The organism is Leptospira neocaledonica, from assembly GCF_002812205.1.
GTDB classification, from domain to species: Bacteria; Spirochaetota; Leptospiria; order Leptospirales; family Leptospiraceae; genus Leptospira_B; species Leptospira_B neocaledonica.
In genome coordinates, this window is sequence record NZ_NPEA01000006.1 from 57,672 (window position 1) to 115,342 (window position 57,671).

The window sequence follows — 57,671 nt, forward strand, 5'->3', positions numbered from 1 at the left end:
CACGATGATCAAAGTGATCGCCGTGAGGATTACTTGGAATTTTCTCACGAAAGAAATTGGACGGATCTTGGTCAAGGTATCCGTGATCCAAGCCATTCCTCTTTCTAAAAGTGATCCCAGTGGAAACATTACAATTCCTCGAACTTCCTCACGATGGTCTCTACCAACGGGTGTCTCGTAATATCTTCTTTTCCGAAAAACACCTGGCCGATTCCTTCGGTCTGTCTGAACAAGTTTACCACACGATCGAAACCGGATCTACCATGTTCTAAGTCGACTTGGGTTACGTCCCCCGAGATACACATCCTGGAATTACGGCCCAAACGGGTCATAATCATCTTAAGCTGAGCAAGAGTACAGTTTTGGGCCTCGTCCAAAATGATAAAACTTTTGGAAAGTGTCCTTCCTCTCATGAATGCAACTGGTGCGATCTCAATTTTAGTAAGTGCGATATACTCTTGCGTTTTTTCGAAACCGATACATTCGTTCAAAGCATCATATACCGGACGAAGATATGGATCCACTTTTTGATTCAGATCTCCGGGTAAAAATCCAAGATTCTCTCCTGCTTCTACCGCAGGTCTTGTTAAAACGATCTTATCCACGATCCCATTTTGTAGAAATCTGCAAGCCATTGCGACGGATAAGAATGTTTTTCCGGTTCCGGCGGGACCTATTCCAAAAGTGATCAGATTATTTAAGAAAGATTGAATATACTTTTCCTGATTTTTCGTCCTGGAATAAAGATGTTTTCCCTTATATGTGGTAAGTATTTTTTCGGTAGGTTTGAAGGGCTCATCGTCCGACTTGCGCTCTTCCTTCTTCTTTTCGCGAGTAGCTTGTTTAAGAAGATAACCGAAATCGAAGGAATCCGTAAAGTCCCGATCCGGTCTGTCCCGATAATTGGTTTCCAATAATCTGAAAAAATCCAGAGCGAATTCCACCTTAGTGGGAATTCCTTCCACTTGGAAACCGTTCCCTCTAGGGATTAAATCGATCTCCAATTGTTTTTCCAAATTTCTGACACCTGCATCGTTGATCCCGCAGATCTTACGATACAGGTCTTGGTTTTCGAAAGTAAATTGTTCTTTCCTGATACGATTAAACCTTTATCAACCTAAGCTTCAATTCCTGGAGCTGTTTCTCTTCCACTTCAGACGGACATTCGCTCATTAAACAAACACCTTTCTGGGTTTTAGGGAATGCGATCACATCTCTGATGGATTTTCCACCGGTCATCAGCATCAATATCCTATCGATACCAAATGCAATCCCACCATGAGGAGGTGCCCCATATTCCAAAGCCTCTAATAAGAAGCCGAATTTTTCTTTAGCTTCCTCAGGTCCGATCCCCAAAGTGGAGAAGACTCGAGTCTGCACATCCTTGGAATGGATACGAATGGAACCTCCACCGATCTCCACACCATTTAGCACCAGATCATAGGCTTTTGCGAGTGCGTTTCCTGCATCTTTTTGGAGTCTTTCCTCGGAAGAAAAAATTTCCAAACTGGAATCTCCAGGAGAAGTGAACGGATGGTGCAAAGAATCCCAGCGTTTGCTGTCCTTATTCCACTCGAACATCGGAAAGTCTACGATCCAGGAAATATGAAAGCTTCCTTCTGCAGGTTTGTCAAATCTTTCCGAAAGTTTCAGACGTAATGCGCCCAGAGAATGGTTTACGATCTCTCTTTCATCCGCTCCGAAAAAGACCATGTCCCCTTCTTTTGAGCCGACTGCACTTGCAATTTTGGAAAGAGCTTCCGGAGTAAATCTTTTTGTAATAGTGGATTCTAATCCTTCTGCCCCATGTTTCATGTATGCGAGGCCTTTCGCTTTATAATCTCTGTTTAACCAAGCAGTCAGATCTTCGATCTCTTTTCTGGAGATTACAGAACCGCCAGGAACACAGACCGCTTTTACGACTCCACCGTTTGCGACAGCACCTGCAAATACTTGGAAATCGGAATTTTTTACGATCTCGGAAACATCTACCAATTTCATTCCAAAACGAAGGTCAGGCTTGTCGGAACCGTATTCTTCCATAGCTTGTTTATAAGGCATTCTGGAGAATGGGCCCTTGAATTCCAGACTGAACACATCCTTCATCACTTGGGAGAATAGGCCTTCAATCTCGGCAAGGATCTCTTCTTGGGAAACGAAGGAGAATTCCATGTCCAGCTGAGTAAACTCAGGCTGTCTGTCTGCTCTAAGATCCTCGTCACGGAAACATTTTACGATTTGGAAATATCTCTCCATTCCTCCCACCATCAGGATCTGCTTGAAGATCTGAGGGGATTGTGGAAGAGCATAAAATGAATTCGGATTTAGACGAGAAGGAACCAAAAAGTCACGCGCACCTTCCGGAGTGGACTTGTTTAGGATCGGAGTTTCTATCTCCACAAATTTGCGGGAGTTTAGATAATTACGAATTGCAAATACGAACTCGTGACGTTTTAACATCCTGTTTTTGAGTTCATCCCTTCTGAAATCCAAGTATCTGTATTTGAGTCGGTTTTCTTCCGAAATTTCTTCAAACTCATCCAAGGAGAATGGAGGAGTTTTTGCTTGGTTCAGAATGATCAATTGGTCCGCTACAAGTTCGATTGTCCCGGTTTTCATTTTGGGATTGATACTTTCCGCATCACGTTTTCTCAATGTTCCTCGGACTGCGATCACGTATTCAGAACGGATCTTTTCCGCTGCCGCAAAATTTTCTCCCAGGATTTCTTTACGTAATACTACTTGCAGGATTCCCGTTCTGTCTCGGAGGTCCACAAAGATGACTCCGCCTTGGTCTCGGAATCGGAAAGACCAGCCGAATAGAGTGAGAGTTTTTCCTTCTTGGGCTTCGGACGTTTCTCCTGCCCAGGCTCTTGATTTATAACCTTCTAAAATCCAATCTTCCAAAGAATCCAGTTCCTTATTTTATATTATAAAAACTCGTTCCAAAACTACTCTTAGAACGGACAAGAGAGCCATCATTTCGATTAATAAAGACGGCCCTTAGGATCCCAAACGGGACTACACGTTATCAAATCTGGAAAGTTCAGGTCGGAAGGCAAGTGGAAAAGAACCTGTTGGTCCGGACCTGTTTTTGGCGATGATGATCTCAGCCATCCCTTTCATTCTAGGATCTTCCTCTTCGTCCTTTCCCTTCTCTCCCCGATAGATGAATGTAACAATATCCGCGTCCTGCTCGATCGCACCCGACTCCCTTAAGTCGGCAAGTTGAGGTCTTTGGTCCTTGGATCTTTGCTCGATGGATCGGTTCATCTGAGAAAGTGCGATGACCGGACATCTCGCCTCTTTGGCCATCTGCTTTAGTGCCCTGGAAATGGAGGAAACCTCTTGTTGCCTTCCCCCATCCCTATTTTTGGGATCGTTCATGAGCTGTAAGTAGTCCACAATGATAAGCCCAAGATTTTCGTTGGTAAGAAGTTTACGGACCCTTCCCTTAAAATCATCCACACTCAGTGCACCAGAGTCATCAATGTATATGGGAGAAGAAGTTACCTTAATGATTGCATCAATCAGTTTGGGTGCATCCGACTTGGTCACTTCGGAACGTTTTAATTTATTGGATTCCACTTGGGCATAGGAGCAGACCAGTTTGAGCAGAAGTTCCATTCTACTCATCTCTAAGGAAAAAATCACCACCGGTCGGTTATGGATGAGAGCCACATTGGATGCGATATTTAAGGCCAAGGTGGTCTTACCGTTACCAGGTCTTGCAGCCAGAACCATCATCTCGTATTCTTTTAAACCGGAAGTCATCTCATCGAACTGGGTGAAATTCGTTCTAAGCCCTTTAATCTGGCCTCGGCTCTCCATGATCTCTTTGATATATTCTGAGAGAGCCGCCTTATCCCCGGAAACAGGAAGAAGTCCTTTTACATCCGCAGATCTAGAGACATCCGTAAGGCTTTGTTCAATTTGATTGAATACTGACTCGTTTTCGCCCGGCTCTTTCTGGATCAATTCCAGGGCGTTCATTAATAATTTAGAATATTTTCTTCTTTCGGAAAGACGTTTGATCCTTTCCGCATAATAACCCAGTGGATGGGAAACTACGGAATCCTTATAAAGAGAATAAATATATTCATATTCTCTTTCCGGATCTTTGAGTAGAGAGTTTTCTTTTAAGAAGTTTAGGACGGAAACCGGGTCTACTGCGGTCCTTTTGTCCACAAGGTCTAGAATCGCCTTGTAAATCCTTCTGTTTGTATCTTGGTAAAAATCCTCAGGAACGAGGGGAATATCGATTAGATTATCCGCTCCTTTAAGAAGCAGAAATCCGAGAAAAGATTTCTCGGATTCCAATTCAAACAAGGAGTCGGATTGCATTCTTGTTCCGGATTACGCTTCGGTAGAAACGACTTCCTCTTTCTTCACATTTACAGTGATAGTTGGGAGGATACCTTCTGCAAGACGCACTTTCAATTTATAGGAACCTAGGTTGCGGATAGGCTCTGGGAATTCGATTTTACGTTTGTCTACTTCGAATCCAGCGGTTTTTAATAATGCTGCAACATCAGCAGGAGTTACCGCTCCAAAAAGTTTATCGCCACCTCCGGTTTTAACGGAAATTTCGAATTCTTTTCCGTTCAATCCAGAAGATACAGATTCCATATCTTTTTTGCGTTTTTCTTTTTTAAGATCCGCAAGTTTCTTCTGGTGAAGAGCCATTTTGGTCTTACCTTCAGAAGCTCTTACAGCAAGTCTTTGAGGAAAAAGAAAATTACGAGCGAATCCGTCCGCAACTTCCTTTACATCACCCGCATCTCCTAAGTTAGAAACATCTTTTTGTAATATTACTCTCATTTGTTTCTCCTCAGTTTACTTTAAACGGCAGAAGACCGATGCTGCGCGCTTTGCGAATTTCTCTCGCAAGAATTCTTTGGTATTTTGCGGAAGTTCCAGTAATTCTTCTTGGAATGATCTTACCACGGTTAGTAATGAATCTTTCCAAAAGTTCCGTGTTCTTATAATTGATCTGCTTAGCAAGTTCAGGGTCTGCAGTAAAACGGCAAACTTTCTTCTTATACTTGTTTTGCTTTTTAGGCGGGCGTCCTCCGTCTTGATCTAAAGGCATGCCCTCAGCAGTAATTTCCTGCTTTAATTCTTCTTGTATTTCATTATCTGACATGATTGTTGTCCTCGTTAAAAAGGTATATCGTCGTCCATTCCGGAACTTCCCATATCATCTTGAGCAGATGAATAAGAAGAAGATCCGCTACTTGCGGAAGAGCCGTACTCTCCGCTTCCATTCTCCCTTGCACCACCGATCATCTGGAAATTTTCCACAACGATACGAATGCGGGAGGCCTTCTTGCCTTCCATGGTTTCCCAGGTATCCTGCTTCAGGCGTCCCTCGATTACGAGTTGTTTGCCTTTCTTGCAGTATTGCTGGATGATATCCGCGCCTTTTCCCCAAGCCTCGCAGTCGAAAAAATGAGTTTCCTCTTTTTTCTCTCCGCCGGTTACATAAGTGCGACCGTTAGCTAAGGAAAAATTCACAAGAGAAGTCCCGTTCACGGTTTTGAATTCCGGATCACGGGTCAGGCGCCCAACAAGGGTCACCCGATTGATATCGTTAGCCATTGAGGCGGACGATCATAGAGCGCAGTAAATTTTGGTTCAGACCAAAGTCACGCTCTACCTTTTCTAAGGCGGATTGTTCTGCATTCACTTTGAAGTGAGTGAATATTCCGTAGTCTTGGTGTTGGATTGGATGCCAAAGTTTCTTTTGACCCCATTCTTCTTCTGCGGTCACGTTGATGGAATGCTTTTTGAAGATCTCTAGGACCTCAGTTTTAGCTACTTCCTTCGCGGTTGAACGCGTGATTGTAGTTATCTCGTAGTTTCTCAAAAGTTTCTCCTATGGGAAAATGCCCGTCTGCGCAATGCGGCGAGCAGAAGAACCGAATTTTGTCCTATTTTCGGCTTTAGGGGCAAGGGGTCAAGTGGAATGTATTTGGGCGTCTTAGGCACCAAAAATGTTGCTAAGGCGTAATTAGAATGAGTATTCCGGGACCTTCTTCTTTTCTTAATTTTCATTTTCCAAGTCCGTCCTTTGACTCTCCAAAATGCGAAGGAATCTATTTTCTACCCTGTAACCCAATTCTTCATGAATTTCGCTTGTAATTTCATGAAATTGAATCACCCTTTGTGGGAGGTTCGGAATATGGCAAACTTACAAGTCAGGGACATAGACGACAGACTCTACGAAGCATTAAAAAGGAGGGCCGAAATGGAACACAGATCCATAAGCCAAGAAGTAGTTCTTCTAATTGAAAACTATCTAGCCCACGACAATAAAGAATCCGAACGTAAGACCTTAGGTTTCTTAGAATTATCAGGTTCCTGGGTAGATGACAGAAGTTCTGACAAGATCGTAAAGGACATACGTTCCTCTCGAACCAAGAACACCTTAGGAAAGGATACAGATGAGCTATTTGATTGATACAGATATTATCATTTATAGCTTAAAAGAAGATCCTATTGTTCGGCAAAATTTTTTGGACCGTAAAAATTCTATCAAATCAATCTCAGTAATCACTTATGGAGAATTGATCTTTGGAGCCCAGAAATCTTCTTACAAAGAAAGAAATCTGGCTACGGTCCGGAGAATTGCCGAACTTTTTCCGGTGATAGAGTTGACCGAAGGAATTATGGAAACTTACGGAGAACTCAAAGCCATCCAACAGAAAAAAGGAAATACGGTAGAGGATTTTGATCTACTCATTGGATCCACTGCTTTGTATTTGAATTATACCTTAGTCACGAATAACGAAAGGCATTTCCAAAAAATCCCAGGACTAAAAATCGAAAACTGGGCCTATGTTTCCTAGTCTAATTCCACCCAACCTCTGTCTCCTTCTATCCGAATCTTAGTGCCCAAATCTTGGGATAGAACCGCAACCTCTTTCAAAAAATTCTCAGCTTCCTTTCCTTCAAGTGGCCTAACCAAATGATCTTCGTTCTGAAACTTTCCGAAAATGGGAACAAGCTCGATATTGATCAATTTACTTTTTTTAATATGGAGTATTACGATTAAGTTATGGTTTAAGTAGGCATTCCTACTTCCGAAGATCAGATTTCCCAAAGAATAAAATATGATCGTATTTCCTATTTTTTCGATACCTTGGGGAATATGAGGATGATGCCCCACTATGATATCCAATCCGCCCTCAGCCAAAGTTTTTGCGATCTTTCTTTGCTCGATTGTGGGGAATGGAGAATACTCGACTCCCCAATGTAGAGAAAAAATTCTAAATTGTTTTCCTGGAAAATTCGTTTTAGATTTTTTATCTCTTTTAGAAATTCGAGGTGAATTCAGCTGGGATTTTTCTATCTGGAACTTTTTCAGGATCAATTCCGGATCCAGAGGCATAACACCTGGGCTTTGTCCTGCGTAATGTGATCTACCTTCTGCCACATTAGTTGCAGAATAAATTCTAAGATATGTATCCTTCCCTTCCCAGATCCAAGGACGAAAAGCGGACTCTAAATTTTTTCCGGCTCCTATAGAAGCAATCTTTCTCTCCCCTAAAAATTTTAGAGTTTCTTCCAATCCTTCCGGACCATGATCCATTGCGTGATTGTTTCCTAAGGAAACAAGATCGACTCCTAAAAAGCTCATACTTTCCAAATCGGATTCTTTTGCCTGGAAGACGTAAGCCTTACCATGATCCCAACTTTTTTCAGAGACTACAGGAGTTTCTAAATTTAAGACTCTTAGATCTGCACTTTCGAAAACCGATTTTAAACCTTTAACTGGAGCCAATTCTCCCTTGGACTTGATCGTGTCCCGGATTCCCCAATTAAACATCACGTCTCCGCCCAATAGAACTTTTACTAATTCGGGATCTTCTTCCTTTCCAAATAACTTTTCTATTTGGGTTTCGATCTTATCTACGATACTTGTTTGTGTTTCCGGAGGTTTTTCCGACCCGGAAGAATTTTCCGGAATCCCAGTACAGTAAAGCGTGAGTAAAAGCGGAAAACAGAAAAGAATCCGGATCGAAGAAAAGAGGTGTTTTCGAAAAAACAACATGTTTCGGGACAGTTTTAGGTCCCGTTTCGTTTTCGGAAATAAAATACTGAAAAAAGAAAACCTTTAGGGAGATTCTTTGGAAATAAACAAACTGTCGATCCCGTTTGCCGGATCGATTATATTCAAAAGACAAGACGTAAATCCAACGACAAAAGGCGATTTTAGGATCCGATCACTGGAAGATCAAAAACCCTAAAAGAACCAAAACAAGTCCTAAAATCCCGATCTTCACACCCACTTTAGCCATATCTTTGATCTCAAAACCTCCTACAGCATACGCCACCGCGTTAGGAGGAGTAGAAACAGGCAAAGACATTGCCAAAGAAGCGCCTAACGCAGATCCCAAAACTAACTGGATCGCGTAAGATTCATTTCCCGGAAGTAATAAGGTAGCAACAGGAAGTGCCAAAGGAACAAGAAGATTCGCAGTAGCAGTATTGGATAAGAATGTAGAAAGAAAAAGTCCGATCGAGAAGAAGATCCCAAGCACCCAAAGACTTTCCCCTGGGCCTGCCTGTTTGCCGACCAATTCTCCAAACCAAGCTCCGGCTCCACTTTTTTCGATCCCCGTTCCAAGCGCAATTCCACCTGCAACTAAAATCAAAACATCCCATTCCAACGAACGTAAATCATTAGATTCTAATATTCCAAATGCCGTAAAAAGAAGAAGCGGAACTAGAGCCACTACACCAGCCGGTATCCCATGAAAAGATTCGGTCAACCAGAGAATGACCGTTGCCAAAAATCCAAACAAAACGAATCTCAATTTTTTCTCAGAACCCTTCTCCGTAATTATTTCATAACGAAGAGAAAGTCTCAAACCCTCGCTTGCGGGAAAAGTACGAAGTAACCAAAGCCATGCAGCAAAAAGTAGAATAATCAAAAGAGGAACTGCAACTAACATCCAGCTTCCGAAAGAAATAAATTCCCCGTATCCTTGGTTTTTCAAATTTGCAAATGCGATCACATTTGGAGGAGAACCGATTGGAGTTCCGATCCCGCCTAAATTTGCAGCAAAAGGAATTCCGATTAAAACCGCTTTTCTAAATTTTTCGTTCTTATCTAAGACGGTAAGTAAAGGAAACACTAACGCGATCATCAAAGATGCTGTGGCGGTATTACTCATCCAAAGAGAGATGGTAGCAGTGATACACATAAGCCCCAGTAAGACGTATTTGGGAGAAGTTCCGAAATAAGGTAACACTCGATTTGCAAGCCAACGATCCACTCCAACTTTCACACAAGACTTAGCTAAAGCAAAACTTCCCAAAAACAAGATCACTGCAGAATCTGCAAGTGATGCCAAAAATACTCCAGGAGCGCTTGGTTTTCCAGAGCCTGCATATTGTTTTAAAAATTCCCATTTACCCGGATTAGAAAAAAGGATAATCTCTGAGAATATGATCAGAATGGAAGTAGCATGTCCCGGAATAATTTCAAAGATCCATAGTCCTGCCGCGATCAGAAAAATAAAAAACATTCCACCAACGGAAGGAGGAACATAACCGTAAAGGGAAAATACAATAGGAACACAGGCAAGAAGGATAGAAAAAATAAAACCGACGTATTTCAATTTCATGTATATTTTAAAAACCTAATATTATAATCGCATCCGTTATTCAAAAATGATGGTTCTATTTTGGAATATCATCACTCTATCTTCTAAAAGCAAGCGAAGAGCCTTGGACAAGACTACCTTCTCCAGATCTCTTCCGTATAGAACCAATCGTTCGGGAGAATAACCGTGATCCACGTGACAAACGTCCTGAACCAGGATCGGTCCTTCATCCAGATTTTCGGTCACGATATGGGCAGTCCCGCCTATAATCTTCACTCCACGTTTATACGCTTGCTCATATGGTTTTGCTCCAACAAACGCAGGTAAAAACGAATGATGGATATTTAATATACGATGCTCCCATTTTTTTACGAATTCAGGAGTCAGTATTCTCATGTATTTTGCAAGTACGATCCAATCCGGTTGGAGTTCCCTCAAATAAGAATTCAATTGTTTTTCATGTTCTTCTCTGCTCATCCCTTCGCTCGAGATACAATGAAAAGGAAGTTTAAAGTCTCGGACCAAATCCCCCAAAATTTCGTGATTGGAAACTACACCTTGGAGTTCCATGGGCAATTCTCCATATCTCCATCGAAGAAGAATATCTCCTAAACAATGAGGCTCTTTCGTAGCAAGTAAAACTACCTTAGGAAATCTTGGATTGGATAGAGTAAGCTTTGCATCCTTTGGAAGGATTTTTGCAAGTTCGGAGATAAGACCTTCTTCTTTTGAACTATTCTCTAAAGAGTATTCAGTTCTCATAAAGAAAACTTTCCCTAATGGCTCCACGAACTCTTGGTTCCCAACTATATTGGCACCGATATTTGCTAAAAATCCTGTGATCCTATGGATCAGTCCAGCCTCGTCTTTGCAGCGGATCAGAAGCACTCTATTCTTTTTCAGGTTGGATTCCGGGTTCAAATTTTCTCCTTTCTGGACGGAAAGAAATTCTTAAGAAGTCTAAAATTTCGGCTAATCTTCCTTTTGAACCGGAAAAGGAATATCTTCTTTTTTCCTCTCCAAACCCTGTTTTGGGCCAGAATTAGCAGGATCATCTGGTTAAACGAGCCTTCCCTCCATTTAGCACTCTCAAATAAAAAGTGCTAAATTTTTCAAAAAATAATTGAAACTTTTTGCAATATTAGCACTCTATATATGTAAGTGCTAATTAAGCCCAGGAGGCGATAATGAGATACCCAAATTTTTTTAGCGAAGTCAGAAGAATTCAAAATAGATTCCATAATTTGTTCGATCCAGTCTGGGAAGGCGGACAGGTATACCCTACGCTAAATGTGTATACAGACCAAGACAAGATCACAGTGACAGCCGAGGTCCCTGGCCTTTCTCCCGAAGATCTGGATATTACCGTCGCTCATAACCTTCTTACCATCTCAGGCGAATGGAAAGAATACACACAAAACAAACCTCGTAGGATCGAAAGAGCTAGGGGCAAATTCCAAAGACGATTGGAGCTACCAGTAGCCGTAGACTCCGAGAAGGTAGAAGCATCCGTAAAAGACGGAGTTTTAACTCTAGTGCTTCCAATCTTAGAGAGCGAAAAGCCAAGAAAGATTCGTATCGAAGCAAAGGCATAAGGAGAAAAAAATGAGCATTTCAGAATTACTAAAAACAGAAGAAAAAGCGGCAACTGAGCAAGAAAAGGTCGAGAGAGTAAGGCCGACCTACACTCCATCTACCGATCTATATTCGAATGAAGAAGAACATCTTCTCGTTCTGGATCTACCGGGCGTGAAAGAATCGGACTTAGAAATTTCTTTAGAGAAAGATGAACTTCGGATCTCCGCAAAAACCAGCGCTTCCGAACCGAAAGGAAACTTAAGATATTCGGAGTACGGAACTGGAGACTATAAAAGGACCTTTCTTCTATCCGAGCCTGTGGAAGAGGATAAAATTTCAGCAGTTCTCCAAAACGGGGTTCTTCAGTTAAAACTGCCCAGAAAAAAACCTCTGAGTAAAAAGATAGAGGTGAAAACTCAATAATTGTTTTTCAGCAAATCCTTACTTGTCGACCGGGCGTTTTAGCCCGGTTTTTTTTTGCCTCTATGCTTCCCTTAGGTTTTCCTGGACTTTATGAGGACTTTTGTTTTACTCACGCTTTCCAATTTATTCATGACCTTTGCTTGGTACGGTCATTTGAAATTTTTTAAAGATTTTCCGATTTGGAAAACTATCTTAATCTCCTGGGGGATCGCGTTTTTAGAATATTGCCTCATGGTTCCTGCAAATCGTATCGGATATGCCGAAGACGGCCTAAGCGGTTTCCAACTTAAGATCCTACAAGAAGTGATCACGATCACCATTTTTGTGGGGTTTGCAATTTTGGTTTTAAAGGAAAAGATGAAATGGAATCACGCAGTCAGTTTCTTCCTAGTTATCCTCGCAGTTGTATTCGCTTTTTATGATAAAGAGTAAACATTTCGCACAGAGTCAGAGAAAAATTCAGTCGGTCACAAAAGTTCTCTGATCTCTTTTGCTAATTCTTCTCCCTTGATCCCAGTCGGATAAGCTCTTAGGATATTTCCAGTTCTATCCACAAGGTATATAAATAGAGTATGATCCATTCCATATTCCCCATTTCCTTGAGGAATTTGATTTTTTTGGGAGAATACTCCGAAACCTTTCTGCAATTCTCCTATTTGATCCTTCCCACCGGTTAAAGCCACAAGTTCCTTCCCGGGAAAACGAGAAATATATTTTCGTAATACTTCCGGGGTGTCTCTTTCCGGATCGATTGTGATAAACACTGGAGTGATATTTTCAGTATCTTCTTTCAAAGAAGTAAATGCATTTTCTATATCATTCAAAGCCATAGGACACATATCAGGACAATGAGAAAATCCGAAATAGACTACGAACAAATTCCCCGATAATTCGGACGGTCTAACAGACTTTCCTTCCGTATCTTTTAGAATTGCGGTTTTCCATTCCGCTACAGGAGCTTCGGATGCAAATTTAGAAGAAGGTTTTTTCTTCATATAATATCCTACACCGAAGCCGACTCCTAGGATCAAAAGAGAATAAATTATATTTTTATAATTCGTTTTTAGAAAATTCATACTGCCACGATCCAGCCCATGGCTCCCCTATCCGCCATATGCGTCTGGTGAGGATGGAACATGTATCTTCCTCTTTTAGTAAGTGTAAATTCTACGATTGCTCTTTCCGTTTGGCCCAGAGTGATCACATCGGTATGTTCATCAGGCACAAGTTTCGTTCCAGTCCTATATACGTCGAATGTTTGAGAATGAAGATGGAAAGAAGCGACTGGATCATGTTCAGTCATATTCGCGATATACAATCTTACTTTTTTTCCCACAGGGACCTTGATCGGAAAACGATCATAATACCCGGCAATACCGTTCCAAGCATAGATATCATTTCTGCCGGATTCGCTCAAATCCCAACCAGCAAGTATTAACATGAACTCCAAAGCCGGAGGTCTTCCACCGGGAGGATCCACTATAAATCCTCCGTACAAACCTTTAGACATATGGCTCGCTAAAGGAGGAACATGACAATGGTATGGATGAAAACCGATCGGGCCTGCAGTGATCTTATAAATTCTTTCTGCACCAGGAGCAATCGGTTCCCAACCGTCCTGCTGAGGATCATGAGTCCCATGAAAATGAACCGAATGAGGATGATTGGAGTGATTCCTAAAAAGTAATTCCATTTCCTGACCAAGTCTTGCGCGGATCACTTTTCCAGGAACAACACCATCAAAAGTCCAAGCGTCCACTACAGTATTATGAGCCACAGTCAGTGGCATTTCTATAATATTGATCTCTGAACGAAACTTGGAGCCGGAAGGAGCCTGAGGAATTGTAGCATTCAATTCCATCCTAGATAAAAACCCCGCGTCCGCGAACATCGGAGGATGGATCATACTTCCGTAGGAATTCCCACCTATAGATCCAGGCAGTCGGATAGAAGGATTCGGCGAAGAAGATGCCAGGCCCGGGACAGAAGATCCTGTCCTACAAAGTGGATCTTCTTTTTTACCCGAGGTAATTCCGGCGATCCCGGTACCCGCAGCGAGTCCGGCACCACCTATTCCTAACCAGCGAAGGAATTCCTTCCGATTCATAGGTATTTTCCGTTCTTTAGAATCTTGCGATTGTGGAGATCAGAAGTGTTAAAACCAAAAGGCCGATTCCACCATATACAAGACTGTTCTTTGCCCAAGATGGAATCTTAGAACCGCCGACTATATGATACGCTCCTGCCCCGAATAACGGAACAAGAATGATCGCAGCAGTCCACAAACTTCCTTTTTTCGGATCCACATCGTCCCTTTTAGACAGATCGATCAGGGCCAATGGAGCCCAGAGAGCGAATAAAATGTAGAAAATATAGTATCCGTAAAAGTTAAAAAGTAAGGTAAAAAATCCTGGATCGTAAAATTGAGCAGTTTCCATAAATAACTCCTTATTATATTCTAAAATTCTAATGTATTAAATTTCCTAAGTATCAACCCGCTCCGACGTTCCCTACAATGGTAAATCCAAGGTAGAAAATGAAGGCAAGGGAAGCTCCAAATCCCGCAAACACAAGAGTAAATCTCAAATATTTAGGATAAGAAGATTTGCCGGAAAGAAGATAAGCTCCTCCTCCGATGTACGGCACCAAGGAAACGAATGCCAACCATACGTATTTGCCCGGGCTTATATCCGATTTGGAAACCAAGTCATAAACGCTCAAGCTGACCAAACATACATAAAGAAGAAGTGGTAGCAAATATCCGAACCAACGGAAGATCACGATTTGGATATCCAAAGGTTTAGGCACCGAGAATCCACCCAGAACGTCCCCGAATTTCGGTTTCCTTTCGGCGAGAATTTTAGCCGCTTCTTCTGGAAGTTTTACCTTATCCAGATCTAAATCGAAGTCTTCGAAAGGATGGATCGCAGGTTTTACCTGTGCAGAAACTCCGCCCGGCAAATTCGTTTGAGGAGGAGGAACCGGTTGATTCTTCCAATCTCCACTCGGATAAATCCCGTGGGTTGCATCCACCATCAAAGAAAGTGCATTATACGCCGTAAAAATTTCTCCGCCCATAGGGAATCTGATTCCGGAGCCGCAAGAATTCGTTTTTTCTAATAAAGGAGGAACAGAAGTCTGGAATTTATTATTTGAGAAACAGTTTCCAATACTGATCGGTCCTGCAAGAGTCAAGTCTCCAAAACCGGAAGAATGAACGATATTTCCTTCCACAATATTCCTATGAGAGAACCAAAAATTCTCATCCAGATTCGGGAAGATCGCAATCCCGTGGTTATCATGTCCGATCACTACGTTATTTTTGATCACATTATGTAAACCGCCTGCGATCAAGATCCCTGTTCCGTAAGTAGGATATTCCAGAGGTTTGATTGGAGCAGTCAGGTTATTATTATCATAGATTAAATTCCCAATAATATAAGTTTCTCTTTCCGGAGGAAGAAGTTCCCTATCCAAGGAATTTGGTCCCAAGCCTACGATATTATTTCTCCAGATAGAACTGAGGATGTATAATTCTCCTCCTGCGTTCGTTCCGGAATAACCTAATGCGCTGTTTTCTGAAATTACATCATAAAGGATCGCTTTACAAGGATAACATTGACCCACATAAATCCCTGCGTCGGGTGATCCGGAAGCATAAGAATGTTCTAATACACCATTCACGGAATCGAAAGCATAAATGCCATAGTCCCCGTTATTATAAGCGGTAAGATAAGATCCTCTATATCCTTTTACACCGGTCCAAAAGAATCCGTTTAAGGTGGAGTTTCTCGCGGTCATGTTTTCTACCGCTACTCCATTCGCTCCTACTACGATCACACCGTTCGCTCTTTGGAATTGACCATCTAAGATTACTTTATTTCGATCCGTTCCTCTTAAGGTAAGAGAAGGAGTAGTGACCACCACTTCTTCGTAATATACACCTTCGTCGATCAGGATAAGATCCCCAGGAGATGCCGCATCCACTGCGTTTTGGATAGTAGGATACATTTGTGGGACCTTACGGGTGGTTCCGGAAAATTTTTCCGCAACCTTCCAATCCTTACCTGCCCTTGCAGCAGGATTATAAGCCACATTTCCTACCACAATATCCGCAACCATTCCGCTTTTTCCATCAGGAGAAGCATGGAAGCTACAATAGTAAGGAAAAACTCCTTCCTTCGGATAGCTGATCTTTATCTTGGCGCCCCTAGGCATCACAATATTACCAAAACTCTTTTCGGTAGACCAAGACTTATCCACAGCAATCGCATTGTGAGGGTTTGCCCCTGAATTGATAAATTCTATCTGGCCACCGACCGGAATCTTTTGCATAGGGGGAGAAAATGCATTATCCACCATAACCACATGGGCAAAACCTTCTGTTGTTTCTCCTTCTTTGCTACTGCAAGAAGAAGTGAAGGCTCCCATCAAAATTCCCAGGACCAATAGCCCTAGAATGGGAACGTATCTTTCTTTTAAATGGAATTTAGGCATCGGAATTCCTCTCCTCATATTCGAAGTATCCGGGAATTTCACCCGAAATATGCCTTTTTTAAAATGTGAGCTTTTGCTCACTTTTTAAGTATTTTCGCATATCGCTGTGACGACACAAGCATTTTTCTGAGATTTATAATCGAGCAAATGTTATAGAAAGCTGGTCCTTCTTAAAAGCTATAAAGATATTAGGAAAACTCTTTTTTAGATTCCGGATCTTTTCCCGCCAGTCCCCAACCTGTCCATCCGGTGAATAGGGAAAACAAAGGAGAAAGCAAATTTAAAAATGCATAGGGAAGATATACAAGTGTAGGAACTCCTAGTGCAGTCGCCATAAAGGAACCGCAAGAATTCCAAGGAACCAAGGCAGAGGTCATTGTTCCGGAATCTTCTAAACACCGGGAAAGATTTCTAGGATCCAAACCTTTTCTAGAATAGGCTTCCTTAAACATTTTTCCAGGAACTACGATTGCGAGATATTGGTCCGCGCAAAATAAATTGGTCCCAACACAAGTAAAGACGGTAGCGGCAAACAAGGAACCTCTTGCCTTGGCCCAATTTAAAACCTTCTCGGCTAAAACTTGGGTCATTCCACCTCCCTCCATAATCCCTGCGTAAAACATAGCTGAGATTATGAGCCAAACAGTGGAAAGCATAGAAGACATTCCGCCCCTGGACAATAAACCATCCACAACAGCGTGCCCAGTCTTGACCTTAGTGCCCTCGGAGGCGGCAGAAACCAAATTTTTAAAAGCAGAGGAAGCCGCGTCTTGGAAGTTTAAAGAATTTGCATATATATTGGACTGGGTTAGAACAAAACAAACCCCTCCACTCAAAATCCCGATGAAGATGGAAGGAATTGCAGAAACCCTAAAATAAATTAGAAAAAATGTAAGCAGAGGAGGAAAAAGTAAAACCCAAGAAATATGGAATTCCGCCTTCAAAGCGGAGATCACAGGGCCTGTTGCAGTCTCGGTATCTCCTTGGCTTCCACCCCAACCTAAAAATCCGAATGCCAAAAGACAGATCCCGAATGCAGGTAAAGTGGTTCTTGCCATATTACGGATATGTGATAGAAGAGAAACTCCAGTGATGGAGGATGCAAGATTCGTAGTTTCCGAAAATGGAGAAAGTTTATCTCCGAAATAAGCTCCTGAGACAACTGCTCCCGCTACCATTCCCAAAGGTTTCCCGAGTCCCGCTCCCACTCCGATCAATGCAACTCCAATAGTTCCGGCGGTAGACCAGGAACTTCCAGTGGCCAAAGAAACCACGGAAGATAAGATCAATGCAGAAGGTAAAAAGATCTCAGGTTTTAATAATTCCAGTCCCCAGACTATAAGTGCAGGAACAATCCCGGAACGAATCCAAATCCCGATCAAAGCACCGATCAAAAGTAAGATAAGAATTGGTTGTAGAACATTTCGAAGAGAATCCAGAACTGTATTTTCTATTTTTTCCCAAGAAATTCCTCTCAGTCTGGAAATTCCTGCAGAGATTGCACCCGCACTGAATAATAAAATTTGGGCCGGTCCTTCTGCTATTCCGCCCCCAAATAAATATCCTGCGATACTCAAAGAAAGGATCAAAAATCCGAGAGGAAATAAGGAAATCCAAAATCCTGGTTTTTCGCTCATTCCGGAAAATCCTTAGGCAAACCGGATCTGATCTTGGTTTTTATTCCTGTAAATGGATGAATGAACTTTAGAGAACTGGAATGTAAGGCCTGTCGATTCATTCCAAGTTTTGATAGTAAATCAGGATTTTTACCTTCTATAAATTCTATAAATGTGTTCTCATCTCTTCCGTAAATTTTATCTCCGAGCAAGGGAAATCCTAAAGAATATAATGTAGCTCGAATTTGGTGTAATCTTCCCGTTTTGGGAAAACAATATACTTTAGAAAAGGTGACTCCATGGAGCGTACCTTCTCCGATTTTTCGAAAGGTAGTTTCAGAGGTTTCCAGATCTTCTTCCGGAGTTTCTAATTTCCGAAAAAAATCCTCCGGAACGAACCTTCTTTTTTTACGAATCAAAGAAGAAGGATCCGAAATCAAAAATCCTTTTGCCTTAAGACGAGTTGGAAAATTTCCCCAAACATAAGAGATATACGTTTTGTTTACTTTTCTCTTCGAGAATAGATCGGATAATTTAGAAGCAGCTTCGGAATCCTTTCCAAAAACCACCACTCCGGATGTTTCTCGATCCAGTCTGTGGATTGTATAAATTTTTTCGAAACGAGGATCTTCTTCCAAAAGATCCGTGAGATTATTTTTTCTGTATCTGCCGGCGCTATGAATCGGGATGTCCCCCGATTTTTCTACCGCGATGTATCGAGAGTCTTGGAATAAAATTTTGAAATCCCTTTGGACAGGAGGTTCGAAACTTTCTCCAGGAAGATAAAGTATCTCGTCTCCTTCCTTAATGGAGTAAGAAGGTTTAGCAGGCTTTCCATGTACAAGTATTTTACCTTCTTCTAATATTTTTCTCCAATTGGATCTGGATTGGTAAGTAAATCTGGAGGCAAGAAACACATCCAGTCTGGAACCGGCTTCTTCTTTTCCAATCTTTGTCCTGAGAGCTTCCTGTGTAGGAGAATTAGACAGACTCTTCTTCTCCTTCGAAACCCATATCAGGTACTTCTTCCGAAACTGTTTCCATTTCAGGAGCAGATTCTTCTTCTGCAGGAGGCCCTGGATCCGGAACGTTAGATTCTGGAGCTTGAGAACCTTCTCCCGGCCCTAATCTGGAATCCACGAATTGGTTCAACATCTCTTCTTCTTTAGAATTCAAGTTGAAAAATTGTAAACCAATACGGAACATTTTGTCCGTGTTCGTAATGTTTCGGATAACGGCTCTGTAAGTTCCCTTCAGTTCCTGGTTCATTTGTAGATCGAAGAGTAAAATTTCTCCAACCGCAAAACTTCTGGAAAAGAAGATGGACTGAGGATGGAAAAATCCGAGTCCGCTTCTACTTATATCTTCGGCGATACATCTTTCTTTGGACTCTTGGAAGAATCCGGAAGAGATCACATCTCTAGAGATTGCGGCAGCGAATAATGTGATCTTATTATAATCTTCAGTATCCAAAGGTCTGTCGGAAAGAACCTGAACATACCCTAGAGGTGTATAATTTTTATATCTTATCAAAACCGAAATTTCGGAAATAAATCTAGATTCCAATTTATTCAATGCTAGAAGTTTTAGATATTCTTCGATAGGAACGAAATTTTGTCCTGCTCCGCCCGAACTTCTTTCCAAACGATTGGTAACGAAGATGGATTGTTCAAAGTTGTACATGATCCTAAGACGGTTATCCATTCGATCCGAAAAATAGATCAGAGAATCCGGATAGGTCTCTTTCATTTTTTTGGAATGTTTCTGAAGGATAGTTTCTACAATTTTATCAACAAAACCTAATGAACGTCTCAAGTGAAGTTGGTTGATGAGATTGGTGAGAATGATCGGTTCTCCACCGCCTCCTTCCAATTCCACCCTGCCTTGGGCACGTTTTGCCTCACTGACCTTTACTGCCTGGATCCTAAGTAATTCCAAACCATTGCCCGCATTTCTTTGAACAACCGTAAAAACTCCGTGGAAAAAATGATTATTATGAGTGAGAAATAAGATCCGAGTCTTCTCTCCATCGGGTTTTCCTGGTAAAGAAGTCAAAAGATAGAGACCGTCTTTGATCCCTACAATTTTTGCGGGATAAGACCTGCCCTTGATTTCCACAGAAACAGGTAGTCTCGCAAACAATGTTTGGAGGATTTTAGTCAGAGCCTCTGTTTCTTTGACTGTCCTATCCAAACTTTCCTCCTAAAGGAATCCCGTATCCTTTGGCAAGGAATCCGAGTTTAACGGCTCCCTCGTTTAGGGAAAGGAAATTACTGATTCCAAGGAATTTTCCGGATCATTCTTTTTGCATTATATTCTACTAATACGTTGTGGGGATGCCCGGGAGACCTTTTGTGGAATTGTATCAAAAGTCTGGCAAAAAGAAAAATCTAAGGTTGAAATTAAGAGGCAGTTTCCTCTTTTTTTCTGAAAATAAATTCTTTCCTAATCTCGGAAATTTTGGAAACTCCGACAGTATTCATTGCCTGTGCCAAACCTTCCGTGTATTGGCTTACTAAAAACCGGACTCCTGCGACTCCACCTCCCACTGCCGAAATCGCCATCGGTCTTCCGATCAAAACGTTGTTCGCTCCTAATGCGTGCATTTTGAAAACGTCTGCACCACTCCTTACGCCTCCGTCTACGGAAATCGGGAAATCGGGACCTAGGGCCTCTCTGATCTTAGGAAGAACTCTCGCAGTCCCAGGCATATCATCTAGTACCCTACCTCCATGATTGGAGACAACGATCGCATCCGCTCCCGCTTCTTTCGCGAGGATCGCATCTTCAGGACTCATCACACCTTTTAAGATAAAAGGAAGTTTTGTATAAGAACGTATTTTAGAAAGAGCATCCACTCCTCTTGTGATCGAAGGGATTTTTTTCTGGACCAATGTTTTGAAATTCACCGCGTCTATATCCATTCCGAGTGCGAGAACTCCCTGTGCCTCCGCTTCTTGGAATCTTTCTTTGATAAGCCCCTCGTCCTCTCTTGGTTTGCAGATGAGCACACCTTTTCCATTTACTTTTTTGAGAGCTTCCAGAATGATCAGATATTTTTCAGGACTTGCGCCATCACCTAACCATGCTAAGCTGCCGGAAGCCAAACATCCTTCCAACAAAACTGCAGCGAGAGTATACTCATCCATAGCTCCGCTCATATTTGTGATCGCACCTGTCATAGGGGCACACATGAAAGAAGTCGATAATTTCTGACCTAAAAATTGGCTTTCAGTACTCGCTTGCACATTTTCTCGGATATATCTGGGTAGAATGGAATATTCTTCCAATGCTTTGGTATTGTCCTGGAAGCTGAGCATTCTTCCTACTCCACCCATTCCAGGAACTCCCGACGCGCAGTCCGTTCCGTCACAAACCTTGCAAACCCAACAGATCTCTTTTCCGAAACGGATCCTTGCGTTAGCCGCAATTTCTTTTTCGGAAATGGAATACAATTCGTCGGAACTAAATTGAATCGTCTTTAATACTTTGGAAAAAATACTCTCGGCTTGGCTTAAGTTCTCCGCGGAGATGATCACATGTCCCGTTTTTTCGATATTATTCGTGGGCTCTGGGATTATATCTCCCACTTTATGCAAAAGAAAAATATCGGTCACACCTTCTATTTTTTTGGCCTCTTCCAATCCATCGATTGAAAGAAGTTTCCCTTTGGGCGCAAGTAATGCTCTTTCTATAGATACTCTGTGAAATAATGGCTCTAAATTATCAGGCTCTTCTCCGAGTGCGATCAAGATGGCGGCTCGATTCAAATTGATACCGCTGGATAATGGAAAAGTTAAAGCGGACATGAATCCGCCGGAAAGACGTGCCGCAATCTCCCCTACTTTTACACCTGTAGGAGTAACTTTGATATCTCCTTTACCCGCACCTCTTCGGATCCCGAGTGCCTGCATTCCTCGGAACATCACATCCTCTATTTCTTTTTGGATCTCGGGAGAAAGAGCGGAAGGCATATTATGGCCCATCTCTATAAAATAAGGTTCTCTTTCTATGATACGGTCCGCAAGACCTGTAATCATAAATTTGCCGTCCCAAGCAAGTGCATCCACGGAAACTTCGGGACCTGGCATATATTCTTCTAAGATCATCTCGCCGGTTGGAGAATATTTTTTTGCATGTTTGAACGCGGCTTGGAGTTCTTCTCTATTATTTACTTTTACAACTCCCCGGGCACCCATATTGTCCGCAGGTTTCATTACCAACGGGAATTTTAGGAATTCCAACGCGTCACGAGTATCTTGGATACTCCACACGGGTGCAAAACCGGGAATAGGAACACCTGCTTTTTTCAGGCGTTCTCTCATTTTTACTTTATTGGAAGCGGCTTCTGCATCCACAAAACGGATCCCCGGAAGATCCAAGGCATTGGCCACTGCGGCCACTGTCATACTCGCATCCGTTCCCGCTGTGATGACACCGTCTATCTTAGTAGTAGCGGATAATTTTTTGGCCTCTCTCACCATTCCTTCTATGTCCTTTGTGGACATGATCAAAGGAAGATCACAAATTTTCAGACCAGGTGCCTCCGGATTCATATCTGCAACCACAGTCCTGAGAAGCATTGTTTTTGCTGTTTGGATGATGGGGACCTGTAGAAGTCCTCCGCCAATAATTAGGATCGTCTTACCTGCGATTTTTTTACTCACGGAAGAACGCTGACTCCTAGTTCCGAATTTTCTAAAATACTTAGATCTGATTTTTCGTAGGTGGCCACACTTCCTTTTCGGATAATCCCACCTGCGAGTAAATAATCAGAACCATTTGGATAGAAGACTGCAGATTGTCCTGGAGCTACACCCTTTACTTCTTCCAAAGGAAATACTTGTATAAAATTTTCGTTACGTACTACTTTAGCTTTGATAGGACGGGAACGATATCTTACTTGCACCCTACATTCTGAACTTTCCGCTTTCAAGACGGGAGCCCAAGCTTGCAGATTTAGATCTTCTACGATAAAAGATTCTACGAAGGTTTGTCTCTCTTCTGCCAATACAACCGTTCCGTCGTCTTGGATAGAGATCACATATAGAGGAGCCTTCCAAGCGATACCTAAACCTTTTCTTTGTCCTATGGTGAAGTTTTCTTTTCCGGAATGTTCTCCGATTACCTGTCCGTCCTGTAATTTGAATACTCCAGGAGTGAAGTCTATATTCTTCTTAGCTAAAAACTTTCTATAATCGTTTTCAGGAATAAAACAGATTTCTTGGGACTCCGCTTTTTCTGCGACAGGAAGTCCCATTCTTCTTGCGATCTCTCGAACTTCAGGTTTAGTCATTCCGCCCAAAGGAAAAACAGTATTTTTCAGATTCTCTTGAGACAGTCCGTATAGATAATATGCCTGGTTCTTATTCATGTCTTGCGCATTGGAAATAGCATATCTTCCGTCTATCTCTACAACATTCGCATAATGTCCGGTGGCTATTTTATCAATTCCTAATGCTTGTGCCTTTTCGAATAAGGCACCAAACTTCACAAAAGTATTACATTCCACACAAGGATTCGGGGTCTTTCCTTCCTTGTAATCGTTTACGAACCTGTCTATGACCTTCTCTTGGAAAAGTTTCTCCATCTTGATCACGTAAAAAGGGATATTTAAAGAGAGACCCACGTCTCTCGCATCCCTTATATCTTCTGGAGAACAACAGGATTTTTTAGTGGTATCACAGGCAGGTGCCTCGTATTCCCAGGTGCGCAGGTTGACACCGATCACTTCGTAACCTTCTTCCATGAGTAGGCCTGCAGTGACCGCACTGTCCACCCCTCCACTCATCGCTACTATGATCTTACCCTTACTCATTTCCTGGATCCAATTCCTTTCCTACTATACCAATAAGACTCCTTTTTGTGTCCAAAAGAATTCGATAGTTTTCCATCCAATTCCGCCCCAGGATCCCTACAATTCCTCTTCGATGGTCCGAATGCAAAGCATCCGGAGGAATTCCACCAGGAAAGACCTCCAATTCAGGGGTACAGAAACCTATACCCTCAGAATCGTTTTTCACAAAAACAGGACAAAAAGGCCGAAGTGTTCTGATCTTCGCCTTTAATCGGCCCCCACCAAAATTGAATACTGTGGCTTCTTTACCTTCTACGTATTCTGTGGAATGATCCGATTTGATTGTGTCCCAGTCTAGAACGCTATATTCGGCTCCGGTGTCTAAGATCCAAGATTCTTTTCGAGTTCCGGGTGGACGAAGAAGAACTGCAGACGGTTGACCAGACTTCAAAAACATGGGAAATAAATTTTCTTCTAAAAATCCGGGAGCAGGACTAGAGGTAGAAGATCTCCAAAGAGAAATACGATCCGGCAAATCCAAAACCACGACCGAACCTAAGAAAGCATTCATTCCTAAAATCCCATCTACTCTAAGTTCTTTAGGAAACACATGAGAATAAAATTCCACTGACTCGAAAGGACGAATCCCGCCGATGAATAGATCATTTTTGATCGTTCTTCTTACTGACTGAACAGAACCTCCCGGGAAACTCGCACTCAAAACTCTTTTGGGAGAATTTTCAGGAACATGGTCTTCCGAAAGGAAAGAAACAAATGCTCCAGTATCAATCAGGAATCTAAGAGGTTCTCTATCCTTATCTAAGGAAAGATAAATGACAGGAAGATGATCCACTTCTTTGAGAGGGAGTCGGATCCAGATTCCACCTGCATCTTTTTCGTAACGGATATAACCTGAGAATAAATTCCGAAAATCGAAAGTAGTACATCCTGTTATATAAAAGAAAAATGCCCCAAGGATAATCCTGGAAAGAATAGTTCTTTTTTTGAATGTACGATTTGGAAGAAAAAACATCGGAATGAATCGAAAACCCGATTAGGATTTCAAATTGAGAGAAAAAATCGATTCTTTTTTATGATGAGGAAGTTTTGAAAAGCGAACTGCGTCCAAGTTCGCTTTAGAATTACAGCAGTTTTTTGATGCAGCGAGAGTTTGGACAACGTGTATAATCTATCACACAGTCCCTATACTCTATTCCAGTCTGGACATCCTTTGCCTTATACTCGATAAAGCAGGAATAAGGAGAAAAATCGAACTCTTCTCTTCCTAAAGCGCGATTACGGATACGTTTTCCGAGCTCCGCCTCTTCGATCTGGCTGATATAATAATGGTCCAGCTCAAGTTGTTTTTCCATGATAGAGGTTTCGGCCGAATTTTAGAATTCGATAAGCCCGAAATCCCCATGAAATCTGGAAAAAACTAGTTCTGGACCGGAATTTGGAAGGAAACGGTCCTGTTTTTGCCGGAGTGTTTCGCCTCATAAAGAGCCTTATCTGCCCTTTCTATCAGGTCCTTATTGTTTCGATCACTCGCCCAAAACTCGGAAACTCCTATAGAAAGAGTGACTTGGAAATCAGGGCCCCCATTCGGATTCGGGATAGAAGCAGCTTCTACCGCCTTTCTCAAACGTTCTCCCATTTCAAAACCTCGCTTTAAGTCCGCTCCAGGCATGACTAAACAAAATTCCTCTCCACCATATCTGGCAGCGATATCATGTTTGCCTGCACATTGGATCAGCCTTGCAGCAACTTCGATCAATACTTGGTCACCTGCCTGGTGTCCATGAGTATCATTGAACTTTTTGAAATTGTCCACGTCGGTGAATAGAAGAGCAAGATTTGTTCTTTTTTTACGGCAACGTTCCATCTCTTCTTTCAATTTAGTTTGGAAATAGTGATGTACTTTCAGACCGGTCATCATGTCAACGGTAGCAAGCTCATACAGTCTAGAGTTCTCAACTGCAATCCCTGCAAGAGTAGAAAGAGTCGTGAGAAAGTCTCTATCCTCTTCCATCCATTCTCCCATGGTGATCTTTTCACCTAATAGAAGAAGTCCGTTCACTTTTCCCTTTGCATTCAAAGGAATGATGAGGTCTCCGCCGATTCTTCTTAAAAATTCCAGCTCAGGGCTTAAGCCCATGGACTCTTCGACTTGATCGGGAGTCATAGCCTTAAGTTTGGTCTCTAAAAAAGTAACTAAAGGTGCATCTGTTTTGATTCGGAACCCTGCATCATCTTCCGCAAGATCGAATCCTTTGAAACTAGGTTCCAATTCGAAATAATTAGAGTCAGCTTCTGGAGCTAAAAAGATAGCCGCGCTCAATGTTTGAAGTTGAGCTAAACAAATATTTAAAATAGCATCGATTAGATACTTATAATCCAGTGTGGAATTAAGAGCCTTACTGATCTCGAGAAGTTGTTTCTGATCATAGATCTTCTTCTCATAATATTCGATCATCAATGGGTCATTGTCTTTTCCGATCAACTGTGGAATCTCCCAATACAAAATTGAAAAGATAATCTATTTCGCTAATCCGTTTCTTCGCCTACGGACTTTGAACATTTTCCGTGAAGTCGATCCGCAAGAGGTAGTAGCATCAAAAAGCTTTCCTCGGGGAAATCAAACTCTTTTTGTTTTTCAATTGACTTTCAGCCTGGGTCAAGGAAACATGGTTTTAGACGCCGCGCGGTGGAGCAGCCGGTAGCTCGTTGGGCTCATAACCCAAAGGTCACAGGTTCGAATCCTGTCCGCGCTAGAGCGTTTTACATCAAATCATTATCCCCAAAAGTAGACAAAGAGACGTTTAATTTCTACCTTTTCTACTCTTTCCTTATAAAAAAGAAACAAATCTCTTATTTGCTAATCCTTTCTATTTAGTTTCCTAACTCTTTAGAACGTTCAGTCGCTCTTTTCACTGCAGAGATAATAGCAAATGGGAACTTATTCTTCTCTAACTCTTCTAAACCTGCGATGGTTGTTCCGCCTGGAGAAGTTACTTTGTTTTTCAAAACTTCCGGATGAGTATCTGGATTCTTTTCCAATTCTTTTGCAAGTAATTCAGCACCACCTATCACAGTTTGTATGGAAAGCTCCAAAGCTTGAGAGTATGTCAAACCCGAGGCAACTCCACCTTCTGCCAAACTTTGGATAAACCTAAGTACGTAGGCAGGCCCTGAACCTGAGAGTCCTGTCACTGCATCTAATAGTTCTTCTTTAGAAAGTTCCAAACAATAAGAGATAGGTGAGAAAATTTCTTTTAGACTTTCATACAATTCCTTATCTCCGTAATAGCCCAATGCGCCCTTTCCTACCATTATGGGAAGATTCGGCATAATACGAACCACCTTGGAGCCACTTGGAGCAGAAGAAGAAAGTATCTTTGTGTCTATTCCTGCAGCTACGGATAGAATTGCCTTAGGAGATTCCAAGGATCTAAGAGTTTTAGACACCTCCGCAGGTTTTACCGCTACAATAATAAGGTCCGCTTTCTTCTGAAATTGGGACCAATCGGATTCCAAAACCATTCCTTCTGCTTTTTTTGGATCAAGATAAGGATCAAAACCGATCACATCTATTTTTCTAGATTGGAGAGAACGGTAGATCGCTCCTCCCATATTCCCGCAGCCTATAATACCGATTTTATTATATTTCATGTTCTTTCTCCGAATATTGCGGTCCCAACCCTAAGATAATCGCTTCCTTCTTCCAATGCAATCCTGTAATCACCTGACATCCCCATGGATAGTTTTCCTTGGGGAAAAAATTCTTTTCGGATCTCCGCGATCTCTTGAAACACTTTGTGAGTTTCTTTCGGATCTCCAGAGCTTGGGCCCATTGTCATAAAACCTTCTAACATACAGAACTCGGAACTGAGAGTTTCTTTTTTCTGAAGAAGTTTCAAAACTTCTTCTTTCGAAAATCCTGATTTCGAATCTTCTTCTGTTAGATTGACTTGTAGGAAGTAACGTATCTTCCAGCGGTCCACATCCATTCTTCTTTTCAATTCTTGTAGGATCTTTTCGGAACCTACTCCATGCACGAATGAGTATAAACCGGTATACTTTCTAATATGAGAAGATTGTACGGGGCCTATATGATGTAGTATAAAATCTTTTTCAGGTTTTCCCAAGCCGGAAAATTTTTCTATCCCTTCTTGGACTCTATTTTCTCCGAAATGGATGACTCCCCCGGAGATTGCTTCTTGGACTTTTTCTTTAGGTTGGAATTTGGAAACTGCAATGAGCGTGGGAGTTCCTAATTGTTTCAGGGACTCCAATTCTTGTACTATAGATCTATAGTTCTCAGAGACACCCACACCTATTCGGCCTTGGACTTTTTTTTCAGACCGGAAACTTCTTGTTCCAGGATTTCCACACGTTTGCGTAAAGATATTTTGCTCTTCTTCTTAGGTGATCCGTTTTTCATTCCTAGTTTTTTTTCTAAACGTCCGACTCTCTTTTCCAAAGAGCTAATCTTAGCATTTATGGAAGAATGAGCCGTTCTTCTTTTCTTGTACTTTCTATAATGATGTTTTTCTTTTTTCGGTTTAGGACCGTCGTCGTATTCTACTAAACTTTCGTCTCTTTGTTTTGTTCTAGGACGATCCATTTCTTCTCTTTTAGGAAGTTCAGAAGTGTCAGAAACTTTTGTTTCCTGTTTCTCGGAAGTTTTTGTGGAGAGTGAGTCCTTCTTCTCCTTTCCTAAACCAGGAACCTCATAGTCTTTAGGTAAGGGTTGGGAAGAAGGTTCGGTCACTGTGTCCTTTGGTTTGGAAAAATCGGAGTCAAAGTTTTGGCTGGGAGAAGATAGATCTTTTCCGTCAGGTACTTCTTCCGGTGTGAGAATGGTCCTCTCTGGTTGTGACTTCTCCTCTACCTGGACATTTTTGTCCTTGTACCAAGCGGCGATCCGATCTCTTTCCACGTATAAATAAAATGCAAGAGATCCAAGTAGCAGAATAAGAAGTCCGCTCAGTAGGATTTTGAGAATATCCCGGTTCATAAAATACCTTATTGAATTATCGGCTTGGAAAACCCTAGAATTGGCCAAAAAACGCTGCTTCTTATTAGGAGATCCACAAAATCTACCGAAAGATCTAGAGTGATCCGGAACCTTCTATTCTGTTTTTGCCTAAGTTTATGGATCCTTCCTAAACCGATCTGGGCACCTCCGGTCAAAAGAGACCAAGACGAGGCAAGCAGAGTACTTCAATTAGAAAAAGTACTAGTCGATTGGAAGCATTACAATCTTTTTCTGGTAGATTCATTCGAGGGAGAAAGACCTTGGGAAGTTTATAGAGGGGTCTCCTTCTTAAACAGGATAGACTATGTATCTCAGGTCCCGGACTCTCCTGCATTCTTGAAAGAAAGGGAATTATACAAGGCCTCCCCCAAAGAAGAATACAGGTCCATGATGGTACAAACATTCTTCGAAAATCCAAAACATGAACATTTAGAGATCCGACCTAAGGAACCTATTCGTCTTCCGATCGGAATTCCAACGCGTGTGTTTTTTTGGGCTTACTCCAATAATCATAATGTTGTTCTGGAATTGGTTTTCCATCAGAAAAAATCCAAAGAGATCGTTTTGGAATTAGGAGATCTAAAATTCGACGGCTGGAAAAGAATAGAGGCCCAAATTGCGGTCCCGGCCAAAAATATCAGGCTCAACCAATCTCTCCGTTTTCCATTGGAGCTCGTCTCGATTCGGATCAAACCGAATCCTTTCCAGCCCAAGGGTGAATTTTATTTTTATATGGATCGTCTCGGGATACTAATCGATAGCAGAGAAGAATCTTATCCAGGAGCGGACGTCAAAGACAATTGGGGTACTGCTCTGTAAGGAAATTCTTTAACTCCTCCGGTTTTTTGGGATTAAACTTAAAAGCATTCCAGTTCATATACCCTGCGACTTCCACGTTGGTTGGATTATCATCGATAAATACATAATCTTTTCCAGGAAAATCAGTCTCTATCCATTGATAATATTCTTGGGCAGGTTTTCTCACACCCATTTCGCAGGAGAAATATAACGCGTCTAGAGAATGTAGGATTTCTCCTATCTCCGGGAATTTCATAACCTCTTTGTACCAAATCGAATAATTGCTAGCTAAGACCGCGGAAAATCCTTTTTCCTTCAGACTTTTTACGATCTCCAAAGTTTCGGAAATCGGATTGATCTTGGAAAACATCTTCTCTTTTAAATCCTTGGGATGAGGCAGACCTTTGTCCTTATAAGAGTCTAAATAAAATCTCTGGAAAAAATCCTCTTCCTCAATTCTTCCCATTTCGAAATCCAAGAAGGCTTGCTTTTCCCGACCGTTCTTAAAATCTTCCCAATGTTCTCTGGGCAAAAGTTCTTTTAAGGCCAAATGGAATGGGTCCTGGATCAGGGTATCCATAAGGTCGAATACAAAAAGAGGAGATCTCATACCACTATGCTAATAACGTATCGGATTTTGACGATCCTTCTTTGGCCCTGGATTTTCGTTTTCTCACTGCTCATTCCGGGTGCAAAAAATTTTCTTAGGAACCGAAAAGAAGATAAGCGAAGAATACTCTCCTACCCTTTTGCACCCAAGGCACAAAAAGTAGTCTGGTTACATGCAGCATCAGTAGGCGAATTGGACCAATGTAAGGCTCTAGCCCTAGTGTATAAGAAGAAGGAGCCGGAAACTTTTATTCTCCAAAGTGTATTCTCAGATTCAGTTAGAGATTCTAGTTTAGAGGCTTTTCCGGCAGATCTAAAATTTCGTCTTCCTTTGGATTTTCCTTGGAGTTATGATTTTATTTTAGATAAATTTTCACCAGAAGTTTTGGTATGTATGGCCTGGGATCGTTGGCCTAATTTACTTATAGCAGCCAAAAGAAGAAGGGTCCAAACCGTCCTTGCTTCCGCAGTTATCACTCCCCCTAAAGGATTTATAAAAAAGAAATTTTATAAGGCAGCATTTTTTTTATTCGATAAAATTCTAACTTCTCATCCTTCCGGAGAAGAGAAATTTAAAGAATTACTCGGAGAGAAAAAATTTATCAAAACTCTAGGAGATTCCAGATTCGATTCTGTAATCCAAAAAATTGAAACAAGCCAAAGAGAATTTAGAAAGCCAAAAAACTATTCTTTCTCTCAGGTATTTTTACTCGCTTCTACGTACGAGCCTTGCGAAAAATTATTACTTCCACTTCTGCAGGAACCTTCTCTGAAAAATACTGCATTCTGGATCTTTCCTCATAAAACAGATCCGTCAAGAATCATTAGGTTAGAATCGGAGATCAGATCATTTACTTCAGACTATACTTTATATTCTCGCTCAGAGTTTGATTCCATTTCTTCCAGAGTGATTTTATTCGATGTGCTTGGGATCTTGGCCCATGCGTATAGAGCCGCGGACTTTGCATATGTAGGTGGAGCGCTACATAATAGAGTGCATAATGTTCTGGAGCCCGCGTATTTTGGACTCCCACTTTTGAGCGGTCCAAGGATCACACATGCACCGGAAGCAATGGAATTAAATCATAGAGGCGGTCTATTCATTATCCACACCAAAGAAGAAGTTTTAGAAATACTACAATTAAGCTCCGAAAGAAAAGAGGCCATTCGTTTTTCCAATCGCCAATTTGTGGAAACCGGCAGAGGAGCAGCTGAAAGGATCTATCTGGAATTAAAAAATCCTTTTCTATAACTACTAATAGAGGATCCTAGGAAGGAAATGTCCTTCTATCGTTGCACAGCAGTAAGTTTAAAAACGACCGCCTTAGATTTTAAAGGAAATCGAGAAAAGATCCTAGCCGCAATTGAGGCCAATGGAAATTCTTCCCTGATCCTTTTCCCGGAACTCTGTATTTCCGGTTATGGTTGTGAGGACACTTTTTATTTTCCTTGGGTTTGGGAACAATCTTGGAAAAGCTTATTAGAGATTGCAAAAGCGACTTCCGGTAAAACGGTAATTATTGGACTTCCATTTTTTCAAAGTCCCTATTTATTCAATGTATCTGCAGTTTTGCAAAATGGACAAATTTTAGGCCTCGTCCCAAAACAGAACCTGGCCCAAACAGGCGTACATTACGAAAACAGATGGTTCACAAAGGGAGAAGAGTCCAGAAATTACGCAATCACTCCCGACGGATCAGAAGTGCCATTCGGTTCCCTACTTTTTGAAAGCCCTGATTTTAATTTCGGAATAGAGATCTGCGAGGATTCCTGGGTCCAAACAAGACCGGGACAATATTTGGTAGAAGCAGGAGCGGATCTAATCCTTTCTCCAGGAGCTTCTCATTTTGCTTTGGGAAAACAAGAGATCCGTAAAAAAATGTTCTCCGAGTCTTCCCGCAACTCTTCCACTGCAATTCTTTATGCGAATTTGGATGGGAACGAATCAGGTCGTTTGATTTTCGAAGGCGGCTGTATGGGAATCGTGGACGGGAACGTAAAACAAGAAGGCCCCAAACTTCACTTTACGGATTTTGAAAGTACTCATTTGGATTTGGATTCCACGCAGCTTAGATCCAATCGTGCAAGAAATTTCAGATCTTCAGGTACGCGAGAATTCAGGTCTAGAGGAAAAGGTCTACAAAGAATAGAGATCCATCCTCTTAAATCCCAAAAGGATTTTAATAATGGAGTCCAAGTTTCCAAATCGGATCTATTCCAGGATTTTACGAGAGCAACTTCTCTTGGTTTATTTGATTATTTAATCAAATCCAAAACGAAAGGTTATACATTATCGCTTTCGGGCGGAGCAGATAGCGCTGCCTGTGCACTTCTGGTAAAAGCAGGAATTCTTTTCTCTGGAAAAGAACTCGGGCCTAAATATATAGAATCCTTAGGATTAGATCCTAAAAATCTACTATTCACACTTTTCCAAGGAACAGAAAACAATTCGGAACAAACCAAAAATTCCGCAAAACAACTTTCGGAAGAATTAGGTTTTACTCATGCGGAGATCACCGTGGATTCGGAAGTAAAATCCATGTTGGAAAAAATTTCCTCCGTAAAAGGACTCATTCCTAACTGGAAAGAACATAATCTTGCACTCCAAAATATCCAAGCAAGAGTTAGGTCCCCATTGATTTGGTTACTTGCCAATCTGAATGGACATCTTCTACTTTCTACAGGAAATAGAAGTGAGGCAAGTGTGGGATATACTACGATGGATGGTGACTCTTCCGGTTCTGTTGCTCCGCTCACTGGAGTTAGTAAGGAATTTTTACTTTCTTGGCTTAAAAATGTTTATGAAGGAAAAGATTTAATCCTTCCTAAGATAAATGCATTAGAAGGTATTCTGAATTCTAAACCTACTGCCGAATTAAAACCACTTTCTGAAAAACAAGAAGATGAGAAGGATCTGATGCCTTATTCACTTCTTCAAAAATTAGAAAGGAATTTTGTGTTTTTAGGAAAATCCCCGGACAATCTTTTAGAATCCCAGGAATGGTCCGACCAGAAAGAAGCAGAAGAAGGTAAAAAGAAATTTTTAAAATTATTCTCAGCAAGCCAATGGAAAAGAGAAAGGCTTCCGCCTTCTTTTCATTTGGATGAATACGGTTTGGATCCTAAATCCAGTTTCCGTTTTCCGATTTTGAGTGACATCAATTTCTAATTCACACAATTCTCTGTGACTTCGTGCCTCTGTGTGAGAAAACTACGCGCCTCTTTAAACTCTGTGCCCTATAATCCGGCTTGCTCGTAAGCTCTTTGTTTATCCTTTTGCACTTGTTCCAATTGTTGGATCATAGTTTGTTGGATTGTTTCTAACTTCTTTTCTTGTTCAGGATCTCCTGATCCTTTTTGAAGATCGACCAAGTATTTTACGATCTCTAATCTGTCCTTGGATTGTTTCTCCATATAATCGTAATAGGTTACCGTTTGGTCCTTGGATGCAGTGCGACTTAAGACTGCTCTAGTAGCTTCGGATACTCTTTGTTCGAAAACTTTTCTTTGTTCTTTTTCTGCAGGGCTCATGCGGCTGGGAAGAAGTGAATTATTCGGAAACTTCTCCTTTAATTGAGCAAATCTTTCCATCTCCTCATTTGTATAAGATTTTCCTGTTTGAGGATTTACAGGATTGTCTGAATCTGATGCAGGAGCTCCCGGTTTATTTTCGGAAGAAGGTTCTCCTGCTTCGGGTTCACGATATTCTGCTTTTCCCGCCTTAAAAAAATCGGAGTTAGAATCGAATAAAGAAGGATCTGCACCTGTTTTTCCATAATTGGAGCGTCCTGAAGTGGATCCCGATCCTCCGCCGAAAATACTGGCGAGTGCTTCTGCTTCGCCTTGTTTATTTTTGGAGTCTGATTTGTCATCGTCAGTCCAAAATAAGATCACCAATAAGAAGATGAAAAATACTATAAAAACTACGGAAATTAATAATGTTCGAACTCTAGTCACGATGAGGAAGCCTCAATTTTTTAGTTGTAAGACCACTCCAAGGTCGAATTCTATCCTTGTGGGTTGTAAATTTAGAATCCAACAGACCCCAAAGGCAGGCAACCTAAAAACCCCTGCCGTTCAGGCGGTTTTATTCTCGGTTTTTTTGTTTTTTGCTTCTTGCGGAACGAATACTGAGGTCACCCAGTCACCGTTTGTATTCATAACTCCTGTGGGAGTCCCTCAAATTTTTTCCATCACCGCTAAATACGATAATATAGATACTCATAAGCCTGAGTACGATTTGAAATATTATATTACCAACCTAGAACCTCAGTTTGTAGGCTATAATCTTTATATCACTTTTGCCATTCCTTCTGCAGGAGAAACCTTAGGTAACGCGAACCTATATTTGGAAAACGGTGTGCAACCTTCTTTTCCACAGTTAGCGGTCCAGGCCTCTACTTCCAATGTAGTGACACAAACAATCGAAAATTTGCAGCCATTTTCTCCTGTGCTGATGTTCCAAAAATGTGAGGTCTACACTTTCACATTAAGGGCATTATTGAATACGGGTATCACTTCTAATATGTCCACTCCGGTCACTAGATGTAGTTCCATCTACCCAAACCATTGTGGAACGAATACCAGTTGTAATCCTACTGCATGTACTGTGGCAAGCTGCTCCACTTCCACCCAATCTCTTTGTCCTGTCGGAACCGCTTGTAATCCCTGTACTAAGGGAAATGCTGCTACTGGTTGCGCCTGCCCTGCGGGAGAATCTCCGCCGGGTTGCAATCTATGAATGAAGTTTCTAACTCCAAATTTACCGTCCGACCTGGAGCCGCCTACGTAGTTGCCACCCCCATAGGAAATTTAGAAGACATCACCTTCAGAGCCGTTCAGGTGCTCAAGCAGGTGGATATTATCTATTGCGAAAATTCTTCGCATAGCAGAAGGCTTCTCCAAACTTACGAAATTTCTACCCAGACTCGGACTTTATATAAGGACCAAGGGGCCGAACCTTATAAAGGTATTATCGAAGATCTGAAATCCGGAAAAACATTGGCCTTAGTTTCCGATGCAGGAACTCCTGGCGTCTCGGACCCTGGTTCCCAATTAGTTCGCATTTTGAGAGAGGAGAAGCTCCCAATTATTCCTATCCCGGGAGCAAGCGCTCTTACCTCCATGCTTTCTGTTTCCGGCTGGCAGGTGCAACCTTCTCTCTTTCTTGGATTTTTATCAGAGAAGAAGGGTAAAAAAAGAAACCAATTGAAAGAGTGGGAGAACTTCGAAGGTGTGCTTACCATCTTCGAATCGGTCCATAGAATCCGAGATACCCTCTCCGCAATCCGGGAAATTTTTCCAAATTCTCCGATCCTTTTAGGGAGAGAATTGACTAAAATCCATGAGGAAATCCTGAAAATAGAACCTGTTCAGGACCTGGAATCCCTCAAATTCCCAGAAAAGGGAGAATTTGTGGTGCTAATCTATACAAATCCTAAAAAAATGCTTAACGGACGTGTCGGAGATGCCGATACTTTAGAGTGAGAGGGAAAACCCATGACTATCGATAAAATAGGCGGCATTGGTGGAGGATCTTACGAGCCACGTAAGTCGACTCCTGTACGCAAAACTGAATCTAAGGAATCATTCGACAATATTTCTATTTCCGACACTGCCAAACAAAAGGCTTCGGAAGCTCGTATCCAAGCGGAAGTGCAAACGATTGCTCAAAAAATCGTAGCAAGCCCGGTGGATTCTGAACGTTCCACAAAGCTGAAAGAAGTTAAGGAAAAATTAAAGAACGGAGATTACGATAATCTCAGCCCTGAGATCTTAAACGCAGTAGCTGATCGTATCGCAGAATCCTTTTTAGGCCGTTAATTCATAATTAAATCCGGAATTGTTTCCCTTGGATTCCGGATTTTACATACTTCCTCTCAATTAAAAGGGAGAACGACACACAATGCCGATACTCCCCGACTGGATCAATTTTAGTTTTCCCACCAAAATCCATTTTGAAGTCGATTGCGGTTTTAAAATGGGAAACTTCGTTAAGAATATAGGCAACCGCGCGGTCATTCTATCCACTCAAAGTGAGTTGGAGAATATGGACGAGTTCTCCATCATTAAAACTTCTCTAGAGAAACATATAGACGGCGTAATTCTTTACGATAATATAGAGAAGGAACCTACATTAAAAGAACTGGATACTGCCGCCTACTTTGCCAGGATCTCAAATGCAAATTGTATCATTGGTTACGGTTCATACGAAAGTTTGAACACTGCAAAGTTGGTCGCACTTCTTGCAAATAACGATACATTTGCAGAAGATGTTTTTATCCTGAAAAAAAACCTTAGGCTTAAAAAGCCAATTCCTCTCATTCTAATCCCGACTCATCCTGTGATGGGATTAGAATGTTCCCCTACAGCAACAGTGTATATGGATGATGATCGAACCGTCCGATATTTTTCGAATGAATTTCTTTTTCCGGAGATGGTGATCGCCGACGCTAAGATCAGTAGTTTTATGACTTCTGCGGACGTGGCAAAGGTTGGAGTGGGAATTTTAGCTGCAGCTGTGGACAGTATTCTTTCTAAATATTCGAATGAACTCACCAACTCTTCTTCCTTAAGAGCAATAGAGATCATTTATAAAAACTTGGTGCCTGCCATCAGAGATCCTAAAAATCTACAGTATAAAAACGCAATCTTTGGTGCGAGTTTACTTGTGGGGATGTCACATTCTTCCAGTTCATTAGGACTTTGTTATGCACTTTCTTTGGCGGCTTCTAACCTAACGAATTTGGACGTTTTTCAGGCGATGTCCATTCTTCTTCCACATGTGATGGAGTATAACCTTACCTCCTCTGCAGGTAAGTATGTGATGATCGCAAAAGCCCTGGACGAAGACATCACTAATATTTCGGTGATCGAGGCCGCCATCAAAGCGGTAGAAGGGATCCGTAAAATTTATATAGAACTCAAGATCCCACAAAGGTTATCTGAATACGAGGTTCGTAAGATAGATCTTCCTGGGATCGCAAGTCTTGCTTCTTCTTTTCCTTTCTTGGATTCGCTTCCCAGGGAACTTCCTAAAAACGAGATCGAAACAATCTTAGTCGCCGCGTTCTAATCGCAAAAAAACAGATTTATGTCTTTGAAAAACATTTGAAAGGCCTGGTTAGGGTTCGAGAATGGAGACTCATGAGCGAAGAATCCATAGACACGATTATCGGGGAAGATATCCAATTCCGAGGCAAACTACGTTTCAATAACGCACTGAAGATCAAGGGCCAATTCAAGGGCACCATCGAGACCACTGGATCTTTGATCGTAGGCGAGACCGGAAGAGTCGAGGCCGACATCGAAACAGGAACCCTGGAAATCGAAGGGGATCTAAAAGGTAATATTAGCGCCGCTTCTAAAGTTTCCGTTCGCAAAACCGGAAAATTAGTCGGAGACGTTCGCACTCCAGATCTGGAAATCGAATCAGGAGCAAAATTTAGCGGGAATTGCATCATGTAATTATGCCCCAACATGGACCGGATTTTCATAACCTACCAAATTCTTCCATCCAAGGCCTAACTCCCCTACAGTCCCATGTATTCGGGACAAAGTTCGGAGGGGTTTCCGACCCTACCAAGGTCCTTGCCCAAAATATTGCAGATCTTCCTTCTCCGTTTTTATTACCGGATATGGATGAATCTATCCGCATTCTTCAATCTGCAGTTCTAGAAAAAAAATCAATCCTACTCTTTGGAGATAGGGACAGCGACGGAGTATGTTCCACGAGCCTTCTCGCCAATTTTTTAAGAGGAATCCATCCAGGGACGCTTAACGTAAAAACTTCCAGCGAAGAGGATTACGGGCTCTGCGAACCTGCAATGAAATACGTAAGGGAAGTCAAACCGGACCTACTCGTAACTCTGGACTTCGGAACAAGCAATAGCGAAGAAATAGAAGAATTAAATAAAGAAGGTATACAAGTAGTGGTATTAGATCACCACGAGATTCCGGAAAGAATACCTTCTTCCTGTAAACTGATCTCTCCTAAAAGAGGAGATTCTCTCTATCCTACCGAAAAGATCTGCACATCCGTCATTGCATGGAAATTGATCACAGCATGGCTTTATAGTACATTAGAAAATTATAATTCTTTGGTCTGGATTCCGGATGGAGAGACATTTTTCAGCGGTTCCCTCGTCAAAAACGGGATCAAACTTTTTAAAGGGGATAAATCGGAAGCTGAAAAACATTTTGTTGGCAATTTTATAGATTGGCCCTCGACTTCCAAAACCCAATTTCCGGAAAGAGAAGTTTTTTATTCTCAAATCTCCTCTTCTCCTGCGATCTGGGAACAGGTTTTAAAAAATCTGGATCTTGCTTCTATCGGCACGATCACCGACATGATGCCTCTTGTGGGAGAAAATAGAATCATAGTCAAAGAAGGTTGTTATACTTTACAAAAAATCAAAACGGGAGAATTTTCACATCGCCCCGGCTTGGAAAAACTTTTCTCTCAATTGGATTTAGATAAGAAGAAGGTACTCTCCAGAGATCTGGGCTGGAGTATTGGCCCGGCATTAAACGCTGCAGGAAGAATGCAAAAAACGGAAGCGGCACTTGGACTTCTTCTTTCCAACTCGGATAAAGAGGCGGAATCCCTTGCAACGGACCTTCTAAAATTAAACGAAGAAAGAAGAGAAAGAACCAAAAGAAATTTATTCAGGGTAGAAGGTTTCCTAAAAAGGAAAAGAGAAAGGACCGAAAGGCCCATCCTTTTCTGTTATGAGCCCGATTTCGAACCTGGAGTTTCCGGCATTGTAGCCACAAGACTCGTGGAACAATACAAAAGACCTGTTATATTCATTGCGCCCGACCATGGACACGCAAAAGGAAGTGTAAGAGCTTACGGTAGCGAAAATGTACTCAACCTTCTCAAAAAAGCAGAGAATATTTTTCATCAATTTGGTGGTCATAAAGAAGCCGGAGGATTTTCTCTTTCCATAGATCAGATTCCGAAACTTGCAGAAATTCTTTTCCAAGAAGCAGGAAGCTGGCTGGAATCCGAAAAAGTTTCGGGCTTCCAAGAAGAAACTAGAAGTTTAGTAAGTCTCCGTCCCCAAGAGTTAAGAGAAAATTTATATACCGAGCTTGGATTATTCGAACCTTTCGGAATGGAAAATCCTGCTCCATTACTTTCCGTAAAAGGAGCAAGAATACTTTCTTATCGTCCTTTGTCGGATGGTAAACATGCAAGGTTCAAAATTTTGGCCGCTTCCGAATCCGTCCAAGCAATTATCTGGAATAAGGCGGAAGAATTCTCCCAATTATTAAGAGAAAAAGGTGAGTTAGATCTTTGGGGTTGCTTAGAAGAGAACACATTCAGAGGCAAGACTAACCTTCAGTTTGTGATCCAATCCTTTGCGTAGCTAATTATCAGTCTTCCGATTCGTCGGAATCTTGCGAGCTTGCTTCCGGCGCCTGCTTAGACCCTTCTCCGTTTGGGCGACCCTTTCTATTACGATCTTTAAATCGGCCGCCGCCACTTCCTTTTTCTTTACGGTTTCGATTCGGGCGTTCACGTTCGCTGCTTTCTTTTCGGCCTCCGCCTCCACCAATACTATTTGGCAACACGGGTCTTTTACGGAGAGAGATTTCCCAGAAGAATGCAGACTGTAGAGCCTGATCATTATTATCCGCGATCGCATTGATCTTAAAGACGTAAAACGCGTCGTAGAAGAAGTCTTTCTTACGGAAGAAATTATTTTGGGAGGCCTTATCGTCTTCGGTATGAGTAAATCTTTCCTGAGAAGCAAAGACCTTGATCAGTCTTTCCTTATCTTTTTTAGGAGTTCCCAATCTCTGGAAAATAGGCTCTAAAGATTGTTTTAAGGAAGCAACCAGGTGCCCCCCACTCTTCTTGGTTAAAGATTCTTCGGAAAGGTCTGAAAATAAAAGTGCATAAAAGATCTGAGGAGTGAGTTCCTCTCTTTCGGAAAGAAGTTTGTCGGCAATTACCAAACGTTTTCCGACTCTGGTTTCCAAAAACTTGTCCCCGAAATCCGGATTTTTTCTGCGTTCTTTCTCGAATGCTTCTTTAAATAGAACTTCCAGAAGGGAATTTTGGGCCATTCCTTGGAAAATGAGAGAAGTTCTCCAGGTGCGGAAAATTTTATTATATTCTTCCAACATACGAGAAGAAGAAGCCTTCTCTAATTCGTGAACATTCTTCTTAATAGATTTAGAAGTTCCTCTGTCGATTTTTAGACCGAGAAGTACTGCAAACTTTACCGCGCGCAACATTCTCACAGGATCTTCTCTGAAAGAAATATCGGGATTTCCGATCACTCTCAGTTGTCTGCTTTGGATATCTTCGTATCCACCTACATAATCCACGATAGAATCGTTACGGATATCATAGTATAACGCGTTGATGGTGAAATCTCTTCTGGCGGCGTCTTCTTGCGGAGTTCCGAATTTATTATCCCGTTTGATCAGATAATCCTGATCTTCTACAGGTTTTTCGAAACGATGTTCGGGAAGAGAACGAAAAGTGCTGACCTCGATCACCTTTCCCTTGAAGAGAATATGAACAATTTTAAATCTACGACCGATGATACGGCAATTATTAAAGATTTTCTTAATTTGATTCGGAGTCGCGTTGGTGACCACGTCGAAATCTTTCGGCTTTCGTCCCAAAAGAAGATCCCGCACTCCTCCACCTACAATATAGGCCTTGTATCCGAATTTATGGAGACGGTGGATGATCTTTACCGCATCCTCGTCGATCATTGTCTTACGAATCGGATGCGAATCCCGATAAAATCTCCTTCCCTCCGGATAAATAAGAATGTCGTCGACGGATCCTATTTTTTTCTTGAAGAGATTGGACAGAAATTTCATATGATGGGATAGTTAAGTCCTATAATCCCCGTCGGACCCCTACCTGCAAGTAAAAATCTATGAACAACGAGGCAAAGTTCGAAGACCGTCCCAGAGCCGCAGAAAGGCTGAAGATCAAGTATCTTCGCTTCCGTTCTTCCTGGCTAAAAATCAAAGAAAAAGGGTCTCGTAAAATTTCTTTCCTACTCGTGCCTCATGATCACGAAGCTGTGCTGAATGTGGAGCTTAGCGTTTTTATGGCCGCGTTTTTAGGAGTACTTTCCGTTCTTCTTTTTCTGCTCGCGAGTGCATTCGTGGTCTACATGAACTTTTTTTTCGTACCGAATCGAGAGTTGATCCGAGAGACTGACAATAATGTGGGGTTATTTCTTTATTATAACTCTCTTCTCAAAGACGCTAAGAAAGAAATTTCCGGATTAGAAAAAAAGACGGAACAATTGAACCTGGTCGCTTGGGAAGAAGTTCCCTGGAAAAGAATTCTCACCTTCGATTACGTACCAGAGTTCAGCTTAAAAAAGAATGTTCCTGAATCTTCGACTAACATGGATTTATATTCCGATACTGTAGAAGGTTTCGCGGAAAGAAATATAGAATTATACAAGATCAAACATGCCTTCCAAAATGCATTTGATTACTTGGAAGAAAGAGAGTCTATTCTATATGCGATGCCAAGAGGTCGACCTTTGAAACCTGGAGTAGGATTTGTAACTTCTACTTTCGGAGGAAGGGTGGATCCGTTCGGGTTAGTAGAAATGGGAGAGTTCCACTCAGGTATCGATTTTGCCGCGGGTGAAGGAACTCCTATCTACGCAACTGCCCCAGGCGTGATAGAAGATAATGGACAATCCGCTGGAGGACTCGGAAAAAGTATTCGTATCAATCACTTGAACGGATTTTATACAGTGTATGGACACTGTTCCGTAGTCTTCGTTGAAAAAGGGCAATTAGTAACCAGAGGGCAACATATCGGAAACGTAGGCTCCACAGGAAAAGCCACAGGACCTCACGTACATTATGAGGTTCATATAGGTTATGATCCTCCAATGGACCCTGCAGAATTCGTTAATATGGAATAATTTTTAATCTCTCCGAAACTTTCCCGATTCGGGGAACGAATATAAGGGAAAAAAGATCCAAAGAAGGAACCATGTATAAAGTCATAGATATTCCCGGACTAGTACCATTCGTCCAGAAATACATCAGCAGCGGCTGGGAAGGAATTTCCACATTCAGTATTTTAGTAGTGATCGCCTTTTTGGCGGCTTCTTATTTTTTACCCAAAGAATTAGAAAGAAAACATCTGGATCCAGCTCATGCAGATTGGCTTTTGATCCTAGGGGTTTTCGGAACATTCGTAGGCGCTAAGGTATTTTTTATCTTCGAGATCTGGGACCAAGTATTCGTAGATACCCCTGGCTTTGACGGAAAGTATTTATACCCACTCACCCACTTTGATGGTTTCCCTGGTCGCCCTGGACTTTGGTCCAGTTTATTCTCCGGCAGTGGTTTGGTATTTTACGGAGGATTCCTGTTCGGAATCTTATTTATCAGCTTATACATGATCCAAAACAAATTGGATATAAAAGCTTACTTGGACGCTACAATTCCAAGCATGGCATTGGGTTATGCAATAGGTAGATTAGGATGTTTTGTTTCCGGAGATGGTTGTTACGGATTTGCAACTCATGCAGACATTCCAGTTTTAACATTCACGTATTGGCCAACAAGTGCAGTCCCAAGTGGGGTTCCAGTTTGGAATACTCCAGTTATGGAATCGTTCGTATCTTTTCTATTTTTCATCTACTTCCAAAAATGGGCAAGATTCCAGAACTTCAAAAAATTCAGCCTCGGTGCTCAATATCTGATCCTACATGGACTTGCAAGATTAGGAATAGAATTCTTAAGAGTAAATAAGGCAGTCATCCCATTCATTGACCCTCCGATACAATCCAACATTCCTGGTGCTACCGGAGAAACTACTACCTTCTTAAACGGATATTACTGGCATGGATTTTCTCAATCTCAGTATGTATCGATCGCAATCATATTGGTTGGTATATACTTCTTAGTGAAATGGAAACTCTGGGAGAAGGAACAACCAGTAACGGCTTAAATATCGCAAAAGTTTTCTCACAGAGAGCACCGAGGTCACAGAGAGTTAGTTAAAAAGTATGTAGGAATTCCTACATGAACTAAAGGCCGCCCCCACCCTGCATTGGGATTGGGGGAGTGGCTTGTGGGAACCTCATTCCCCGTATCACAAAATCCATCCTTAGTCAACAAGATCCTTTCTTTCAAATCCGTGTTGGAGTTCCTACATTACCCTTCTCTGTGGGCTCCGTGTCTTTGTGTGAAAATATCTCTGTGGCTCTCGTCCACTCCGCGTCTCACTCTCCGGAGGCGTGGAACTTCTCACCTTTGATGGTGCGGATCATATCCGCCGTATTTAAATAATTCGTAGTTTTAAAAAGGACCTTCCCGTCGGAAGAGAAGATCACAAAGAAAGGAAGACCAATTTTTAATTCAGGAAATCTAGGGTCATTCTCATATATTAGAAAATCCTTATCATCGTCCCTGATTTTTAAAAGGATAGTTTTACCGAGCGCCTGGTTCAAATTTGTATCGGATAAGGTCAGGTCTTCGAAGGCTTTACAATTAGAACACCAATCTGCATAGAAGTCCGCAAATACCAACCGATCTTCATTACGAGCAGTCTCGAATGCAGTTTCGGAAATTCGATGCCATTCAAGATTTCCGTGCTCTTCTACCAGATCCTTTTTGATCCCGCCGGTTCCAACTCCCCAACCTACAAGTCGAATGAGAATTGCGCTAGAACAAATAAGTCCGGTAAGAAGTAGTGCCTTCTTCGTTCTTTCCGTACGCAGAAGAGACTTAGGTTGATACAAATACGCAGCAACCAAAACTCCAAGAGCAGTAGCTAAGATCCCAAGGCTGAGATCGAATGGTACAGACCATAATTGCATTGCCTTATTATAATAAGACCAGGCAAAGTAGAAGACCACAAATCCTAAAACGATCTGTATCCATCTAGTCCACTTACCTCCGCGAGGAAGAGAAAGCCCAAACACTCCTAAAAATAAAAACGGCAATCCAAGTCCGAGTCCGAACAATGCCATCTTAAATGCGGAAACCGCTAAAGAATACACACTGATACTTTGAACTCCTGCAGTTACTTGGATTAAAATGGCAACTACGATCGGTCCAACACAAGGAGAGGACAGGAAACCTGCTCCCATCCCCAAAAGGAAAGTGCCCTTCCAACCTTGGCAACCTCTCCATTCCTTATTAGGAAAAATTGGTAAATACAAAAATCCTAATGAAGCAAGTCCCAATAAAAAGATAAGAGCAGCTAAGAATAGATTGGTTCCTGGATATCTGAGTACAGTGTTAAATGCACCGCCTGAAATCCCAGCCACGAGCCCGAAGCAAAAATACATGAACGCCAATCCGGTATAATATACCAAAGGATGGAATACCTTGTTCGAAGCAGTCTCTCCCCTTGCCTGGATGATTCCTACAGTGATCGGATACAAAGGATAAACACAAGGAAGAAGGCTCGCACAAAGCCCTCCCAATACCAGAAAGATGGCAGAATTAAATCCGAATTCGGAACCGGAGAGCCCGGTTTCCAGCCACTGATTTAAGGAGGAAATCCAGGATTCGGAAACGACCTGGGATTGAGCGTGTAAAGAGCTAGTTAGAAAAAAGAAGAATATTAGAAGGCCGGCACGAGGCGCGAACGCTAAGGAAAGAAGGATCCGAATTTTCTTCATGGAATGGACGATTAGACCCAAATAGGATTTCTCTTTCTCCTAAGATTCATTATCGGACTCCATAACTTTGAAACCAAATTGCGATTTCTAAAAGTATGGTCAATCCTGAATTCCCAGGAGGACACCCTTAGATTTTTGGTCTGTACTTGTTTTGACGAGCGGAAAAGGGGAAAGGATAGAAAAACCCGATCCTTTCCTAAAAAAAGACCGGGCATAAGGTTTAGGACATTTCAGATGGCGAACTGAAGTGTCAGTGAGAAATAGGTACTATTCTTATCGATATTATATTGTTTTTGGTTCTTGATCGCGTCTCCCGCGTAAAGAACCGTAGCTCCTGCCCAGATCGAGAAATAGTCATTGATCTTCTTGATATAGATCAGGTCATATTCCAGCAAAAGTCTGTGTCCAGGTTGCCAATTTTTCAGGAAAGGATTGTTCGCGTAGTTTTCGGTACTTCCAGAAACTGTCTTGTTTGCAAGGAAGTCTCCATTTGCATCGTATCCAGTGCTTCCAGTAACCGCGTTCCTGTTACCGTCATACCATGCATCTTGGACTTTATCCTTTCGAATATCGTAAATTGCGAAAATGAATCTTCCCCAAGTATCATCGTAATATTGGATATGAACGGAAGAAGTTCTTACGTTTGCCCAAAAGGCAGCGTTTGCGATACCGTTTCCTGAGTCGAAATAAGGAAATCCACCGGATCTTGTAGCAAATAAAGGATCCCAGGTTGCGGACTTTCCATCAGTTCTATTCGGGTCACCGGATGCTCTTGCAAATTGGACTCCCAGACGGAAACCTTTATAGTTATACCCTGTTTGAGCTAAGAAGAAGGAAGCGTCATGCTGAACAGTTTCCTTGTAAGCGGCATGTTTGTTCGTTCCGGATCCGATCGTAGTATTCAGAGTATCCCAAGAAGCGTCTATTGTCTGCCCAGTGCTTCCTGTTTGAGCCGCGTATTCTAAACCCCAATCCCAGGATTTTCCTGCAGGAAGGCTTCTTCCAGACGCAGTTCTGTTGCTCAAACGAACTCCAGTTGTGAATAGATTGTCTCTACCGTTCGTTCTTTCATTCGGATCTACGAGTAAGCCGGTGGCAGTAGTAGTATTATACTTTTTGATCACACCGATCTCGTATATATCAACCACTAACTCTTCGGAAGGTTTCCAAGTATTGTATAAGAAGGCGAGATATGTATCATTGAGGGCTTTTGCTCCACCAACTTTTTGATTATTCGCAGTCACAAATCCGTTTGGACCATTACTCTCTTCTGCAAGAACAGTATAACCTGCATGAGTGGACCAAGTTTTGGTATCGAATGCGACTCTAACCCCGTCGAAAGAGTTACCGATCTGGCTATCATTACGAGCACCAATGATCCTGGAATCTCCGTATGAGAAAACCTGACGTCCTAAATACAATTTTGTATAAGGAAGAAAATCTTTCCAGATCACATACGCTTCTCGGACATCCGTATTATTTTTTACCGGGATTTGGCTTCCGGGTGCGTATGCGGTCCCTATAGAGTTCGTAAAAGATGTAGGTCCATATCCCGTTCCGCTTGGATCCTTGTATTGTCCATATAGACGAGTATCTTGGATGGTCAATTTTACGGCGAAGGATTCATTGATATCCAAAAGTGTCCAGAATTGGCTGTTTTGGGTAACGTAGTTTTTGGAATCACTTGTGGATCTATCAAAATCTTGGTTATTAAAGTTTTCAAATCTAGGACGGATCTGTAAACCGAAACGAAGGTTATCAGTAATCCAAAGATTGGAACTTTTTTTAACGGAATCTTGGTGTTCCGGAGTTAAAAGTAAAGTACCAAGTAATTCCCCATCTAACTTACCTTTCCAAGGGCTTTTATAAGGAGCAGCAGGAGTTTTATCTTTTTCCTTCGCATCCCCAGCAGGAGCAGAAGTGATTGCTGGAGTTTGGGTCGCCGGAGCAGAAGTTTTTTCTTCCGCGGCAGCCGGTTTCGCAGGTGTTGTATCTGCCTGAGTCAGCGTCTCTTGTTTTGGGGGCTCTACTCCTTGGGCCCAAACTGTCCCTAATCCTAAAAGCCCGAAGGACAAAAAGAGTCGGACTGGCAAGAGTGAATATTTTTTGTTCCGACTCGGTCGGTTCGTAACTGTATTTTTTAACATATGGGGAGTCCCTTATTTTGGATTAAAATCCAATATAGCGGATATAAATCAGAGTTTAACAGATTTTGTAAACAATTTATTTGATATTTTTCCAGTTTTTTTGACCTTTAGTCGCTTTTTTGTCCAATAATTGTTTATTAATTCTGACAAATCGGCATCTTCTCTGTTAAAGTAGAATTTTCCGAAACTTCTTTTACAATCCAGGATTGCACCAAAAGACCGATATAATAAGATAGAATGCAGAGAAGAACAAGACACATAACGCGAGTCTGGCTACTAATTTTTCTGCTATTCTCCCCTATATTACAAGAATTGAATCCGATCCCTGTATCCATCAGCACGGAACCGGATCTGGACTATAATTACGAATACGAGAAAAATGGTGTATATACTAAGTTCTCGGACTGGGTTCCTTACAAACTCCATAAATGGGAGCCAAAGTTTTTAGAAGATTATTACGAGATGTATGGACTCAAACTTCATTATAAAGAGAATGAGCTAAGAAGAAATATATTCTTTCTAAAAGCCGGTTTACAAAAACGATTTCGCCATCCTAGGAACGCACTTTGTAGGGTAACGAACGAAGAAGAATACCATAAATATAGACTCCTTATCTTCATGCATATGAATCTGCAGATCATGAGATCCTATATGAGGATCGCTTCTCAATTTGATAAGAGACATTTATATTTTTATAATTTAGATTTTGCCCACGAGCTAAAACAATCTTTCGAGGTCGCTGATTCATTCTATAAAGAAGCAATTCCTTATTGGGAAGCTTCCAGAAAATATGCAGACCAAGCTTCGGAAATTGATTACGATCTAGATTTAGGAACTATTGAAACAGAAAGATACGAGATCATCACAGGTAAGTTGGACTTTGGGCAGATCATTTCTGATCATAGAGAAAGGCTGACTAAAAAAAGGGAAACCGTTGGCGCTTATTTGGCAAAATATCCAGAAGCGGATAAGTCAAACTTAGATCAAATCCCATAAAAAAACCCCGAGGATAACTCGGGGTTTTTTAATCCATACTGAATTCTTACAATTAGCAAGAATAAGTAGTAAGGAATTCGAACGGGTGAGGACGTCCTTCCCAAGGCCAAATTTCGGTTTCGAATTTGTATGCTTTGTAGGTTTGGATGAACTCTTCGGTAAATACATTTCCTTTTTTGAAAATTTCTTTACCTGCCAACATATGCTCCACTGCTTCTCTAAGAGTGTGAGGCATTTGTTGGATTCCCTTCTCACGGATTTCATCCAGAGAAAGTTCGAACAAGTCTTCTTCCCGAGGTGGTCCCGGATCGATCTTGTTCTGGATCCCGTCAAGTCCTGCCATAAGCAATGCAGCAAATGCAAGATAAGGGTTCGCAGAAGAATCTGGGAAGCGGAACTCAACACGTTTCGCTTTTTCTCCGCTTACGAACGGAATTCTCGCGCAAGCGGAACGGTTCTGAGCAGAGTAAGCTAAGATCGCAGGAGCTTCGAATCCTGGAAGAAGTCTCTTATAAGAGTTAGTAGAAGCGTTAGTGAAAGCAGCTACGGTTTTTCCGTGCTTCAATACACCACCAGTATAGTTAAGAGCAAGCTCGCTCAAACCTTGGTATCCGTTTCCTGCAAATAGGTTTTTACCGTCTTTCCAAATAGATTGGTGGCAGTGCATACCATTACCGTTGTCTCCATAAAGAGGTTTAGGCATGAAGGTTGCGGTCTTTCCCCATTTATGAGCTACGTTCTTAACAACATATTTCAGTTTTTGAACGTTATCAGCTGCTTCAATAAGAGTTCCGAATTTAACTCCGATCTCTCCTTGAGCCTGAGCAACCTCGTGGTGGACCACGAAAGTTTCCATTCCGATCTTATGAAGAGTTTTAACGATATCTGCACGAAGATCCACTTGTGAATCCACAGGAGCTACTGGGAAGTAACCACCTTTGGTTCCAGGACGGTGTCCTGTGTTGATGGAACCAGGCATATCAGTGTGTGAATTCCAAATACCTTCGGAAGATTCTAATTCGTAGTATTGGATATTGATCGCGTCTCTTACTTTCAAACCGTCGAAAAGGAAAAATTCGTTTTCTGGTCCGAAGTAAACAGTGTCACCGATTCCGGTATCTTTCAGATATTTCACCGCGTTTTTAGCGATGGAGCGAGGGCATTTCTCGTAAGCTTGGTTCTTATAGATATCCCAAACATCGCAGAATACTACGAGAGTAGGATCTGCAGTGAACGGATCCAAAAAGATGGAAGTCGGGTCAGGGATCAACTGCATGTCCGATTTGTGGATCGGCTGCCAAGCAGGGATGGAAGAACCGTCGAAAGGAAGTCCTTTAAGAGTAGTTTCGTCTACGGAATCTACGTGGTAAGAAACGTGGTGCCAAGCTCCTTTAATGTCCGTAAATCGGAAATCGTAGAAAAGAACCTTGTTCGCTTTTGCGAAAGCGATCACTTCTGCGGCATTTTTCGCCATTGATACTTATCTCCTATATGTTTGTACTAGGGGTCTCTAATTCGCACGCAAAGAGCGTGTCCTGCTTATGTTTATGCAAAAGATGTGCCAAATCCTAATACCCATCCTGCAAGTATCTTCCCTCCCCATAAAAAAAGGAGGAGCCCCTTGAAAAGCAGTCCATGCTCAGGCTAAAAATCCTTGAACCTGAGGCAATCAGTAAAAAACTCCGATTGAATGGATTCGATAGAATTTTCAGAACCAAGGTTTTGGATCTATCTGTCCTGTGCCTTGCGCTAGTTTGGTACACTACGCTCAAAATATAATCATGGGAGAAACCATGCAGATCCTTGCCAAATGGCCTAGTCCATCCGAACTTTCTTTTTCAGGCCAGGGAGATTCCGAAGTAGGAATTCCAAACACTAAAGAATATTTTCAATCCGTATTGGCATGGGCAAAGGAGAATGGAGCAGAAGAATACTTTTTAGTTCCCTTAGAAAAATGGGTCCCTTCTTCGGAGTTACTCTCCACCCTTCCCTCTTATCCTGTCCCAACCCAAGTGGAAATTTCGGATTCAGTTACCTTCTCCTATTTAATCCCTCCAGTATTATTCGGAAAAAAACTTTGCTTCTGGATCTCCGATGAAAAGAGCCTAACGGACTCTTACTTTCATGTTTTAGGAAAAATAGAAAGGTCGGAAGAACAACTCAGTAAAATTTTTGAAAAGGAGATCCACGCAACCCCAGAGATCATATGGAAAGAAGAAGAGAACCATTCCGATTCTTTATTATTAGAAAGAAAATTATGGGGAAAAAGAGAGAATGGAAAAAGATATTCTTCTTCCTTCTCCTTGGCCAAAGCATTTTTTGTAGGATCTTTGACAGATATCCGAGAAATCCATGAATACGAATTAAGCTCCCAATATTCTTCCGAATTAGAAAATGTAATCCTCAAGTTCTTATTTAAAAGAGCGGATTCCAAATATTTCTCCCTTTTATCCGCATTGGGAAAAGGTGAAACAGAGAATGGATTTGTTTTTAAGCCCAAAATCTATTTTTCATTTGGTCTACAACTTTTGATACTCGCATGTGTTATTGCGGAAGCTTACGAAGAATTAGTATCTAGATGGATAGAAGAAAGACCTCCACTCAATGATGTATTAAACAAATTGGAAGAATGGACTAATAAAGAATCCCATCCCAAAACAGAGGTCGGAATGGATGCGATCTTTGAAGAAAAGGTAATCCATTTATTGGATAAATATGCAGACAGATCGGACAGATTCCTTCTCAAAAGACTAGAAGAAGAATATTCGCAGTCTTATAAACGAGTATCCGAACAATTCCAACTTAGGAAAAAGGAACTAGAAGAAAAACTAATCCCGGATCTATTATCCCAAGTGGAATCTCATTCCAAACTTTCCTTTCCGGAAGAATTAAAATCGGAATGGGAAATTTTAGGAAAAACATTACAAACTCGGCTAGAAAATTTTCTCTTAGAAAGAAAAAATTTACAAAATCCTGAAGAAAAAGGGAACGGAAAATCGCCCGAAAGCTGGAACATTCTAATCGGGCAAAGGTCTGATTAAAGAATATTAGGCCACAATCCTAGGAAAGGTTTCGAATCACCCGGAGAGAAATCTTTGACAAGGCCGGTATTTCAAAAAAAATGACCGGTAAATACCTTTCGAAGGTATTTCCTAGGAATAACGGCGACGTAGCTCAGCTGGTTAGAGCAACGGAATCATAATCCGCAGGTCCGGGGTTCGAATCCCTGCGTCGCTAGGTCCTTTGGAGAAAACACACCCATGAAAAAAACAATCCTCGCAACCTTAATCTTACTAGCTACGGTTTTCACCGGACTCTCCTCCGTTTCCGCTCAAAGCCAAGCATGCAATCAGATCTGTGATTTTTATACGAACTGTGTAGAAGGCCAAAAAAAGCTGAGTGCTGCTGATAAACAAAAAGTAGGAGCAGGTTGTTTAAATACCTGCCGTAAAAATTACTCTGCAGTTACTTCTTGTTACGAAACTCATTCAGGTCAATGTACAGCTTTTAATAGCTGCTTGATGGACAGTTATAAAGGGAAAAAATAATCCTTAACCAATCCGATCGGGTACTTGAAAAAATGCCCGATCGAAATCTTTAAAGACCGGGTCCAGTCCCTTCTTCTTTAACATCTCCGTAAATTCTTCGATCTTTCTAGTATCTTCTATTTCAAATTGTTTTAATTCTTCTCCGCCGGAATAACCTCCGGGATCAGTCCTGGATTCCACAGACATATGAGTGATTGGCATTCCCGCCAGATGATTTCTCATCCGACTGGATTCTCTTGTGGATTGAACAAGTCCGCTATCCGGCAAAAAAAGTCGAAGTGCGAATAAAAATCGAACATACTCTCGATCAGAAACAAAGATCGTCTTATCAAACTCACCTTCTGCGGGTCTCATCCTAGGTAGAGAGATTTGGATCGTAGTTCTCCAATATTTTTTAGAAAGATAATGTGCGTGCTCTCCGAGTCGAAACATTTCTCCATACGGATCTGAAAGTCCAAGAAGTGCACCTACTCCGATACGTCTGAATCCGGCAAGGCCTCCTCTGTCTGGAGCATCCAATCTGTATCTCATATTCTTCTTCATTCCGCGAAGATGAACCTTAGAATATGTTTCCGAATCGTAGGTCTCTTGGTAGACTACTAAACCTTCTACTCCCCCTCCGATTAATACCTCGTATTTTTCCTGGTCCATAGGATAAATTTCTATGGAGATAGAATCGAAATACGATTTTAGGATCTCAACTGAAGATCTCAAATATTCTAAATTTGTGATAGAGTAATCTTCTCCGGTCAGGATAAGAACATGCCTGATCCCTTTGGACGCAAGAATCTCCGACTCGGCTCGGATCTCAGATTCGTTCAAAGTTTTTCTGGGAATCTTATTTTCAAAACTGAATCCACAATAAATGCAGGAAGATCTGCACTCATTGGAAAGATACATCGGCATATAAAGAGAAATTGTATTACCGAATCTTTTTTTAGTCCAATTGAGGGCACGCTCCGCCATTTCTTCTAAATAAGAATCAGCAGTCGGATGTATTAAGGAGAGATATTCTTCGAAATTTAGAGATTTTCCGGAATGAGATGTATGGAGCGCAGACTCTATATCTATTTTAGATTTAGATAATACTCTTTCCTTCGCTTCTGAGAAGGAGATTTTATCAAATAACTCCGTGTACATTTCTAGATTCTTCTTCTAAAAATCCTGTAAGAGGACTGGAGGCGGACGCTTGTTTGGATGCTGATATTCCTGAATTAGAATATAATCTGGAGATCCTTCCTGCTTCTGTGGCGAGTTTAAATGCATATGCTGTTTTTGCCGGATCTTTTGCGATCGCGATTGCGGTATTGACAAGAACTGCGTCCGCTCCCAGCTCCATTGCTTGCGCTGCATGAGAAGGTAGTCCTAGTCCTGCATCGACTACCACCGGAATATTGGATTGTTCTATGATAATTTCTAAATTTGCCAGGGTGCGGATTCCTTGGTTGGTCCCGATCGGAGAACCTAGAGGCATTACTGTAGCACAACCTGCTTCTTCTAAATGTTTACAAAGGATTGGATCTGCGTTGATATAAGGTAGAACGTTAAATCCTTCTTTTACCAGGATCTGTGCTGCCTTCAATGTTTCAATAGGATCAGGAAGAAGGTAAACTGGATCCGGAGTCACTTCCAGTTTTACCCAATTGCCTCCGCCTAATTCTCTGGAAAGTCTTGCGAGGCGGACAGCTTCTTCTGCGTCCCTTGCACCGCTCGTATTCGGTAAAAGTAATATTCTTTCCCGATCGATTTTAGTTAGAATATCATCTTCAGGCGAAGACAGATCCACCCTACGTAGAGCAACAGTCACTACTTCCGTTTCAGAAGAATGAATCGCTTGTTGTAGAGCAGCACCGGAAGAGAACTTACCAGTACCTAAAAACAGTCTGGATTTGAACCTTCTGCCTGCGATGATTAGATCGTCGGATTCCGTCACAATTCCAGATTATACTGCTTCGGTCGCTCTTCCAGCAAAATCTCTGGCTTCATCCAGTCTTAAGCTGATAATTTTGGAAATTCCAGGTTCTTCGTTTGTGACTCCAAAAATGGAATTTGCCCTATGGATCGTAGACTGAGCGTGAGTGATCACCACAAACTGGGACTTATCCTTGAACTTATCCAAGATCTGACAGAAACGAAGTTTATTCGCTTCGTCAAGTGCCGCATCTATCTCATCCAAGAAACAGAATGGAGAAGGTTTTACCATGTAGATCGCAAATAATAGAGCAATCGCAGTTAGGGATTTTTCTCCCCCCGACAAAAGCCTCAGGTTCTGGACATGTTTGCCAGGAGGTTCCGCCATGATCTCGATACCTGCATTTAAACTGTCTTCTCCGTCCACGAGTTCGAGCATCGCTCTTCCCCCATTGAACAGAGTGGAGAATGTTTCCTGGAAATTTTCTTTGATCCTTTCGAAGGTTTCTCTGAAAAGTTTTTCGGACTCTTCGTTGATGTTTTTCAGGATTTCAGTGATATCGTTTTTGGATCTTTCGATATCTTCTTTTTGAGTGCGGTGGTGTTCGTAGATTTCTTTTACGTTTCTATATTCTTCGATAGAAAGGGGGTTAATGGAACCCAACATTTGGATATCGGATTTTAAACGTTTGAGTTTGGTCTCACTCTCTCCCTTTTCAGGTTTCTTGTCCTTGAATTCGTCAGCAAGTTCCTGCTCGGAAATGGAATAATCGTTATACAATTCTTCGGAGAAAGATTCTAGCTGGACCTTATAAACCGAGACTGCTTTTTCCTTTTCGGTCAAGATAGGGAATAAGTTCTTATAATCTTCTTGGTTTTTATGGATCTCGTTTTTTAAACCTTGGATCTCTTTTACAATATTTCTAAGTGCTTCTTTTTCAGAATCAAGTGCACGGCTCATTTCCAAAAATTCGTTGTATCTATTCTCGATCTGTTGTTCCAGTTCGATCACTTCTTTTTCGAATTCTGTTTTTTTAGCGCCTAAAGTTTTGATGGATTCCTGAGCTGCTAAGATCCTCTTTTGGGTCTCATCTATTCTTTCGGAAAGAGATTTTGCAGATTCTAACTTAGAATTTTTTTCGGAATTTAATTCTAAGATACGTTTTTCTAGATAAACGATCTTTTCTCTGATATTCTCCGCTTCTTCTCTTAAAGATTCAATGGTTAGTCCGGATTCTTTGATGGAGCGTGTAAGATTTTCGTTCTCTAAGATCAGATCTTCTATCTCTTGGTCCAAACCTTCTTTTTGAGATAAAAACCCGTCTCTATCGAATAATAAAGTGCGGATACTATCTTCTAAGGAGAAATATTCTCCCAGTTGAGATCTGAACTTTTCTGTTTCTAGTTTTCCGGCTAGGTAAGAGAGTTTGTTTTTGGTCTCTTCTCCGGTATATGAGTCCAAAGCGGTTTTGAGCTCTGTTTCGACGGAATGGATCCTGTCTGCTTCTCCTAGTAGGAGTTCCTTCAGACGGTTTCTTTCCTCTTCAGTAGATTGGGCTTCTTTTTTGCGGGATTCCAATTGGGAAATTAAATCGAAGATAACTTCTTTTAATCTGTCTCTCAGTTCCACATGTCGTTTATCATTGGAGAGAATTCTCGTTTCCTTCTCTTGGATGGAAGTATTCTCCGCTTCTACTTTGGCTTCGATTTCGGATTTGTTCTTACGAAGCTCTTCGATACCTAGTTCCAGAGATTTACTTTCGCCCTCTAGATCGATCGCTTCTTTTTCCAGTTTTTCTTTATCGATCTGAAGAAGGCTTTGTGCGGACTCTTCCTTAGTTAAGGATTCTCTAATATCGGAAATACGATCCGAATAATCTAGGATAATACCCTTATTACTCTCAACCTTATCTTTCTGGATCTGAGTTTGGGTAAGATGGTCCAAAAGTTTTTTGTCGATCTCTGCGACCTTCTTTTCCAGATCGGACTTATGATGATCCAATTCTTCGATCCTTCCGGTTTCGGCCGAAATCATCTCTAGAAGAACTCTGTTTTTTTCTTTGATCTCTTTTAATTCATTCTCGGAAGTTTCGAATTTTCTCGTCAGAGTGGAGAACTTGATATAACGGATGATCTTATCTGTCTCATCCAGTTCTTGTTTGAGTCGGAAATATTCTTCCGCCTTCTCCGCTTGTTTTTCCTTAACTTCCATTTCCTTCTTCATCGTATTCATGATGTCTTGGATACGAAGAAGGTTCTGGTTCGTGTCGGAAAGTTTTTTAAGAGCTTCTTGTCTTTCCATCTTGAATCTGGAAATACCCGCGGCCTCTTCGAAGATCAGCCTTCTCTCTTCCGGTTTGGAATGAAGGATACGATCCACCTTTCCCTGTTCCATGATAGAGTAGCTGGATTTTCCGATACCGGTATCGAGTAGGATCTTTTCGATCTCCTTACGCTGCACACGAGAATCGTTTATTAGATATTCGTTATTTCCATCCGCGTATAATCTGCGGGTCAATTTGATGGTTGGATAATCCATCTTAATAAGTTTGGAAGAATTATCGAAGATTACGCTGACTTCCGCAAAACCAGCAGGCTTACGAGCTTCGGAACCGTGAAAGATGACATCATCCATCTTATCACCGCGAAGGCCCTTGGCGGATTTTTCGCCGAAGACCCATTTTAAAGCGTCGACTATATTCGATTTTCCGGAACCGTTAGGTCCTACAACTGCGGTAAATCCCGGATCGAGAAGAACTTCTGTCTCGTCCGCAAAGGTCTTGAATCCAACAATATTCAGGCTTTTGAGATACATATGTATTTTTGTGTTTCTTTGGGAAATTGATTGCAAGTGACCAGAATCGGGCGGACTCTGGAATGCTTAGGAGTATTATGTCTCACGATCTCCCGGAAAAAACAAGAGAAATATTCGGGAAAAAACCCTATCTCAGCCTGTATTTCCAAAATCCTCCTACAGAGACGTTGGAGTTCCGACTTGAGGCAGCCAAAAACCAAAATGAGTTCTTTCTCTCCAAAAAAGGAAGAGCCCTGGCAAGTTCTGTTTCTCCTTTTACCCAAGCAAAACGCCAATTAGATTCGATTTCTATTCAATCCACAGATCTGGTTGCAGTTTTAGGACTCGGAAATCCTCATTTGATCCGAGAAGTAGAATCCAAATTAGAGCCGGGACAAATTTTATTACTCATAGACAAGGATAGAGATCTACTCTTTCCACTTTGGGAAGAATGGTTAGAACCTGTGATGGAAGTCCCAGGAAGACATTTATTCTTAGGAGAAAATTCACTTTCTCTTCTTTGGAATTATCTGGAGTCACTTCCTGTAGAAAGAGTTTCAGGCATCAGAATACTTAGGAATGCGGCAAGTGTTTCTTTAGAAGAAATGTTTTATGCGGAAACGGATATAAGACTTCGAAAAATTCTCTCTTCTAAAATGAGTGATCTACTTACCAAATTCGAATTCGAAAGGATTTGGGTAAGAAATTCTCTTGTAAACACCGCGAACTTTTTATCTCCACCCAGTCCTAGGACTAAAATTGAATCCTTAAAGGAAAAATTTAACGGGACACCTTCCCTACTCGTATCCGCAGGACCGAATTTGCGAAGACAATGCGAATGGATCAAGAGTATCAGAGATAAAGTTTTCATAATGTCCTGCGATACTTCTCTCAAAGTACTTCTCAAATATGGGATCATACCTGACGGAGTAATGACCTTAGACGCACAAACTCATTCAGTATTCCATTTTTTGGGAGAAGATACATCACAAATCCCATTATTCGCGGACCTTGTCAGTTCTCCTCCTATATTAAGAAATTTGAAATTTAAATCGGTGGTACATAGTATTACCGCAAAATATTTGGTAGATGCCTCCGGAGAATTGAAAAGAGAAGCAACAGCGGGAAGTAAAAGTGCAGAATCATTACTCGGTCAAATAGGAGATGTTCAATCCGGGGGTAGTGTTGCCACAACCGCATTCGATCTACTCAGAAGTTTAGGATGTAAACCTTGCTTTTTAGTCGGCCAGGATTTGGCTTATTCCGGTAGAGAAATCCATTCCACAGGAACCCATCATAACGAAAAATGGCTTACTCTACTCACCCGCAAAACCAGTTTAGAAAAAATTAATGAAGCCGTGGTCCGAAAAAGGGATACAAGATACGTTCCTTCCGTGACAGGCAGAGAAGTATTGACGGATTATGTTTTGGATTTGTATAGACATTGGTTTGAAGAATCCTCCAAGTCCTTGGATTTTCCTGTTTATAATGTGAATACACAAGGGGCCAAAATTGAAAACGCGAAAAACATAGGACCGGAAGAAGCCACTCAAATCCTAAAGGGATTTGAAAATCACGAATACTTCTGGAAAGAATTCCCGGCTTGGAAGCCAAATCTGATCCAAGAAAACTTAGTAGGATCTCCCACAAAATTTAAAGA

Annotated in this window: 55 protein-coding genes and 2 tRNA genes (2 of these 57 cut by a window edge); 22 read left to right on the forward strand and 35 right to left on the reverse strand. The window is 41.6% G+C overall.

Annotation, left to right across the window (positions count from 1 at the left end):
- From CH365_RS11510 to rpsF, 8 genes are all read right to left on the reverse strand, one after another.
- A protein-coding gene (locus CH365_RS11510; protein ID WP_100768726.1) for an HD family phosphohydrolase crosses the window boundary here: on the reverse strand, nucleotides 1–129 show its 5' end (the start). It extends 2,280 nt beyond the left edge of the window; 129 of the gene's 2,409 nt are visible here — the first part of the coding sequence; its start codon is at nucleotides 127–129; the stop codon falls past the left edge of the window.
- On the reverse strand, nucleotides 129–1,097 hold the full coding sequence (locus CH365_RS11515; RefSeq protein WP_100768727.1) for a PhoH family protein: 969 nt from the start codon (nucleotides 1,095–1,097) through the stop codon (nucleotides 129–131). The genes CH365_RS11510 and CH365_RS11515 overlap by 1 nt, the downstream gene beginning before the upstream one ends.
- 4 nt (nucleotides 1,098–1,101) lie before the next feature.
- Nucleotides 1,102–2,907, reverse strand: a complete 1,806-nt coding sequence (gene aspS / locus CH365_RS11520) for an aspartate--tRNA ligase (RefSeq protein WP_100768728.1) — start codon at nucleotides 2,905–2,907, stop codon at nucleotides 1,102–1,104.
- A gap of 114 nt (nucleotides 2,908–3,021) precedes the next feature.
- Nucleotides 3,022–4,344, reverse strand: coding sequence for a replicative DNA helicase (dnaB, locus tag CH365_RS11525; protein ID WP_100768729.1), 1,323 nt, complete (start codon nucleotides 4,342–4,344; stop codon nucleotides 3,022–3,024).
- Between the two features lie 12 nt (nucleotides 4,345–4,356).
- The gene (gene rplI / locus CH365_RS11530; RefSeq protein ID WP_100768730.1) at nucleotides 4,357–4,821 is read right to left on the reverse strand and encodes a 50S ribosomal protein L9; all 465 of its coding nucleotides are present in this window, start codon (nucleotides 4,819–4,821) and stop codon (nucleotides 4,357–4,359) included.
- Nucleotides 4,822–4,831: 10 nt separating this feature from the next.
- Nucleotides 4,832–5,146 carry a 30S ribosomal protein S18 gene (gene rpsR, locus CH365_RS11535; protein WP_100768731.1) on the reverse strand — a complete coding sequence of 105 codons (315 nt, stop codon included), beginning with the start codon at nucleotides 5,144–5,146 and terminating at the stop codon, nucleotides 4,832–4,834.
- Nucleotides 5,147–5,160: 14 nt separating this feature from the next.
- A complete protein-coding gene (locus tag CH365_RS11540; protein ID WP_100768732.1) occupies nucleotides 5,161–5,601 on the reverse strand; it encodes a single-stranded DNA-binding protein in 441 nt (146 codons plus the stop codon).
- A complete protein-coding gene (rpsF, locus tag CH365_RS11545) occupies nucleotides 5,594–5,869 on the reverse strand; it encodes a 30S ribosomal protein S6 (RefSeq protein WP_100709504.1) in 276 nt (91 codons plus the stop codon). The genes CH365_RS11540 and rpsF overlap by 8 nt, the downstream gene beginning before the upstream one ends.
- A gap of 315 nt (nucleotides 5,870–6,184) precedes the next feature.
- On the opposite strand from rpsF, the gene CH365_RS11550 reads away from it, so the two are divergent.
- Nucleotides 6,185–6,463, forward strand: coding sequence for a FitA-like ribbon-helix-helix domain-containing protein (locus tag CH365_RS11550; RefSeq protein WP_100768733.1), 279 nt, complete (start codon nucleotides 6,185–6,187; stop codon nucleotides 6,461–6,463).
- A complete protein-coding gene (locus tag CH365_RS11555; RefSeq protein ID WP_100768734.1) occupies nucleotides 6,447–6,851 on the forward strand; it encodes a type II toxin-antitoxin system VapC family toxin in 405 nt (134 codons plus the stop codon). The genes CH365_RS11550 and CH365_RS11555 overlap by 17 nt, the downstream gene beginning before the upstream one ends.
- Here CH365_RS11555 and CH365_RS11560 read toward each other — a convergent pair.
- The 3 genes from CH365_RS11560 to purU form a co-directional block, all read right to left on the reverse strand.
- Nucleotides 6,848–8,056 (reverse strand): CapA family protein, encoded by a 1,209-nt coding sequence (locus CH365_RS11560; protein ID WP_100768735.1) that lies wholly within the window; start codon nucleotides 8,054–8,056, stop codon nucleotides 6,848–6,850. The two genes, CH365_RS11555 and CH365_RS11560, sit on opposite strands and share 4 nt — an antisense overlap.
- Before the next feature lie 172 nt (nucleotides 8,057–8,228).
- The gene (locus CH365_RS11565) at nucleotides 8,229–9,635 is read right to left on the reverse strand and encodes an SLC13 family permease (protein WP_100768736.1); all 1,407 of its coding nucleotides are present in this window, start codon (nucleotides 9,633–9,635) and stop codon (nucleotides 8,229–8,231) included.
- 36 nt (nucleotides 9,636–9,671) lie between these two features.
- On the reverse strand, nucleotides 9,672–10,535 hold the full coding sequence (gene purU, locus CH365_RS11570; RefSeq protein ID WP_100768737.1) for a formyltetrahydrofolate deformylase: 864 nt from the start codon (nucleotides 10,533–10,535) through the stop codon (nucleotides 9,672–9,674).
- 266 nt (nucleotides 10,536–10,801) lie between these two features.
- On the opposite strand from purU, the gene CH365_RS11575 reads away from it, so the two are divergent.
- The 3 genes from CH365_RS11575 to CH365_RS11585 all read left to right on the forward strand — a co-directional run bounded on the left by CH365_RS11575 (nucleotide 10,802) and on the right by CH365_RS11585 (nucleotide 12,047).
- Entirely contained in the window at nucleotides 10,802–11,209 is a 408-nt protein-coding gene (locus CH365_RS11575) for an Hsp20/alpha crystallin family protein (protein WP_100768738.1), read from the forward strand.
- A 10-nt stretch (nucleotides 11,210–11,219) separates the two neighbouring features.
- Nucleotides 11,220–11,615, forward strand: a complete 396-nt coding sequence (locus CH365_RS11580) for an Hsp20/alpha crystallin family protein (RefSeq protein ID WP_100768739.1) — start codon at nucleotides 11,220–11,222, stop codon at nucleotides 11,613–11,615.
- A gap of 90 nt (nucleotides 11,616–11,705) precedes the next feature.
- Nucleotides 11,706–12,047: a DMT family protein gene (locus CH365_RS11585; protein ID WP_100768740.1), complete on the forward strand. Its 342-nt coding sequence runs from the start codon at nucleotides 11,706–11,708 to the stop codon at nucleotides 12,045–12,047.
- A gap of 35 nt (nucleotides 12,048–12,082) precedes the next feature.
- On the opposite strand, the gene CH365_RS11590 is transcribed toward CH365_RS11585, so the two are convergent.
- From CH365_RS11590 to CH365_RS11645, 12 genes are all read right to left on the reverse strand, one after another.
- Nucleotides 12,083–12,691: an SCO family protein gene (locus tag CH365_RS11590; RefSeq protein ID WP_100768741.1), complete on the reverse strand. Its 609-nt coding sequence runs from the start codon at nucleotides 12,689–12,691 to the stop codon at nucleotides 12,083–12,085.
- Entirely contained in the window at nucleotides 12,688–13,722 is a 1,035-nt protein-coding gene (locus tag CH365_RS11595) for a multicopper oxidase domain-containing protein (RefSeq protein ID WP_100768742.1), read from the reverse strand. The genes CH365_RS11590 and CH365_RS11595 overlap by 4 nt, the downstream gene beginning before the upstream one ends.
- A 16-nt stretch (nucleotides 13,723–13,738) precedes the next feature.
- Nucleotides 13,739–14,053 carry a PLDc N-terminal domain-containing protein gene (locus CH365_RS11600; RefSeq protein ID WP_100768743.1) on the reverse strand — a complete coding sequence of 105 codons (315 nt, stop codon included), beginning with the start codon at nucleotides 14,051–14,053 and terminating at the stop codon, nucleotides 13,739–13,741.
- A gap of 52 nt (nucleotides 14,054–14,105) precedes the next feature.
- On the reverse strand, nucleotides 14,106–16,112 hold the full coding sequence (locus tag CH365_RS11605; protein WP_100768981.1) for a right-handed parallel beta-helix repeat-containing protein: 2,007 nt from the start codon (nucleotides 16,110–16,112) through the stop codon (nucleotides 14,106–14,108).
- 188 nt (nucleotides 16,113–16,300) lie between these two features.
- A complete protein-coding gene (nhaC, locus tag CH365_RS11610) occupies nucleotides 16,301–17,749 on the reverse strand; it encodes a Na+/H+ antiporter NhaC (RefSeq protein ID WP_100768744.1) in 1,449 nt (482 codons plus the stop codon).
- Nucleotides 17,746–18,645, reverse strand: coding sequence for a pseudouridine synthase (locus tag CH365_RS11615; protein WP_100768745.1), 900 nt, complete (start codon nucleotides 18,643–18,645; stop codon nucleotides 17,746–17,748). Before CH365_RS11615 ends, nhaC begins: the two co-directional genes overlap by 4 nt.
- Before the next feature lie 64 nt (nucleotides 18,646–18,709).
- Nucleotides 18,710–19,921, reverse strand: coding sequence for a PilZ domain-containing protein (locus tag CH365_RS11620; protein WP_100768746.1), 1,212 nt, complete (start codon nucleotides 19,919–19,921; stop codon nucleotides 18,710–18,712).
- Between the two features lie 209 nt (nucleotides 19,922–20,130).
- Nucleotides 20,131–22,395 (reverse strand): alpha-hydroxy-acid oxidizing protein, encoded by a 2,265-nt coding sequence (locus tag CH365_RS11625; RefSeq protein ID WP_100768747.1) that lies wholly within the window; start codon nucleotides 22,393–22,395, stop codon nucleotides 20,131–20,133.
- Nucleotides 22,392–23,546, reverse strand: a complete 1,155-nt coding sequence (mnmA, locus tag CH365_RS11630; protein WP_100768748.1) for a tRNA 2-thiouridine(34) synthase MnmA — start codon at nucleotides 23,544–23,546, stop codon at nucleotides 22,392–22,394. The genes CH365_RS11625 and mnmA overlap by 4 nt, the downstream gene beginning before the upstream one ends.
- A complete protein-coding gene (locus CH365_RS11635; RefSeq protein ID WP_100768749.1) occupies nucleotides 23,539–24,558 on the reverse strand; it encodes a retropepsin-like aspartic protease in 1,020 nt (339 codons plus the stop codon). The genes mnmA and CH365_RS11635 overlap by 8 nt, the downstream gene beginning before the upstream one ends.
- Before the next feature lie 109 nt (nucleotides 24,559–24,667).
- Entirely contained in the window at nucleotides 24,668–24,898 is a 231-nt protein-coding gene (locus CH365_RS11640) for a hypothetical protein (protein ID WP_100707036.1), read from the reverse strand.
- Between the two features lie 65 nt (nucleotides 24,899–24,963).
- Nucleotides 24,964–26,028 carry a sensor domain-containing diguanylate cyclase gene (locus CH365_RS11645; protein WP_100768982.1) on the reverse strand — a complete coding sequence of 355 codons (1,065 nt, stop codon included), beginning with the start codon at nucleotides 26,026–26,028 and terminating at the stop codon, nucleotides 24,964–24,966.
- Nucleotides 26,029–26,226: 198 nt separating this feature from the next.
- Between CH365_RS11645 and CH365_RS11650 the strand changes: the two genes are divergently transcribed.
- Nucleotides 26,227–26,299: transfer RNA gene (locus CH365_RS11650), tRNA-Met, on the forward strand.
- A 118-nt stretch (nucleotides 26,300–26,417) separates the two neighbouring features.
- On the opposite strand, the gene proC is transcribed toward CH365_RS11650, so the two are convergent.
- The 3 genes from proC to CH365_RS11665 are packed head-to-tail and all read right to left on the reverse strand — an operon-like array spanning nucleotide 26,418 to nucleotide 28,545.
- On the reverse strand, nucleotides 26,418–27,197 hold the full coding sequence (gene proC / locus CH365_RS11655) for a pyrroline-5-carboxylate reductase (protein WP_100768750.1): 780 nt from the start codon (nucleotides 27,195–27,197) through the stop codon (nucleotides 26,418–26,420).
- Nucleotides 27,194–27,859, reverse strand: a complete 666-nt coding sequence (locus CH365_RS11660; protein ID WP_100768751.1) for a YggS family pyridoxal phosphate-dependent enzyme — start codon at nucleotides 27,857–27,859, stop codon at nucleotides 27,194–27,196. The genes proC and CH365_RS11660 overlap by 4 nt, the downstream gene beginning before the upstream one ends.
- Nucleotides 27,860–27,861: 2 nt before the next feature.
- Nucleotides 27,862–28,545 carry a hypothetical protein gene (locus CH365_RS11665; RefSeq protein ID WP_244283155.1) on the reverse strand — a complete coding sequence of 228 codons (684 nt, stop codon included), beginning with the start codon at nucleotides 28,543–28,545 and terminating at the stop codon, nucleotides 27,862–27,864.
- Between the two features lie 99 nt (nucleotides 28,546–28,644).
- Between CH365_RS11665 and CH365_RS11670 the strand changes: the two genes are divergently transcribed.
- Nucleotides 28,645–29,385, forward strand: a complete 741-nt coding sequence (locus CH365_RS11670) for a flagellar filament outer layer protein FlaA (protein WP_100768753.1) — start codon at nucleotides 28,645–28,647, stop codon at nucleotides 29,383–29,385.
- On the opposite strand, the gene CH365_RS11675 is transcribed toward CH365_RS11670, so the two are convergent.
- The gene (locus CH365_RS11675) at nucleotides 29,357–29,974 is read right to left on the reverse strand and encodes an HAD family hydrolase (protein WP_100768754.1); all 618 of its coding nucleotides are present in this window, start codon (nucleotides 29,972–29,974) and stop codon (nucleotides 29,357–29,359) included. The two genes, CH365_RS11670 and CH365_RS11675, sit on opposite strands and share 29 nt — an antisense overlap.
- 6 nt (nucleotides 29,975–29,980) lie before the next feature.
- On the opposite strand from CH365_RS11675, the gene CH365_RS11680 reads away from it, so the two are divergent.
- Nucleotides 29,981–31,225, forward strand: coding sequence for a 3-deoxy-D-manno-octulosonic acid transferase (locus CH365_RS11680; RefSeq protein WP_100768755.1), 1,245 nt, complete (start codon nucleotides 29,981–29,983; stop codon nucleotides 31,223–31,225).
- 27 nt (nucleotides 31,226–31,252) lie between these two features.
- The gene (nadE, locus tag CH365_RS11685; protein ID WP_100768756.1) at nucleotides 31,253–33,142 is read left to right on the forward strand and encodes an NAD(+) synthase; all 1,890 of its coding nucleotides are present in this window, start codon (nucleotides 31,253–31,255) and stop codon (nucleotides 33,140–33,142) included.
- 68 nt (nucleotides 33,143–33,210) lie between these two features.
- Here the strand turns inward: nadE and CH365_RS11690 are convergent, their stop codons facing one another.
- Entirely contained in the window at nucleotides 33,211–33,930 is a 720-nt protein-coding gene (locus tag CH365_RS11690) for an LIC_20245 family lipoprotein (RefSeq protein WP_165782601.1), read from the reverse strand.
- Nucleotide 33,931: 1 nt separating this feature from the next.
- Here CH365_RS11690 and CH365_RS11695 point away from each other — a divergent pair, with 1 nt between their 5' ends.
- The 6 genes from CH365_RS11695 to recJ all read left to right on the forward strand — a co-directional run bounded on the left by CH365_RS11695 (nucleotide 33,932) and on the right by recJ (nucleotide 39,347).
- Nucleotides 33,932–34,714 carry an LIC11073 family putative lipoprotein gene (locus CH365_RS11695; RefSeq protein ID WP_165782602.1) on the forward strand — a complete coding sequence of 261 codons (783 nt, stop codon included), beginning with the start codon at nucleotides 33,932–33,934 and terminating at the stop codon, nucleotides 34,712–34,714.
- Nucleotides 34,711–35,460: a 16S rRNA (cytidine(1402)-2'-O)-methyltransferase gene (rsmI, locus tag CH365_RS11700; RefSeq protein ID WP_100768757.1), complete on the forward strand. Its 750-nt coding sequence runs from the start codon at nucleotides 34,711–34,713 to the stop codon at nucleotides 35,458–35,460. The genes CH365_RS11695 and rsmI overlap by 4 nt, the downstream gene beginning before the upstream one ends.
- A 12-nt stretch (nucleotides 35,461–35,472) precedes the next feature.
- The gene (locus CH365_RS11705) at nucleotides 35,473–35,796 is read left to right on the forward strand and encodes a flagellar biosynthesis anti-sigma factor FlgM (protein WP_100768758.1); all 324 of its coding nucleotides are present in this window, start codon (nucleotides 35,473–35,475) and stop codon (nucleotides 35,794–35,796) included.
- Between the two features lie 82 nt (nucleotides 35,797–35,878).
- Complete coding sequence (locus tag CH365_RS11710; protein WP_100768759.1) at nucleotides 35,879–37,048, forward strand: iron-containing alcohol dehydrogenase; 1,170 nt, start codon at nucleotides 35,879–35,881, stop codon at nucleotides 37,046–37,048.
- Nucleotides 37,049–37,119: 71 nt separating this feature from the next.
- Entirely contained in the window at nucleotides 37,120–37,440 is a 321-nt protein-coding gene (locus tag CH365_RS11715) for a bactofilin family protein (RefSeq protein WP_010515397.1), read from the forward strand.
- Nucleotides 37,441–37,442: 2 nt separating this feature from the next.
- Entirely contained in the window at nucleotides 37,443–39,347 is a 1,905-nt protein-coding gene (gene recJ, locus CH365_RS11720; protein ID WP_100768760.1) for a single-stranded-DNA-specific exonuclease RecJ, read from the forward strand.
- A 7-nt stretch (nucleotides 39,348–39,354) separates the two neighbouring features.
- Here recJ and pcnB read toward each other — a convergent pair whose 3' ends face one another.
- Entirely contained in the window at nucleotides 39,355–40,821 is a 1,467-nt protein-coding gene (pcnB, locus tag CH365_RS11725) for a polynucleotide adenylyltransferase PcnB (protein ID WP_100768761.1), read from the reverse strand.
- Nucleotides 40,822–40,880: 59 nt separating this feature from the next.
- On the opposite strand from pcnB, the gene CH365_RS11730 reads away from it, so the two are divergent.
- Both CH365_RS11730 and CH365_RS11735 read left to right on the forward strand, forming a co-directional pair.
- Nucleotides 40,881–41,897 (forward strand): M23 family metallopeptidase, encoded by a 1,017-nt coding sequence (locus CH365_RS11730; RefSeq protein ID WP_100768762.1) that lies wholly within the window; start codon nucleotides 40,881–40,883, stop codon nucleotides 41,895–41,897.
- A 71-nt stretch (nucleotides 41,898–41,968) separates the two neighbouring features.
- Nucleotides 41,969–42,934 carry a prolipoprotein diacylglyceryl transferase gene (locus tag CH365_RS11735; RefSeq protein WP_100768763.1) on the forward strand — a complete coding sequence of 322 codons (966 nt, stop codon included), beginning with the start codon at nucleotides 41,969–41,971 and terminating at the stop codon, nucleotides 42,932–42,934.
- Nucleotides 42,935–43,208: 274 nt separating this feature from the next.
- Here CH365_RS11735 and CH365_RS11740 read toward each other — a convergent pair whose 3' ends face one another.
- A complete protein-coding gene (locus tag CH365_RS11740) occupies nucleotides 43,209–44,615 on the reverse strand; it encodes a cytochrome c biogenesis protein CcdA (protein ID WP_100768984.1) in 1,407 nt (468 codons plus the stop codon).
- Between the two features lie 230 nt (nucleotides 44,616–44,845).
- The gene (locus tag CH365_RS11745; protein ID WP_100768764.1) at nucleotides 44,846–46,762 is read right to left on the reverse strand and encodes an alginate export family protein; all 1,917 of its coding nucleotides are present in this window, start codon (nucleotides 46,760–46,762) and stop codon (nucleotides 44,846–44,848) included.
- A 237-nt stretch (nucleotides 46,763–46,999) separates the two neighbouring features.
- Here CH365_RS11745 and CH365_RS11750 point away from each other — a divergent pair, with 237 nt between their 5' ends.
- The gene (locus CH365_RS11750) at nucleotides 47,000–47,758 is read left to right on the forward strand and encodes a hypothetical protein (protein ID WP_100768765.1); all 759 of its coding nucleotides are present in this window, start codon (nucleotides 47,000–47,002) and stop codon (nucleotides 47,756–47,758) included.
- 52 nt (nucleotides 47,759–47,810) lie between these two features.
- On the opposite strand, the gene glnA is transcribed toward CH365_RS11750, so the two are convergent.
- Nucleotides 47,811–49,232 (reverse strand): type I glutamate--ammonia ligase, encoded by a 1,422-nt coding sequence (gene glnA, locus CH365_RS11755; RefSeq protein WP_100768766.1) that lies wholly within the window; start codon nucleotides 49,230–49,232, stop codon nucleotides 47,811–47,813.
- 319 nt (nucleotides 49,233–49,551) lie between these two features.
- On the opposite strand from glnA, the gene CH365_RS11760 reads away from it, so the two are divergent.
- The 3 genes from CH365_RS11760 to CH365_RS11770 all read left to right on the forward strand — a co-directional run bounded on the left by CH365_RS11760 (nucleotide 49,552) and on the right by CH365_RS11770 (nucleotide 51,306).
- Complete coding sequence (locus tag CH365_RS11760) at nucleotides 49,552–50,799, forward strand: hypothetical protein (RefSeq protein ID WP_100768985.1); 1,248 nt, start codon at nucleotides 49,552–49,554, stop codon at nucleotides 50,797–50,799.
- Between the two features lie 122 nt (nucleotides 50,800–50,921).
- A tRNA-Met gene (locus CH365_RS11765) sits at nucleotides 50,922–50,995 on the forward strand.
- A 23-nt stretch (nucleotides 50,996–51,018) separates the two neighbouring features.
- On the forward strand, nucleotides 51,019–51,306 hold the full coding sequence (locus CH365_RS11770; protein ID WP_100768767.1) for a Cys-rich protein: 288 nt from the start codon (nucleotides 51,019–51,021) through the stop codon (nucleotides 51,304–51,306).
- A gap of 3 nt (nucleotides 51,307–51,309) precedes the next feature.
- Here the strand turns inward: CH365_RS11770 and thiH are convergent, their stop codons facing one another.
- The 3 genes from thiH to CH365_RS11785 are packed head-to-tail and all read right to left on the reverse strand — an operon-like array spanning nucleotide 51,310 to nucleotide 56,032.
- On the reverse strand, nucleotides 51,310–52,446 hold the full coding sequence (gene thiH, locus CH365_RS11775) for a 2-iminoacetate synthase ThiH (RefSeq protein WP_100768768.1): 1,137 nt from the start codon (nucleotides 52,444–52,446) through the stop codon (nucleotides 51,310–51,312).
- Nucleotides 52,427–53,239, reverse strand: a complete 813-nt coding sequence (locus tag CH365_RS11780) for a thiazole synthase (RefSeq protein ID WP_100768769.1) — start codon at nucleotides 53,237–53,239, stop codon at nucleotides 52,427–52,429. The genes thiH and CH365_RS11780 overlap by 20 nt, the downstream gene beginning before the upstream one ends.
- A 9-nt stretch (nucleotides 53,240–53,248) precedes the next feature.
- The gene (locus CH365_RS11785) at nucleotides 53,249–56,032 is read right to left on the reverse strand and encodes a chromosome segregation SMC family protein (RefSeq protein ID WP_100768770.1); all 2,784 of its coding nucleotides are present in this window, start codon (nucleotides 56,030–56,032) and stop codon (nucleotides 53,249–53,251) included.
- Between the two features lie 77 nt (nucleotides 56,033–56,109).
- Here CH365_RS11785 and CH365_RS11790 point away from each other — a divergent pair, with 77 nt between their 5' ends.
- Nucleotides 56,110–57,671: the 5' portion of a motility associated factor glycosyltransferase family protein gene (locus CH365_RS11790; protein WP_100768771.1), read on the forward strand. 265 nt of this gene lie beyond the right edge of the window; only the first 1,562 of its 1,827 coding nucleotides appear in the window; its start codon is at nucleotides 56,110–56,112; its stop codon lies beyond the right edge, outside the window.

Bases quoted from the DNA above. Each gene is read 5' to 3' on its own strand.
- CH365_RS11590 (WP_100768741.1), bottom strand. From the start codon at position 12,691: ATGAATTTTCTAAAAACGAATTATAAAAATATAATTTATTCTCTTTTG.
- CH365_RS11740 (WP_100768984.1), bottom strand. From the start codon at position 44,615: ATGAAGAAAATTCGGATCCTTCTTTCCTTAGCGTTCGCGCCTCGTGCC.
- rsmI (WP_100768757.1), top strand. From the start codon at position 34,711: ATGAATGAAGTTTCTAACTCCAAATTTACCGTCCGACCTGGAGCCGCC.
- proC (WP_100768750.1), bottom strand. From the start codon at position 27,197: ATGAAATATAATAAAATCGGTATTATAGGCTGCGGGAATATGGGAGGA.
- rplI (WP_100768730.1), bottom strand. From the start codon at position 4,821: ATGAGAGTAATATTACAAAAAGATGTTTCTAACTTAGGAGATGCGGGT.
- CH365_RS11575 (WP_100768738.1), top strand. From the start codon at position 10,802: ATGAGATACCCAAATTTTTTTAGCGAAGTCAGAAGAATTCAAAATAGA.
- CH365_RS11550 (WP_100768733.1), top strand. From the start codon at position 6,185: ATGGCAAACTTACAAGTCAGGGACATAGACGACAGACTCTACGAAGCA.
- pcnB (WP_100768761.1), bottom strand. From the start codon at position 40,821: ATGAAATTTCTGTCCAATCTCTTCAAGAAAAAAATAGGATCCGTCGAC.
- rpsR (WP_100768731.1), bottom strand. From the start codon at position 5,146: ATGTCAGATAATGAAATACAAGAAGAATTAAAGCAGGAAATTACTGCT.
- CH365_RS11770 (WP_100768767.1), top strand. From the start codon at position 51,019: ATGAAAAAAACAATCCTCGCAACCTTAATCTTACTAGCTACGGTTTTC.
- CH365_RS11585 (WP_100768740.1), top strand. From the start codon at position 11,706: ATGAGGACTTTTGTTTTACTCACGCTTTCCAATTTATTCATGACCTTT.
- CH365_RS11635 (WP_100768749.1), bottom strand. From the start codon at position 24,558: ATGTTTTTTCTTCCAAATCGTACATTCAAAAAAAGAACTATTCTTTCC.
- CH365_RS11605 (WP_100768981.1), bottom strand. From the start codon at position 16,112: ATGCCTAAATTCCATTTAAAAGAAAGATACGTTCCCATTCTAGGGCTA.
- mnmA (WP_100768748.1), bottom strand. From the start codon at position 23,546: ATGAGTAAGGGTAAGATCATAGTAGCGATGAGTGGAGGGGTGGACAGT.
- CH365_RS11745 (WP_100768764.1), bottom strand. From the start codon at position 46,762: ATGTTAAAAAATACAGTTACGAACCGACCGAGTCGGAACAAAAAATAT.
- thiH (WP_100768768.1), bottom strand. From the start codon at position 52,446: ATGTACACGGAGTTATTTGATAAAATCTCCTTCTCAGAAGCGAAGGAA.
- CH365_RS11555 (WP_100768734.1), top strand. From the start codon at position 6,447: ATGAGCTATTTGATTGATACAGATATTATCATTTATAGCTTAAAAGAA.
- CH365_RS11750 (WP_100768765.1), top strand. From the start codon at position 47,000: ATGCAGAGAAGAACAAGACACATAACGCGAGTCTGGCTACTAATTTTT.
- nhaC (WP_100768744.1), bottom strand. From the start codon at position 17,749: ATGAGCGAAAAACCAGGATTTTGGATTTCCTTATTTCCTCTCGGATTT.
- CH365_RS11565 (WP_100768736.1), bottom strand. From the start codon at position 9,635: ATGAAATTGAAATACGTCGGTTTTATTTTTTCTATCCTTCTTGCCTGT.
- CH365_RS11715 (WP_010515397.1), top strand. From the start codon at position 37,120: ATGAGCGAAGAATCCATAGACACGATTATCGGGGAAGATATCCAATTC.
- CH365_RS11600 (WP_100768743.1), bottom strand. From the start codon at position 14,053: ATGGAAACTGCTCAATTTTACGATCCAGGATTTTTTACCTTACTTTTT.
- CH365_RS11735 (WP_100768763.1), top strand. From the start codon at position 41,969: ATGTATAAAGTCATAGATATTCCCGGACTAGTACCATTCGTCCAGAAA.
- CH365_RS11695 (WP_165782602.1), top strand. From the start codon at position 33,932: ATGAGGAAGCCTCAATTTTTTAGTTGTAAGACCACTCCAAGGTCGAAT.
- nadE (WP_100768756.1), top strand. From the start codon at position 31,253: ATGTCCTTCTATCGTTGCACAGCAGTAAGTTTAAAAACGACCGCCTTA.
- CH365_RS11665 (WP_244283155.1), bottom strand. From the start codon at position 28,545: ATGAACCGGGATATTCTCAAAATCCTACTGAGCGGACTTCTTATTCTG.
- recJ (WP_100768760.1), top strand. From the start codon at position 37,443: ATGCCCCAACATGGACCGGATTTTCATAACCTACCAAATTCTTCCATC.
- CH365_RS11705 (WP_100768758.1), top strand. From the start codon at position 35,473: ATGACTATCGATAAAATAGGCGGCATTGGTGGAGGATCTTACGAGCCA.
- CH365_RS11595 (WP_100768742.1), bottom strand. From the start codon at position 13,722: ATGAATCGGAAGGAATTCCTTCGCTGGTTAGGAATAGGTGGTGCCGGA.
- CH365_RS11580 (WP_100768739.1), top strand. From the start codon at position 11,220: ATGAGCATTTCAGAATTACTAAAAACAGAAGAAAAAGCGGCAACTGAG.
- glnA (WP_100768766.1), bottom strand. From the start codon at position 49,232: ATGGCGAAAAATGCCGCAGAAGTGATCGCTTTCGCAAAAGCGAACAAG.
- CH365_RS11560 (WP_100768735.1), bottom strand. From the start codon at position 8,056: ATGTTGTTTTTTCGAAAACACCTCTTTTCTTCGATCCGGATTCTTTTC.
- CH365_RS11680 (WP_100768755.1), top strand. From the start codon at position 29,981: ATGCTAATAACGTATCGGATTTTGACGATCCTTCTTTGGCCCTGGATT.
- CH365_RS11785 (WP_100768770.1), bottom strand. From the start codon at position 56,032: ATGTATCTCAAAAGCCTGAATATTGTTGGATTCAAGACCTTTGCGGAC.
- CH365_RS11540 (WP_100768732.1), bottom strand. From the start codon at position 5,601: ATGGCTAACGATATCAATCGGGTGACCCTTGTTGGGCGCCTGACCCGT.
- CH365_RS11640 (WP_100707036.1), bottom strand. From the start codon at position 24,898: ATGGAAAAACAACTTGAGCTGGACCATTATTATATCAGCCAGATCGAA.
- dnaB (WP_100768729.1), bottom strand. From the start codon at position 4,344: ATGCAATCCGACTCCTTGTTTGAATTGGAATCCGAGAAATCTTTTCTC.
- CH365_RS11730 (WP_100768762.1), top strand. From the start codon at position 40,881: ATGAACAACGAGGCAAAGTTCGAAGACCGTCCCAGAGCCGCAGAAAGG.
- CH365_RS11710 (WP_100768759.1), top strand. From the start codon at position 35,879: ATGCCGATACTCCCCGACTGGATCAATTTTAGTTTTCCCACCAAAATC.
- CH365_RS11760 (WP_100768985.1), top strand. From the start codon at position 49,552: ATGCAGATCCTTGCCAAATGGCCTAGTCCATCCGAACTTTCTTTTTCA.
- CH365_RS11675 (WP_100768754.1), bottom strand. From the start codon at position 29,974: ATGAGATCTCCTCTTTTTGTATTCGACCTTATGGATACCCTGATCCAG.